The organism is Pontibacter indicus (assembly GCF_900156345.1).
GTDB lineage: Bacteria > Bacteroidota > Bacteroidia > Cytophagales > Hymenobacteraceae > Pontibacter > Pontibacter indicus.
In genome coordinates, this window is sequence record NZ_FTPP01000002.1 from 631,457 (window position 1) to 687,536 (window position 56,080).

The following is a 56,080-nucleotide window of genomic DNA, read 5'->3' on the forward strand; positions in this document are numbered from 1 at the left end:
TACGATGTGACCAAAGACGGCATTGTGCTGCGTTGGGAGAATCTGGAGTTGCCGGTAAAAGTACAGGCTGCCAAATAGCGGAACCGACATTAAATCAGAAGCCCTGCTGTGGATTCAGGTATAGCCTGGAGCGCAGCAGGGCTTTTTTGTGCCCGGATGCCAACTGCTATATCTGCGCAATGTGCCGCGGTAAGTCGTGTAGCTCGAATCGCTGCAGGAAGGTTTGCGCGTCGGCTATACCTGCGCTTTGCCAGCCGAGCAGCTGCGCTAGTTTCTGCCAAAGTTGCGACGGAGTGAGGCCGGCTTTGCGCATTTCGGTCAGCGAAAGCGAGTCGTGCGATTTGGAGAGCTTGTTGCCCTCGGCGGTGATGAGTGGGTGGTGTACAAATTGCGCCTGTGCGAAAGCGGCTGCGCCCGTATGCTGCGCCAGGAAAAGCTGCGCCGCTGTGGAGAGCATCAGGTCTTCGCCCCGCACGATCAGGTTCACACCCATGGCCAGGTCGTCGGCAATGGACGCGATCTGGTAGGCAGGTATAGCGTCTTTGCGGCGCACCACGAAGTCAGGCATTTCGAGGGCCAGTGCTACGGTGCAGTCACCCAAAAGCTGGTCGTGGAAGGCGATGGTCGTGCCCTCAGGTATACTGATGCGCCAGGCGGCGTTGGGGGTGTCGAGCGGCAGCTGGGCATGGCGGCAGGTGAGTGGGTATAACCCCTGTGGCGACAAAGCATTTATCTGGCTGCGGGAACAGGGGCAGGCGTAGACCATACCTTGTTGCACCAGCTTATCCAACAGGCTGTTGTAGGAGGGAAGCCTTAAAAGCTGTGAGTAGTTCTCCTGAAAATCTTTGGTGTTACGTGGCCCTTCGTCGTAGTCGAGGCCCATGAAGGCGAGCGTGTCGAAGATGTCCTGCAGGTACTCGGGACGGAAGCGGGCATTATCGAGGTCGTCGATGCGGAGGGCTACTATACCCTGCTGCTTGCGTGCCAGCGCCCACGTAATGGCAAACGACAGCGCATTGCCCAGATGCAGAAAGCCGCTGGGAGTCGGGGCGATGCGGGTTTTTATGGGTTGGGTCGTTTGCAAAAGTATAGCGCTGGGTTTGGTAAGGTCAAAGGTATAGCTGCTATTTCTCAAGTCAAATTAGAAAAGCTAAAATGCTCGGTAATAAGGTGGATGAGTTATGGAATTTTGGTAAGTTTGATAATATGCAGGAAAGTGTATGTTTACGCTTTTGAATAAGTTACCCGCAATACAAAATATTTTAAAATGATATGCCCATAGTTCATCGCTTTATTGACCAACTTACAGAAATAGAACAGAATAAAACCTTCTGCGATAGACAAATTGCTACAAATAGCAACATACTCATCATTGGAACCTTCAACCCGAGTGATGCAAGTTGTGAGAAAGAGAACACAGCAAATTGGTTTTATGGGAGAAACCAAAGCAAGTTTTGGAGATACTTTCCTACAGCATTAACTGGAGACTCTCTTCACCCAAATGATGGCATTGATGGACATCCACAAATTTGGAAGAAATATTGCATTGACAACGACATTGTGATTATTGACCTTATAAAATCAATTAATATCAATGATATACTACCCAACTTTGGCGATAGAGAAGTTAACTGTAAAATAAACCACGATTTATCAAATACAGAATATTTCGATATAGATTTAGCTTTTAATGGAATTACTTTCATCAAAGTTATTTACTCTCTAACATGGACCGACAATTATATACCGAGGTTGAAAAGAATTAGAGATATTATTAATAGAAAGCTGTTAGAAAATAATTGCATACAAAATGTTAATCAAATAAAATACTGTCTGACTCCTTCTAGAAACGACGCACAGACATCATGGACAAATGCAATAGTTGAATAAGTACAGCGGGTAACAAGAGCTAAACGCCAGCATCGGGCGACGGCCTCGGCCGCCGCTTAGCCTAACCGTTACCACATACCCGCAAGCCATACAAGAGTAATAATTACCTCTGATTGACTAACAAGTGTAAAAAAATATTATTTTTACCTTCGTTTTAGAAACATGCGTAATTGTTACTCTCGATATGGCTTCATTTCACAGAGAAAAACCTTACAACGATTTACCCTTACTTCCTCCAAAGGCCGATTTGGAAACGAAGGAGGTCATGCGAAAGACAGTCAAAGCCAGCAGGGCCCTGGCGCAACTGAACGGAGCCATCATCAACCTACCCAACCCTGGTCTTTTTCTGGACACAATCCATCTGCAGGAAGCAAAGGCAAGTTCTGAGATCGAGAACATTATCACCACAAACGATGACCTCTATAAATCAGTCGTGGCAGAAAAGAGGTATGAATCCACGGCAGCAAAAGAAGTGATCAGCTACAAAGAGGCTTTGTGGTACGGGCTGGAGAAACTGACAGAGCGGCCTTTCATTACAACGAACCTCTGCGTAGAAATTATGCAGTGCATTAAGCAAAATACATCGGGGATTAGGGCCACTCCAGGCACAACCTTGTCCAACACGCAGGGGGAAGTCATTTACACGCCGCCAGCAGGAGAAGCGGTAATACGTGAGAAACTGGCTAACCTGGAGCATTTCATTAACAGGGAAAGCAGCCTGGACCCCCTCATCAAAATGGCCGTCATGCACTACCAATTCGAGGCCATTCATCCTTTTATAGACGGCAACGGACGCACAGGCAGGATTTTGCTGCTCCTTTACCTGAAACTGGAGAAACTACTGGATGTGCCTGCACTATACTTAAGCGAATACATCATTCAGAACAAGGCGGCTTATTACCAGAAGCTGCGGGATGTCACAGAAGCTGGAGACTGGGAAGGCTGGGTACTCTACATGCTGGACATGATAGAAAAAACAGCAATCAGCGGACTACTAAAGTTGGGAGAGATTATGTCTGTTATGGAGGCCACATCGGAGGAAGTCAGAGCGAAACTCCCCAAGATTTACTCGAAGGAGCTAATCGAAATACTGTTTAGGCTGCCCTACACAAAACGTCAGTTTCTGATTGATGCAAACATGGGAACACCAAAGACAGTGGGTAATTATCTGATAGCGTTGGAGCAGGAAGGCTTCCTGAAATCAACTAAAGTAGGAAAAGAAAAGCTTTACCTCAACCAGCGATTAATGGAAGTACTGGAGAATAAACGTAAGGCATGAAAGCACAAAGCTGAATGTGATGCATAAGTGAAAATCTCTTCTTTCTTTTTGACAAAAAAACATTTGAGTCCTAAAACCACCCCAACATGAATGCCCTACACCACTGCATCTCCCAATACTACCCGATTTCTATACCTGCCTGGGAGGCGCTTTCGTCAGCATTAACGCGGGTTGAACTTCCGAAGAATGCTTTTCTGGTACGCGAGGGGACGGTATGCAATAAGCTATACTTTTTGGAGCGGGGCTGTTTGCGGGGCTATTACAACCTGGATGGCAAGGAGGTAACGTATTGGTTCGGCTTCGAGCATAATTTCATCACCTCTTTTTACTCTTTCATTTCGCGAAAGCCAGGTATAGAGAACATACAGGTACTGGAGGACTCCACCTTGTGGGGAATCAGTTCAGAAGCCCTGCACCAGTTGTTTGACGCGCACCACGACCTGGAGCGACTGGTGCGGATTATTAACGAGCAGTACTACATCCGGCTGGAAGAGCGACTGATGGCCATGCAGTTCAAAACAGCGCGGGAGCGGTATGAGCAGCTACTGGGAACCTCGCCGCATATTCTGCAGCGGATCCCGCTCGGGCAGATCGCCTCATACCTGGGCATCAGCCAGGAAACGCTGAGCAGGATCCGGAGTCAGGTTTAAACCGTTTTTCCTTTTTTGACAATTGTCAAAAGAAAACTTTTGGGGCTGCTATACCTTTGATTCATCACTTAACGAAAGACGACCATGAATCAGAAACCATCCAACGCATTTGTAGCAGCCTCCTGGGCTACTTTACTCACAGGTATAACCGCTTACCTCATCGGCCTCTGGAACGCCGAAATGATGCTGAACGAAAAGGGCTATTATTTTTCCATCCTGATGTTCGGTCTGTTCTCGGCCATCTCGCTTCAGAAAAGTGTGCGCGACCAGCTGGAAGGTATACCTGTTACGAACATTTACTACGGCCTTAGCTGGTTCTCCACTTTGCTGGCCATCGTGCTGCTGACGGTCGGGCTGTGGAATGCCGATCTGCTCCTGAGCGAAAAAGGCTTCTATGGCATGTCGTTTCTGCTGAGCCTTTTCGCGGCCATTGCGGTGCAGAAAAATACCCGTGATAGCATAGCAAAAGAATTACCTGCCAAGCAGGATGCAGAGTTGTATTATTAATGACCACATTAACCGCCATTATGAAATGATAACATCTCCTCAAACCACTTTATGAAACTTTCCCGCGACATCATCCATAGCATTGCCCGGCACAGCAACTGGCGCGAGGCAGGTATAGCCGACTGGCTTCGCAAAGGGCAGGTATACGCCACGCCGCAGGACTGGATAAAGTTCATCCGGCTGTTTCTGCTCGGGCTTGGGGGTAGCTTCCTTATCTCGGGCATCATCTTCTTTTTCGCTTACAACTGGGCCGACATGCACAAGTTCGTGAAGCTGGGACTGATCGAGGTGCTGATCCTGGCGGTAACCTTTGCGGCAGTGTTCCTTAAGCTGAGTAGTACCGCCAAAAACGTGTTGCTCACGGCTGCTACCATGCTAGTGGGCGTGCTCTTTGCCGTGTTCGGACAGATCTACCAGACGGGCGCCAACGCTTACGACTTCTTCCTGGGCTGGACCATTTGTGTGGTGCTGTGGGTAGCCGTGGCCCGGTTTCAACCGCTGTGGTTCATCTTCCTGGTGCTGCTCAACACCACTTTTGTGCTCTATACCCAACAGGTAGCCACGGGCTGGAGTTTTGCCGTGGTGCTCGACGCGCTTTTTGTGCTCAATGCCACGGCAGTGGTAGCATGGGAAGTGCTGGCTGCAAAAGGCCGTGTAAGTATACAGCACCGCTGGTTTCCAAGGCTGGTGAGTCTGGCGGCGATTACGGCTATTACCATCAGCATGATTTCGAACTTGTATAACGGTATCGGAGAAGATTACCGCATTGCTTTCTTGCTGGGAGCAGTTATGTATGGGCTGGGCATCTGGTACGGACTGCGGGTGCGCGATATCTTTTACCTCACGGCCCTGCCGTTCAGCGGCATTGCTTTCGTGACGGCTGCACTGGTGCGCATCGGACAAAGTGCACCTGAAATGATGCTGCTCCTCGCCACGTTATTTGTCGTGGGCAGCATCACGCTACTGGTACAGTATTTAACCAACCTTAACCGTCAGTGGCATGGCCGATAAAGAACAACTTCAACTAGACTCTTGGCTGCATCAAATAGCGCAGGAGCAACCCGACTTCAGCTACGACGAAGTGGCGATAGCTGCAGAAATAGACCATTCCACGTCGCTGCTCAAGCGCTGGCCCGTCAAGCTGCTTACCATTCTGGGCGGTATGCTGGCGATGTCTACCCTCATGGGCTTTCTGATGATGGCGGGACTCTACAATTCAGGCATCGGCATGTTCGTGTTCGGGCTCAGTTTCCTGGTAGGAGCCGAAGTGCTGGTGCGCATCGAGAAGACCTTTACAGCAGATGCCATGGCGGTGGCCCTCAACATTGCCGGCTATGTGCTGTTGGGTGTCGGTATAGGAAGCATGTCTGAGAACGCAACGGCGGTAGCGCTGACGTTAGGTATAGCTGCCTTGTTGGTGTTGCTGTTTTCGCGGAGCACGATTTGTGTATTTCTGGCAGTGCTGGTGCTCAATGGCAGTCTGCTGAGTCTGATTTTCATCCACAAGGTATACAGCCTGGCGCATGTGCTGGTGACGGTGCTGGCTGGCTTGCTCACGTATGTGAGTTTGTTCGAAGCAAAGCTGATGGCCACTTTCCGTACCTTTATCCACGCATTTGGAGCCGTGCGCATGGGGCTGGTGTTTTCGCTGCTCGGTGTGCTGGTGCTTACCGTGCACCAGGATATGCTCTCGACGCGCATTGGGTATATGTGGGTTTCGGGTGTGGTGCTGATTGGCTGTCTGCTGCTGTTGCTACACCGTGTGCTGCGCGAGAGTGGGCTGACAGATAAAAAGACACTGGCCATTTTCTATATCTGTTGCGCGGTAGTGCTGTTGCCGACTGTGCTTGCGCCTTCGGTGCCGGGTGCTTTGCTGATGGTATTGTCCAGTTTCTATATTGGTCACAGAACGGGCCTGTGGGTCGGGCTGCTGGCGCTGGCTTACTTTCTGGTGCTCTACTACTACGACCTCAACATGACACTCCTAGCCAAGTCATTCGTGCTGATGGGCACTGGCGCCTTGTTTTTAGGTGGTCTATACCTGTTAAACCGTTATTTGAGAAGCTATGAAGCGTAACTTCAAAAGTATAGTCGTGCTGGTGAACCTGGTGGCAGTGCTGGCCTTTTTCAACCTGTCGGTGGTGGAGAAGGAGGACATTCTGGAAGACGGCCAACTGGTGCTGCTCAGCCTTGCCCCGGTAGATCCGCGCTCGCTCATGCAGGGCGATTACATGGTGCTCAGCTACGCCATCAGCCAGACGCAGCAACTGGAGAAACTCCCTAACCGCGGCTATGCCGTCGTGCAGCTCGACTCCCAACTTGTGGCCCAGCTGGTACGCTATCAACCGGAAAAGGAGCCACTGCACGAAGGGGAAATCCTGATCCGGTATAACAAAGGCGGGTGGTCGCTCAACCTGGGGGCTGAGTCGTACTTTTTTGAGGAAGGACAGGCGAAAACCTTTGAACAAGCTGCTTACGGCGGGCTGAAAGTGGACAGTGAAGGCAACAGCATATTGGTGGGCTTGTATGATGAAAACCGGACACTGATCGTACCAAAGCGGCAGCAAAAATCTCAGAAATAAACCTTATCTTGAATTCAAATCAAAAGAGCAGGCCATGCACGGAATGCAGCAGATCGCACAGGACCTACAGGCCGAGCTGCGTGACCTGACCGAAATGAAAACCCAGGGATAGGAGATGCGCATCGAGAAACGTTTTGTAGCAGGTATAGCACGCGGTCTCGCTTACTACGTGGGCGGTTGTGCGCTGGTCTGGCTCACTTACCTGCTGTTTGGTTGGGAATACACCCACGCACCCGGCGCACACCACCTGATGGGTTTGCTGGTGCTCGTGGTCGGTGCCGTACGGCTGATCAGGCGCCTGATCGGTATGCTGACAACTCCAGCCGACCTGCACAACAAAGGAGCGCTCCTGGTCCATGCTCTGGCAGTGGTCGGTTTCATCCTTTTCTTCAAGCTCGTCGTCCTAAACGGCGCCCTCAAGCGCGACACCGGCGGCCTGGTCGTCTCCGAAACCCACACATCCGGCTACTAAACGCACTCTCCGCTTCTCACCAGTTAAACAACGGAATCCGATCCTCTTCTAAGTAATTGACTTTATGCATCTCATTAACCTGAAGTGACCACTTCTTAGCCTGCATAACTTCCGGTGTCCCTGCTTGTTTATACCTGCGTAAGACAAGAATATGGGAAAGCTCTTAATAAAAATAACGATGCTCTGCTGGATGTGCTGTGCCCCGATAGTTATGCAGGCACAAGTCAATAAAGACATGAATTTGGAAGCCTATAAATGGGAGAAACGCCTTTTGCTGCTCTTTGCTCCCACAATGAATGACGCCGAACTGGGTAGGCAAAAGGAGCTGGTTCGCAGAAGCCAGTCAGGTATAGCAGAGCGGCAGTTGGAGGTGCTGGAACTGGTGCCGGGCGGCAACGCGGCAACCATGCGCGAGGACCTGCTCCGAAAATTCGGGGTGGAAGCTGAGCGCTATACCTTGCTGCTGATCGGGAAAGACGGACAGGAGAAATTTCGGACTCAAAAAGCCGTACCGCTGGAAGAAGTCTTCAAAATAATCGACCAGATGCCGATGCGCCGGGAGGAAATGCGTAAACAGGACTAAAACGATTGTCATGGCTTTTGAGCAGCACTCCTTCCCGCACGAACGTCGCTCGCTGGTGGCAGATGTGCGGCATCAGTTGATCTCGTTCATCCGCTCGTTCACGCTGTTGCTCTACATCGTGATGGGGATGGCCGTGGTGGGGGTGGTCATGAAATTTCTGGGGCTGACGGGCGGCAGTTTCGTGTTTGTGTTTGCCATGGCCGTGCTCATGTTGCTGCTGCTGGTGCAGGTCGGGCTGTCGTTTTTCTACATCGTTTCGAACGTGTGGCTGGCACTGCTGGGGGCCTTCAGTAGCTTTTCGCTGGTGGCGGGGCTGCTGGCGCTTATTTTCCGCTACCAGAACTGGTTTGGCTGGCAGGTGATCTTTTATGCCGTGGTGCCGCTATACCTGCTGGTGGGCCTGTTGCTGTTCCTATACCTGAAGCGCTTCCGGAAACTGCACGAGCCGCTGCGCAATTTCTTTTATCTTAATCTGGTCATCCCTTTTGCGTTTTTGCTGTTGCTGGGATTGGTGTCCTTTCTATTCAGTGCCGACCGCTTCAACAAAGAAGAAGACCCCGTGCTGGAGCAATCTCCTATACCTATCGATAGGGCTGCAGCAGAGGATACGACAGGGTTGTGGCGGACATACTGAAGCCACTGTCAGGTATAGGTTTGACTTAAAGGAAAAATATTACTAGTTTCAGATATATGAAACTAGCGTTCCTCTTCCCGCTCTTCATCTCGCTCGCCTTCACGCTCCAGGCCCAAACCCTGAAAGGCCGCGTGGTGGATGCTGCTACGAATGAGACCTTGGAGTTTGTGTCGGTATACCTGAACACGACCACGCGGGGCACAACCACAAACGATAAAGGCGAATTCGCGCTGGCGATGCCCTCCGGCACCTACGATGTCATCGTCTCATACCTGGGCTACGAGCCGCTGGTGCACAGGGTGCAATCCGACAGCCTGCCTCCGTCCATCCTCTTTAAGCTGACGCCCAAGGCCCACATGCTGGGCGTAGTGGAAGTGCAGGGGAAGCGGGATGCGCAGTGGTACGACAACCTGGAGGTATTCAAAGAAAACTTTCTTGGCCGGAGCTGGATCGCAAAAGGCTGCAAACTTCTGAACCCGGAAGTGCTGACCATCGACTTCGACCAGCCCAGTGGTGTTATGTCGGTATCAGCCAGAGGCCCGCTTCTGATCGAAAACAGTTTGCTGGGCTACAAAGTGGAGTACCTGCTGACAGAGTTTACCTATCGGACAAAAGAAGGGTATGTGACCTTCGAGGGCTACCCGCGCTACGAACCGATGCAGGGCAGCAAAAGCAAACAACGCCGCTGGGACAAGAACAGGGAGTCGGCTTACCGAGGATCCGCCATGCACTTCGCACGGGCGCTGCGGCAGAAAAAACTGGAAGAGGAGGGCTTTAACCTGCGTCGCCTGTACCGCCTGCCGAACCCCAACCGGCCAACCGATGAAGAAATAGCCGGTGCGCGGGTTCACCTGCGGGCGAATGGCAACACAATCACTATTTCGGACAGCATCAGCGACATTCTGAAACGCGCCCGTTTGCCGCGCTTTGTAGAAAAGCTGGATATCAACCCGGTGCCCTATACCCAGTACCTGACACTCGACAGAGGCAAAGCTCATGTGGCCTTTGAGCAATTCATGCAGGTGGTCTATACCGGTGAGCAGGAAGAACCCGCATACGTCAGCAGTACTGCCAATTTTATGAATGGATCCGGCATGCGCAAGCCTACCTACCAAACGTCGGTCTTCTCATTGAGAGCAGATGGAGTAGAAGTGGAGGCTTCGGGGATTTTTCTGAACCCGCTTGATGTGTTGTTCGAAGGGTACTGGGGCTGGGAGAAAGTAGGCGACATGCTGCCACTCGACTATCAGCTTTCACCCTGATCGCGGCCAACCCGACGCTATACCTGTTACTCAGCGCACTGCTGGTCTGTCTTCTGCAGCTGCTCTACCGGGAAGCCCTTGGCATTGGCCAGTTGCTCTAATCGGGCGTAGGTGGCTTCATCCATGGTAGGAGTGCGGGAGAGAAACCAGAGGCTTTCGCGGTCCGGCGCTCCCACCATCACGTAGCGGTAGTCCGGGTCGAGCTCCAAAATCCAGTAATCGCCTTTGAAGGGCCAGAAGAACTGCACTTTGAGCTTGCTGTTGTTGCTACCCTCCACCGGAAATCCCTTTGCCACGGCATCGCTTACCTTGCCTTTTTTCAGGCAGGAGTTGTATACCTCCACATAGCCTTTTTCTGCATTGAACTTATACTCGGCCGTGGTGCAGCGGCAGCCCCTGGTGAAACGCTGCGGGATGGAAGCGATCTCGTACCACTTGCCCATGTATCGCTCCAGGTCCACGTTGGGCACTGTTTCGAGCGGTGCGTTTGTGGTGCTGCAACTGCTGATGATAGCCGCGCCGAGTAGTACAGCGCCGGCAGTCAGGATAAGCTTTTTGTTTTTGTCGAGGGCCATTCTTGCAACGTGTTAAAGCTGCCTGGCCATTTTGTAGTGCTGAATAGAGCCAAACAACAGGTATGATTTTTCTACTACTTCATACCCGTTGCGGCGATAAAAGTTCACGGCATTTTCGCGGGCCTGCAGGGTCATAGTGGTAGCGCCCAGTTGTCGGGCGTGGTCCTCGAGGTAACGGAGCAACTGGTCGCCGAGACGCTGGCCCTGTTTGTCGGCGCGGATGCCCATAAAGCGGATCTGCCCTTCCTGCGGTGTGTTCAGGTGCAATCGACAAACGCCTACTGCCTGTCCGTCGTCATCCACCAGCATGGCGTGTATAGCTTGGTCATCGTCCCCGGCGCGTTCGCTCCCCTCAGGCTGGTCCCAGGGTTTGCGTAGGGTGTCATAGCGGAGTTGGTAGTATTGTTTGAATTGCTCGGGGGTAGCGGGTTCTATTACTTCCATATAGAGGTGTTTATGATAATGCAAGTTTAGTTTAAAATCTGATGTGGTAGGTATAGCAGAGTGTGCTTGTATAACGTGTTTTTCGCCTATGCGGCGGGCTTTAGGTATGGCGCGAGCGTCCACGCTTGTATCTACTATCTTGGGGCCTCTGGCCCTGTCTCAGGGACAGGTATAGCAAACTACCAAAAGGCTCTTTCGGATTTCTTAATCCGAAATCAATCTGGTGGGGATGTCCACATCCCCTTGTGTAAGGTATAGCTACTGCTGCAGGTATAGCAACCTGACTTGTTTCATAGCTTGCCCTGGCCGGGCGGGCCTTACTTTTTGTCTTGACACAAAAAGTAAGCAAAAAAGTCAAGACGCTCCAAACTCGCTGAACGCTCAAACAGTGGAGCGCCGAAAAGTGCACCGTGCACTGCTTTTTGCTTTGTAGTTGAAGGGGCTAGTTACTCTTGCTATACCTGTCAGTGGTATGTAGCAGATAAAATAAAACTTATACATGAAATTGGTAGTGGCTAATTCCTCTCTCGGGAGGGGCAGGGGCCCTAGATAAAGATTCAGACAAAGTAGTCCCGCATGTCCCATGCCTTCAACAATTAACAATCAGCAATCAACAATTCAACCATTAATAATTTAACCATTCAGCAATTCGCCCTTTTAAATAACTTTGCAGCTTATAAACCGTGTAAACCTTATCATTTAACCTAACCCGAAAAACTATGGCATCTTTCGATATCGTCAGCAAAGTAGATCCGCAAATCATGGACAATGCGGTGAATGTGGCACGCAAGGAAATCATGAACCGCTACGACTTCCGCGACACCAAAGGCTCGCTTGAGTTCGACAAGAAAAACAACGAAGTGAAGATCTCCATGGAGAACGACATGCGCCTGCAGCACACCGAGGACGTGCTCATCGGCAAAATGGTGAAGCAGGGCCTCGACGCCACTGCCCTCGATTTCTCCAAGGAAGCCTACCAGAGTGGGGCGATGGTGAAGAAAGACATCAAGGTGAAAGCCGGCATCGACAAGGAGACATCCAAGAAGATCATGAAGCTGATCAAAGACAGCAAACTGAAGGTGTCAGCCGCCATCATGGACGAAACCATCCGGGTGACAGGCAAAAAAATCGACGACTTGCAGCAAGTGATCGCGCTTTTGCGTACAAACGCCGAAGAAATAGGCATGCCGCTTCAGTATGTGAACATGAAGTCCTAATGCTTAAGGGTTAAATTGTTGTCTTCAGGAAAAGCAATTTAGCCATTTGACAATTTAACCTTTACCTCACTCACCTTATGCTCGATATCTTCGCCAACCCAGACACCTGGGTAAGTTTGCTGACCCTGACCTTTATGGAAGTGGTGCTCGGCATCGACAACATCGTGTTCATCTCGATCATAGTCAGCCGGTTGCCGAAAGAGCAGCAGGCCAGGGGGCGCAATATCGGCTTAACGCTGGCTTTAGTTTTCCGCATTATCCTGTTGATGTTCATCGCCTGGATCGTGAGCGCCAGCGACCCGATCTTCTCAATCAACCTACCGTTCACGAACGAGGACTTCCCCGTGTCGTGGCGCGACATCATTCTCTTCGCGGGTGGTCTGTTCCTGCTGGCCAAATCCGTTACCGAGATCCACAACAAACTGGAAGGCGAGGAGGAAGGCCATGAGGCTGGAAAGGGAACCACCACGCTGGGTAAGGTGCTGATCCAGATCATCCTGATCGATATTGTGTTCTCCTTCGACTCCATCCTGACGGCGGTCGGGTTGGCCCAGGAAATCGTCGTGATGGTGGTGGCCGTGATCATTGCCATGGGCATTATGCTGGTTTTCGCCAAGTACGTGAGCGACTTCGTGAACAAGCACCCGACCGTGAAAATGCTGGCGCTTTCGTTCCTGCTGCTCATCGGCTTTATGCTCGTGGTAGAGGCGCTGCACCAGCACATCCCGAAAGGCTACATCTATTTTGCCATGTTCTTCTCGCTGATGGTGGAGATGCTCAACCTGCGCCTGCGCAAAAAGACCCAGCCGGTGCACCTGCGCCAGAACGAAGTGATCATGCCCGAAGACGAACTGGCGCGCTAAGCTGCGCTATACCTGCCAAAGCGGCGCTCCTATACCTGGGGCGCCGCTTTTTTTATGCTGATGCACCAGCGAACCGGCAGAATTCCTATATTAGCCTTGAACTATACTATAGCCTCTCATGCAGTTGATACTTAGGTCTTTGTTGCTCTTGGTTGTTGCGACGCTCGCCTGGCTGAGCGTCTGGTTGCTGATGCCGCCCTCACCGGAACCTGCCACTGCACCTGCCACCGAATTTTCGGCGGAGCGGGCCATGGCGCATGTGCACCAAATAGCCCGGGAGCCGCACGCCATGGGCACAGCCGCCCATGCAGAGGTGCGCCGCTATTTGCTTGGCCAGATGGGGCAACTCGGATTGCAGCCGCAGGTACAGGAAACGACGGTGGCCTGGCAGCAGGGACCGTTTTCTACGGCGGGCTATGTGTATAATTTGCTCGGCCGCATCAAAGGGAGCGCAAGCACAGGCAAGGCGATACTGCTGATGGCCCATTACGACTCGCAGCCCAACACCCGCGGGGCCGCCGACGATGCCGCTGGCGTGGCCGCCATACTCGAAACCGTGCGTGCCCTTAAAACGGAGAAAGCTCTGGAGCATGACGTGATCGTGTTGCTGACTGATGGCGAGGAGTACGGGCTGTTTGGGGCGAGAGGCTTTTTAGAGCATCCCTGGGCAAAAGACGTGGCGCTGGTGCTGAATGTAGAGGCGCGCGGCAACCAGGGACCGAGCATGACTTTCGAGTTGAGCCCCGAAAATGGCTGGCTGGCCAAGCAGTACGGTCAGGTGGCACCTTATCCGTTCATCAGCTCTGTGGCCTACGAGGTATACCGCCGCATGCCCAACGACACTGACTTCACCGTTTTCCGAAATGCGGGCTATAGCGGGCTCAACTCCGCCTTTATCGATGGCTTCGTGCACTATCACAAACTCTCCGATTCCCCCGAAAACCTGAGCCAGGGCAGTCTGCAGCAGCATGGCGAGAACATGCTGGCCTTGGTGCGCCACTTCGGCACCGCTGATCTTTCTTCGGTGAAAGCGCCTGATGCGGTTTTCTTTAATTTCATTGGCAAGTGGGTCATTCACTACCCGGTGTGGCTCAACCTGGTGTGGGTGCTGCTGACGCTCGTGCTGGTGGTGGTGTTACTGCGGATGGTGGTGCGCAAAAAGTTGGCGACGGGCAAGCAGTTGATGGCGGGCTCGGGTATACCACTGCTTTGGCTCGTGCTGATTGGTGGGGGCGTCTACCTGCTCAACCTACCGGTGCTGCGTTTGCTTCCTTATGCCCATACCGGCAACGGCGTATACCATACCCATTTCTTCCTGGTAGGCTACTTGCTAGTGGCGCTTGGACTGTTTTTGTGGCTGGCCTACAGGGCGGTGCGTCGCAGGCCTGTGTTTGGCCTGGTGGCAGGCAGTCTGGCAGGGCAAGTGCCGCCTATGCTGGTGCTATACCTGCTGGTGCCCTCGGCGGCCTACCTGGCGGTGTTCCCGTTGCTCTTCGCGGTGCTGGGTTATATCGTGGTGCTGCATTTTGAGCTATACCGGCCCGGCCGCGCGCTGGCTTGTGCCTTGGTGGTGGTGCTGGCGGCAGTGCCGGCTATTTTCTTACTGATGCCGATTGTGCAGGTACTGTTCGTGGTGTTCTCACTGGGCTTGCCGGTGGCGGCTATTATCCTCTTTCTGCTACTACTTAACCTACTACTGCCCGTGTTGGTGGCCGGCGAGTCAGGTCGCGCTACCTGGGCTATACCTGCGCTCAGTTTGCTGGCAGGTATAGCGGTGTTAGGCATCGCCATTAGCAAAGAGCAACCCTCGCCCGACACGCCCCTGCACAGCCACACCGCCTACTACTTGGATGCTGACAACCAAACTGCTACCTGGGCAACGTCGCATGAGCAACTCAACGAATGGAACAGACAGTTTTTCCCGAAGCCCGAAAAAGGAACCCTGGCAGCGATGTACCCGCAAGCGCAACGGCCTTATCTGCTCAACACGGCGCCTGCTATACCTGTGGCCGCCCCGGTAGCTACCGTGCTGAGCGACTCAACGGCGGCTGAAACACGCGTGCTGCGCCTGCATCTGACTTCGCAGCGACAGGCGTCACATCTGGAAGTGGTGCTGCAACCCGAAGACCCCGCTATACCTTTGCAGGCGACTCTAAATGGGAAAAGCGCTCCTCTGCAAACTATTGAAGCGCCGAACGGCCAGGTATACCACCTACGCTTCTATGGGCTGCCTCTGAGCAAACAAGTGGAGTTAGAACTTACACTGCCCGCAGGGGCCAAACTCAACCTATTGCTCTTCGACCACAGCATCGGTCTGCCGACGCAACTGGTGCGTAAACCCATGCCAGCGCATATCCTACCTGAGCAGGGCCGCGACAGCAACCTGACAGTGGTGCGCAAGGCTTATCAGTTCTAAGAGTTTAGCAAAAGAAGAAGGCATTGCTGCACTTTAAGGGGTTTCTTTAAGCAAGGCATAACTTGTGCTGTGGGGTATACGGTATAGCTGTATATACTACCTTGTGCACCCATACTTATGCTCACCGATAAACTCCTCACCCTGGCCTTTGGGCTCGTGTTCTTGCTGATGATCGCCTGCAGCGATGGCCCTGAAGCTAACCAGGCCAAAACCACCACGCCTCCGGCTGTAAAAGAAATGAGCCGCAGCGCCGCCTTCCTCGACTATGCCGCCAGCACCACCATGCTGCAGGCCGAACTGGCCCGACTGGCCTCGGAGCGTGCCCAGTCGGAAGAGGTCAAAGCCCTCGGCACTGAAATGCTCGACTTCTACGGCCGGGCTATGAAACAATTGCAGCAGGTTGCCCGGGCGGAAGGACTGCACACCAGCCTGCCCGACTCGCTGGGTTCGGCTGACAGGGCAACAGTGGAAGAGTTTGGAAAGCTGACGGGGGCCGCGTTTGACGAGCACTACAAAGCCTACGTGTATGAGTCGCAGCAATCGCAGCTGGACCATTACGGCGAGATGTTGCTCAGAGCGGAGGAAGAGGAAATCAGGAGTTGGGTGAACGAAATGCAGCTGCAATTGCGCGCGCGTCTGCAACTGGCTGCCCAGTACGACAGCGCGAGGTAAGTATAGCAGGTATAGCTTAGCGCCAGAGGTCGGCGGCTTTGCGGGCCATCCGGAAGAAAAGTTCTTTCTCCAGGCCTGCCACTTGGCGGGCTTCACACTCGGAGTAGCCGTTTTCGGAGGCGTTGAGGTAGTCATAGTAGAGCTGCGCCAGTTCCAGCGAGTCGTCCTCAAACTGCTCGGTCATGCTTTCGCGCTGCAGCTTTTCAGGCTCGAAGATCTTGGACGGGTATAGCTTGTCGAGCTGGTAGATCAGGTATTTCTGCGAGGTGTTGTCGGAGCGCTTGCTTCCGCCGCCCAGCAGTTGCTCCAGCGGCAGGTCATCGTCATCGTCGTATTCATCTTCCAGTTCATCGTCCACGGCCAGTGGCTCATACACAATCAGGTCGAAGCCAGTCAGCTCCAGGTAATCTTCGAACTGCTCTTTGATGGGCACCAGGGTAGGGGAGTCGTGGTCGGTGTTGAGCACATTGGCCATGTGGAGGGCAATTTCCTTGCCTTTGTCGCCGGCGCCGATCAGGATTTGGTTAAACTGCGTGAAGTCGCAGCCCAGGTAAATGAACTTGTACTCATCGTCCAGCACAGTAAAGCACCATAGCGTGATGAACTCTGTATCGTCAATCACAACAGTGTCTATGTAGAGCTCATTTATCTGGATATAATATGGCGCGTACTGTGGAGAGTCCATGGCTGGTTCGGATTTTGTTGTACAGTATTTGCGTATACGGTGTTTGTTTGCACATGGCAAAGTTTCTATATAGAAAGTAAGCGAAAGGCCCTAATCTTCGTGTCGGTAAATATAGTACAATACCCCTCCAAGTGCCGTTACGCCCGCGCGTATGGCCCAGCCAACACCTTCGCCCCACTGGTTAACCCAATTTAGCACCAACAGATTGGCGCCCGAAAGACCCATAACGAGCGAAACCAGCCCGGCAAGAAGCAGAAACAGTCCGATGAATTTCATAGTGGCTTTTTTAGAAGGTGAAGACCTCAAATATAGAATTGTGTTGTAACAGGGAAGCCCCGTTTTGAACAACCTCTATATAGTCCACTTTAAATATAATAAATATTATTTTCAGCACAAGATTTTATGCAAAAAAATGCTGGATTGGCAGCTGTGAGGTATAGGATTAAAGCCTGAATCAGGACCAAATGCGCTCCATAAAGCGCTGTGCGTTTCGGTAGGCGAGCTGCTCAAGCTGCGGTTGGGAAAGTTTGTCCTGAAGCTGCTCCAACAGATAGGTATAGCTGGTGCCTGCGTGCTCGTGCTCCTTAAAATAGTAGGGCACCCGGCTCAGATCCGGTGAATCGAGGGTATAGAAGTAGTCGGCTCCGAAGCAGATGCTGTTTTCGGCACCTTTCTCAAAGCCATACAAAATGTGCTGCAGCAGGGCCTCGGGCTGTTCGTTGTTCACGAAGGCCCGCAGAAAGTTCATGCCGATCAGCCCCTGCCGGCGAATAATTTCCTGTGCGATCTCGTCGGGCAGGTTGCGGTTGTGCTCCCATACCGGCCGGAAGTTGGAGTGGCTGGCCATGACAGGTATGTCGAGCCGCTCACGGTCGATGTGCTCGAGGATATCGTAAGCCAGGGCATCGCTGGTATGCGAAAAGTCCACGGCGATGCGGCGGCCGTGCAGGTAGTCGAGCAGCATTTTGCCGTCGCGCGTAATGCCGCGGTCCGTCATGTTGCCGCCCCCGAAGCGGTTTCCCATATGGTGCGTGAAACTGATGTACAGGAGTCGCTCCACCGCATCGATAATCTTCTCGAGCTTCTTAAAACCCTCTTCCAGCGGTTCATCCTCTTCGCAAAAGCCCGAGGCGTTCTCGACGGAAGCTACCATGCCAATATCGCCTTTACCGCTCAACGCATTTTGTAACGATGCCGTATTCGTCACCGCTGTCAGGCAGCTGCGCTCGTCAGTGGCCAGCTTCCGGAATATTTCGGCCTGCAAGTGTGCATAGTGGGTGCTTCCCGGCGCGGTGGCACAATAAATGGCCATCGTCTGCAGCCGCACGTTGCCTTGCGTCAGGGCAGGCAGCGAACACCCGATCTCGGCCACATTGTCAATAGCGGAATCAGGCACGTCCGACAGGTATACCAAAAGGTCGCAGTGCAGGTCGATGATGGGCAGTCGGGCAGGAGGTGTCATGAAGTTGATTTTTTGTTCGGTGTAAGATACGGAGAAGCAGGGCAGAAGGTATAGCTGTGTGCGTTTCCGGTTACCCATCTGTCATTTCGGCGAAAGGAGGAATCAGAAGCACATCAGTCAGGTATAGGAGTGCGAGCTATAGCAGAGGATGCAGGAATGATTGCCGTTCTCTGCATCCTTTAAAGAGGGACCTTTTTCTATGTTGTCATTCCGACGATAGGAGGAATTTGATATCATACAGGCCGTAAGTTGGGCGAGAGCGCCAACGCGGCTTTGCTGTGAGTCCTTTCAGTAATCGGGTCCCATGGTTTCACCGCCGGTTCCCGCTGCGCTCGAACCAGCGGTAGCAGGATAACAGATTTCTCCTATCGTCGAAATGACAGAAGAGAGAGGAATAACAAGGAGAATGGTATACAAACAAAGAAGCCGGAGATTTCTCCCCGGCTTCTCATTAAGTGCAAAGTTTCTTAGTTGTCAAAGCCCTCATCTTCTCCACCATTCTGCTCGTTTTGTCGGCGGCGTTCGCGGTTGGTACCTTCGCTGTTGAGGCGGTAGGTGAAGCCCAGGTAGATGATGCGGCTCTGGCGGCGGTTCTCGCTCTCGGTTCTGAACTCGGGGCCGAAGCTCAGGAAGTTGAACTGGCGCGTGTTGAACACATCCGACACGCGCAGGGAAATGGTGCCGTTCTTTTTGAGGACGTCCTTTTTCATGGCCAGGTCAGCGCTGAACATCTGCTCCATCCGGCCCTGAATGTCAGCCATGGGCGAGCGGTAGAATCCAGAAAGCTGGATGTTAAGGTCCTCCCATACCGTAAAAGTAGAGTTCACTTTTGAGTTCCAGCTGAACTGGGCATTGCTCAGCTCCGTGTCGCCCTGGGTGGTGTTAAGCTGCGTCCGGAAGCCCGAGATGCTGCCGTTGATGCGCCACCACTTTGTGGCCGGGTAGTTGAAGCCGAGCTCAGCGCCATAGGCTTTGTTGTCGGAGATGTTTAGGAACGTGGTCTCGGTGGCAGGTATGGTATCGTTATCGACGATCACCTGGGTTGCCATCCGGAAGCGCTCTATCTCGTCCATCGTGTGGCGGTAAAAGACAGTGGCATTGATGGAGGCCTCGCCCCAGTACTTCAGGTAGCCCAGCTCCAGCGAGTTGACGAACTCCGGCTTCAGTTCGGGGTTGCCGTAGTGCACGCTAAATCGGTCTGAGCGATCCACAAAAGGGTTCAGGAAACGGCTGCGCGGCCTGTTGATACGGCGGCTGTAGCTGAACTGCAGTTTGTTGTCTGGGTTGAAATCCTTGGTGATGAAGAGCGTCGGGAAGAGGCTGAAGTAGTCGTTGCTGCTCTTTTCGCCCTCCTCGGTGCGCAGGTCGGTCTTGGTCACGGTCTGCTCGGCGCGCAGCCCCACCTGGTAGCTGATGGACTTATACCGGTTGCTGTAGTTGGAGTAGACGGAGTAGATGTTCTGGTCGAAAACGAAATGGTTGCTCTGATCGGTGCTGTAGATCATTTCGCCGGTCTCATTGTTGCGGTTGAAGAAGCGGGAGTCTTCGTCCAGGCGCTCGAAGGAGCTGCGGAAGCCCGCCTCAAACTTGCTGTGCTCCGAAATGGGGTGCACATAATCGGCTCTGGCCACTATTTCGCGGTTGGCATCGTCCACCAGCGTCTGCTGCATTTCTGGGAAGGCGCCCTGCAAGCTGCTTCGCTCGTCGAACAGCGCCACTTCGTCGTCGATGTTGGTGTTGTACACGATGTCGGCCGTCAGTTCCTGCCCTTTCCGCTCAAAAGTCTGTCGGTAGCCCAGCGTCACGTCCACGGCGTTCTCGTTTTCTTCTTCGGTAGTATTGCGGGTGCGGGTGTTCACCAACTGACGGTTCTCGTCCTCGAAGCGATAGAAAATGTTGTTATACCCCGTGTCGCGGCCGAAGCGGTAGATGCCGGAGGCTGACAAGGTATGGCGCGGCGTCAGGAAATAGTCGGCGCCCAAACGGAAGCTGTGCGAAACGTCTTTGCTGTCGCGTGTGCCCTCCTGTTGGCGGTAACTGGTGCTGTCCTGCTGCCCGAAGTCGTTGAAGTGGTAGTTGGTCGTGAAGCTGTCGCTCCATCCTGGCCGGGTGCGCTGCCTGAAGTCATAGCCGGAGTTGAGCGACCACTTGTAGTAGCGGTAGTTCAGGTTGAGCGAGGTGTTGTAGTTGTCGTAAGTGCCAGCCGTGACGGAGGCGGTGCCATTGAAGCCGGGCTTTTTCTCTTTCTTCAGCACCAGGTTGATGATGCCCGAGGTGCCTTCCGGGTTGTACTTGGACGACGGGTTCGTGATCAGTTCGATGCTCTCGATCAGGTTGGCGGGAATCTGGTCGAGGGTAAGATTGGAGAGTGCGGAGCGCTTGCCGTCCACCAGAATGGTGACGTTGGAGCTTCCGCGCATGCTCACGTTGCCGTCCACATCCACCGTCACCGAAGGCAGGTTCTGCATCACCTCGGCCACCGAGCCGCTTTCGGCGTTGATGTCCTGACTCACGTTCACCACCCGCTTGTCCAGCTCGAACGATACGATGGGCCGCTCCGTCACAATCTGCACTTCTTTCAGTTGCGTAGCACTGCCCCGCACAGGTATAGCGCCTAGCTGTAGGTTATTGTTGGCCGCCGTGATGGCGATGTTGGGGATGAATTTGGTTGGATAACCGACTGAGGAAACGCGCAAAATGAAGCGACCCTGTGGTACGCTTGTCAGTTCGAACTTTCCTTCCATGTCAGAAGTGGCACCGGTTACGACGCTGGAGTCACGGGCGGTAAGCAGCACCACATTAGCAAAACCCAGCGGCGCCTTGGTTTCTTCGTCCTGCACCGTGCCGGAAATGCGGCCCTGGGTGTTCGTCTGTGCTTGTCCCTGAGCCAGAAGCGTGGTGCTGGAGATAAATAGTAGGCAAAGAACGAGGAGGAATGGTAAGGTATTGGCTCTCATAGTTTTTTATACGGGTAATCAAAGGAGGTGCTTTTTCGCCTTAGGGTGTAAAGGCAGCAGAGGGAGCGGGAGAGAAAAGTAATAACCGGGGTACGCCGCAGTTTTCTTTTAACGGAAATGGCGGTTTCCCCCGGCTCAACTTTTAGCCACAGGTAAGACAAGCCATGGCCGGGAAGGTTTAAACGGTACAGCTAAAAAACTTAAAAAAATATGCCCGCAGGCTACAAGGTCTGTGTTTCAGTTGTTTATCGTGTGATCTTGCTCAGGAAGTCCCACACCACCACACCGGTTGCCACCGAAATATTAAGCGAGTGCTTGGTGCCGAACTGCGGGATCTCGAGCACGAAATCAGAATGATGGATCACCTCCTGCTCCACCCCAAACACCTCGTTTCCCAATACCAAGGCATAGCGCTGCTCTGGCTCAGGTATAAACTCGTTTAGCTTCAGGCTGTTTTCAGCTTGTTCCACCGAGCCAATTACAAAACCCTGATCTTTCAGCTGCTTCACCAGTTCCAATGTATCCGGCACATGCTCCCAGTCCACCGATTCGGTGGCGCCAAGAGCGGTTTTTTCGATATCACGGTGAGGCGGGGTGCCAGTAATGCCGCAGAGGTATACCTTCTCGACCATAAAGGCATCGGCGGTGCGGAAAACAGAGCCCACATTATTGAGGCTGCGCACATTGTCGAGCACCAAGACTAACGGTATTTTTTTCTTATTTTTGAATTCTTCAACCGAGTCGCGGTTGAGGTCGTCCATGGAAAGTTTACGCATTGTTTTTTTGACAAAGGATGTTTTGACAAAAGACGATAGACTTTTGTTGTGGGTATAGCGTGTGACCATACCTTGGTGCAAAGGTAGGGAATTGGGTTGTCTGAAACTTCATATAGGGCCCCCGCCCCAAGGATTTACAGGATTTTGGGATTGACAGGATTGCCGCAAACTACTTAACACACGTCTGCCCTTCTTGATAGAGGGCCCATACTCCTAGCAGGGAATCTGTGCACGATTGACACACCCCTGCCCCTCTCAAAAGGGGATTTTCTGAAGCCGCCATATGAGGTATAAGCGTTGTGGCAAACTACCTCTGGCAGGTACAGCAAGACTAACTTGCACGCTGGCAATGAAAGAGACCGTGTCGCCAGGTGCGCTTTTCGGTGCTCCACTGTTGGGGGTGAAGGGGTCCCCCTTTCAAGAGCGGTCAGCGAGTGGGGGTAGGGCCCCTCGATTTTTGTGTCAAGACAAAAAGTGAGTACCCGCCGCACAGGCCAAGCAATGAAACAAGCAGGTTGCTATACCTGCAACAATAGCTACGCTAGGCATGAGCATTGATACAGGTACAACCAGACGGTGCTATACCTGGAGCACAGGGGCCGGAGGCCCCACGATAGTAGACACGAGCGAGGACGCTCGCGCCATGAAAGCGAGAACGTCCAGAATTGAGTTTGGAGATTTTCAACTCGCGCCACAATAATTTAAGATTAAACGGGAAATCAATCCCATCAAAGTGATACAGGTATGAAAGGAGGAGACAACGGCACTGTAACCCCACTGATGAAACAGTACAACGCCATCAAGGCGAAGCATCCGGGGGCGCTGCTGCTATTCAGGGTAGGAGACTTCTACGAGACCTTTGGCGAGGACGCCATCAAGGCCAGCAAGATATTGGACATTGTACTGACCAAGCGCGGCAACGGCTCTGCCTCGGAGACAGCGCTTGCCGGTTTCCCGCACCACTCCCTCGACACCTACCTGCCCAAACTGGTACGGGCCGGGGAGCGCGTGGCCATCTGCGATCAGCTCGAAGACCCTAAATCGGTGAAAGGTATTGTGAAGCGGGGCGTTACCGAGCTGGTAACACCCGGCGTGTCTTTTAACGACCAGGTGCTGGAAAAACGCAGCAACAATTATCTGGCGGCTGTACATTTTGGCAAAACGGAGGCCGGTGTTTCCTTTCTGGATATCTCGACAGGCGAGTTCATCACCGCACAGGGCGATAAAAACTACGTAGGCAAGTTGCTGCAGAGCCTGGCGCCGGCAGAGGTGCTCTTCTGCAAGCGCGAGAAAGAAACCTTCTTTCAGAGCTACGGTCCCGATTTTCGCTACTATGCGCTGGAGGAGTGGGTGTTCAGCTACGACTTCGCCTATGAATCGCTGACGCGGCATTTTAATACGACTTCGCTCAAGGGATTCGGCATCGAAGGGATGCAGGAGGCCATTACTTCGGCAGGAGCCATCCTGCATTATCTCTCTGAAACGCACCACCACGAGATCAGCCACATCGCCACCATCTCCCGCCTGGAGGAGGACAAGTACGTGTGGCTCGACCGCTTCACGGTACGCAACCTGGAGCTGGTATACCCGCAGAACCAGGACGGCGTGCCGCTAATCCAGATCCTCGACCAGACCACTACGCCAATGGGTGCCCGTTTGCTGAAAAAGTGGGTGGTGCTGCCGCTGAAGGATGTAGTGCAGATCAAACGCCGTCTCGACACAGTAGAGGCGCTGACCCAGCACGGCGAACTGCTCGACGAGCTATACCTGCACCTCAAGCAAATCAACGACCTCGAGCGCCTGATCTCCAAAGTAGCCGTGCGCCGTGTGAACCCACGGGAACTCATGCAATTGGCGAAAGCTTTGGATGCGATTCAGCCGATCAAGAAGCTGCTGGCGGCAAGCGGTATACCTGCCCTCGTGAAGCTGGCCGACCAGCTGGCACCATGCGATGGGCTGCGCGAGGAGATCAAGAACGTGCTCAAGCCGGACGCCCCAATGCTCACCAACCAGGGCAATATGATCAACGATGGGGTAAACGAGGAGCTGGATGAGCTCCGCAAGATCGCTTTTTCGGGGAAGGATTATCTGGCTCAACTGCAACAGCGGGAGGTTAAGAATACAGGCATTAGCTCTCTGAAGATCGCCTATAACAAGGTGTTTGGCTACTACCTGGAAGTGACGCACGCGCACAAAGACAAAGTGCCGGCCAGCTGGATCCGCAAGCAGACGCTGGTGAATGCCGAGCGCTACATCACCGAGGAGCTCAAAACTTACGAAGAGAAGATTCTCAATGCCGAAGAGCGCATTTATACCATCGAGTTTAGCCTCTTCAACGAGCTGGTGCTGCAGGCCATGGATTACGTGGGGCAAATCCAGCAAAATGCCAAAGTCATCGCCGTGATCGACTGCCTGAGCGCCTTTGCAGGTATAGCCGTGGCGGGCAACTACGTGAAGCCCGAGGTGAACAATAGCCATGTGCTCGACATCAGGAAAGGCCGTCATCCGGTGATCGAAAAGCAACTGCCGCTGGGGGAGGAGTACGTGCCCAACGACATCTTCCTCGACAACGAAGAACAACAGGTGATCATCATCACAGGTCCGAACATGGCAGGTAAGAGTGCCCTCCTACGCCAGACGGCCCTGATCGTGCTGATGGCGCAGATCGGTTGCTTCGTTCCTGCTGAGGCGGCCAGCATCGGCATCATCGACAAGATCTTTACCCGTGTGGGCGCTTCGGATAACCTCTCGAAAGGTGAGTCGACCTTTATGGTGGAGATGACTGAGACGGCCAGTATCCTGAACAACCTCTCGGATCGCAGCCTGGTGCTGATGGATGAGATTGGCCGCGGCACGAGTACTTATGACGGCATTTCCATTGCCTGGGCTATTGTGGAGCACCTGCACAATCACCCGAAGTTCCGGGCCAAGACGCTTTTTGCCACGCACTACCACGAGCTCAATCAGCTGGCTGAAGATTTTCCGCGCGTGAAAAATTACAATGTGTCGGTGAAGGAGACAGGCGGCAAGATTCTGTTCATGCGCAAACTGGTAGAGGGCGGCAGCGAGCACAGTTTCGGTATACATGTGGCCCAGATGGCCGGTATGCCGAACAGCGTGGTGCTGCGCGCCGACGAGATTATGCATCACCTCGAAAAAGAGAAGGTATCGGAGCAGGCGCCGAAGCAACGCATGAAGTCTGCCCCAAAAAACAACTACCAACTAAGCATGTTCGAGTTACAGGACCCGCAACTGCAGCGTGTGAAGGAGCTCATGGAGCAGCTCGATATTAACACCATAACCCCTGTGGAGGCACTTTTGAAACTCAACGAGCTCAAATTATTGTTGAAAGATAAAGGCGAAACGGTGCGCTAGAAGGTATAGCCGGGCTGCGCTCAAAATTTTCTAAAAATTTTCTCGCTGAAAATCAGTAAAAAGCGAGAAAGTAGCAGAAAAATTTAGGGCGCCCTCTTGACTTCTGGATTTTTGTCTATATCTTTGTATCACTAAATCGCTAAGGGGGTTTAGAAAAGACTAAAGCGGGAGTAGCTCAGTTGGTAGAGCGCGACCTTGCCAAGGTCGAGGTCGCGAGTTCGAACCTCGTCTCCCGCTCAAAAGAAGATAAAGACGTTGTGATAAGCAACGTCTTTGTTTTTTAAAGTCACTTCTTCGGGATTAGCCCGAAGGTTGCCGGGATGGTGGAATTGGTAGACACGCAAGACTTAAAATCTTGTGGCCGCAAGGCCGTGCGGGTTCGATTCCCGCTCCTGGTACTGGAAATAGAAAGCCCTTGTAACGGAAGTTGCAAGGGCTTTCTTCGTTTATAGCCCTATATTGTACTTACCTTAAAATTAGAAGCGAAATAGAGGGAGCCTGCCGAAGTATGGCAGATTCTAACTAAATCTGCACCAAAGACGTGACATCCCTAAGCAATTGGGCATCGAAGGGAGAAAGACAATTTTTAGTCTAATACCAGTTCATAGCCTAAGTACAGCACGGAACCTACCAGCATGAGCGAGAGCATGATACTTGGTGTCATAAGCTTAATGGGTTTAAAAGTGTGTAATATGAATGTGTGGAAAGCAGTATTGCTAGCTTTAGTTGTATAACATGTTGACAGGCAATGTGTTTGGCGTAAGATCGGATAAAGATGAGCACAGGGAGGAAAGTGGCGCTCCAGGTATACTGACCCTCTTATTAGTAGTATCTTTAATAGTCATATTTAGCAGGATCTTAGCTTAATTCGGCTAATACCCGCTCCTAATCCAGCATAAGCTGAGAAGTCCCATGTAACGAGATTTGCAGGGAACTTTTTGTCTCGACAAGCCTTATCTTTGCATACCTAAACCAATACTTCCGTACAGGTATACCCAGCAACCTGACAGCAGACAGCATTACAACCCATGGCCGCAACACCCAGCGACTTCTTCAAGACAAACCGGACAGCCTCCGAAATAAAAGCTGAGCTGTTGCCGAGCTTTTTTGAGGTATGGGCGACTGTGATGCTACAGCATGCAGGTGCGTCAGAAAGGTTATTACGCTGTATCGATCTACAGGCGGGCCTTGATCTGAATGAGTCGTCTCCCGCGGTTATGCAGCTATTGCGACAGGTATACAAAAGCACCGGCTCCCGAACTGATCTGAATAAAGGTATGGGCTTGATGCTCTACGATGCTGATACATATACCTTGACTGAACTGCAGGAGCGGGTAGCACAGCTGCCGTTTTACCAGGATCTGGTAAATCTGCCCGTTTTTCTGCAGGAGGAGAGCGAAGAGGCGCCTATGGAACGTCTCCTAACCGATCAGCCTTCATTTGCCTTTCTTGATCCCACACAAGAAGGCATACCACAACAGTTTCTGCTCCACGCCATCCAGAAGAGTGAAGCGGACTTGCTGATGCTTTTCAGCCCGAAAGCACTGGAGACTGCCGTGAAGAAAGCGAGGGCCGAAAGCCAGCTTCAGGAAATATTTGCAGAGCGACTGGAAGCAATAAGGGTCTTCTACAAACAGAACAGGAACGCAGACAGGAGGGAGGAGTACCTGCTGGATTGTTTTGAAGGGATTTTCCGGGGCAAAGACTTCTATACCCTGCGCTTCCGAATAAACCTTACTGACAAAAGGCAGACGAGCCAATACCTGGTCTTCTCAGTGAAGTCGGAGCAGGTATACCTTCGATTAAAAGAGCTGCTCGAAAGGTATAGCGACTACCAGGAGGATGGGGTGCCGTTGTTCGGTGCTAACCTGCAGGCGCAGCAGATGTCCCTGTTCCACGAGCATTACAGGTATGCTGTCGCCAGGTTAGCGCAGGAACTTCTGGCAGATGCCGGCACTTACAACAATCGCACGCTACAGCACATCTATGAGCAACACAGCCTGGGCACTCACTATACCCTGGCAAACTACCAGATAGCCTATGAAAGGCTGATGCGGCAGGGGCTGGTGCGCTTCATCAACCCGAAAACCGGGCAGCCCGTGACAAAGCTGACAGCAGCGTCGCTGATCAGGTATAGCCTCCGGAAGTAAGCTTGATCAGTTTCTGTTTCAGGCCATGTGCTGCTGGTGTTTATTCGGCGGTCGTCGGGTCTATCACTGTCCCTACTCTGCTTATCTTATTGGCTGGGAAACCTCCTTGCCGGGCATGTTCCCGCACCATCTCTTCATTCGGCGCATTGTAGATGCAGTAAATCTTATCGTCGGTTACATAGCTCTGAACCCACTGAATCTTGGTGCCCATCTTGTCGAGCACGCCGCAGGAGGTCTGGGAAATGGATTTCAGCTGATCCGGTGTCAGTTTGCCGGCATCCGGAATTTCTCTTTCAATGACAAATTTAGGCATGGTGTTTTGAGGAATGATTGCTACAGAAAATGGTATGCATCAAAAACACAATAGTCCGTTGTGACTACCAAGCGAGGAGAAATAGCAGGGTGAAAACTGGCAGAGGATTGGTACTATCTGCTTACGTGCAGGTATGCTTCTGGTTTAGCAGTAGGCAGATGTCTATGATCAGCTCTTATTACCGAACCAATTCCCTGTTTCGGTTTGCATCAATAGCCAGCAAAATGAAGAGCAGGATGGTAAACGACCACAACGAGGAGCCGCCGTAGCTGAAGAATGGAAGCGGTATACCTACCACCGGTGCCAAGCCGATGGTCATGCCCACATTGATGACAAAGTGGAAGAAGATGACAGACACTACGCAGTAGCCGTAGGTACGGCCAAAGACGGATTTCTGCCGCTCAGCAATGTACACAATCCGCATCATGAGCAGCATAAACAGACCAATCAGGATCGTGCTGCCCACCCAGCCATGCTCTTCGCCAATGGTACAGAAGATAAAGTCGGTACTTTGCTCCGGCACGAAATCAAACTTGGTTTGCGTTCCCTCTAGAAAGCCCTTGCCCCAGAAACCGCCCGAACCAATCGCGATCTTTGACTGTGTCACGTTCCAGCCATAGCCCAGCGGATCTGCCTCCGGGTTGATCAGGGCCTTGATACGGTTCTGCTGGTGTGGCTGCAGGATGTCGTTCACAAAATAATCCACACTGAACACCATGCCCACCACCAGCACAAACAGCGCGATCATGGTTTTGAAGCGGCGCATGAGACGGTAGTCTAGGAACATAGCCAGACCCATCAGCGCGGCAATGCCAATAAGCAGGTATAGCTTTGGTACGAGTAGGGTCAGGATAAAAATGGCCGCTGCCGTGCCCCCAATGATCAGAATCAGCGGCGACATGCCCTCCCGGAAGAAAGCCAGGATAAAGGCGCCGAACACCAGCGCAGAGCCCGTTTCGTTTTGCAGAATAATGATTACAGCCGGCACAAACGTAATGGCGGCCAGAATCATCTGGTCCTTCATTTTCTGCTGCCGCAGACTCACATTGCTCAGGAACTTGGATATGGCCAGCGCTGTGGCAAACTTAGAAAGCTCAGCAGGCTGAAGGCGAAAGCCACCCCCCAAATCAAGCCAGGAGCGTGAACCCGCCACCGGGTTGGCTACTGCCAGCGTAAAGAGCAGCAGGAGTATAATACCGCCATAGATGGGATAAGCCAGGTGCTCGTATACCTTGTAATCGACTACGAGCAATATTATGATCAGAATAAGACCCGCTGCAATAAACGTTAGCTGCCTGCCCGAGTTAATGTCGAAGCTGAAGATGTTTACTACGTTGTCGGGGCTGTAAACCACGGCGTAGATGTTCATCCAACCCAGACATACCAGCACAAAGTAAATCAGCACCGTGAACCAGTCGAGGTTACCAAACACGCTCGTCGACTGGCGGCGGCTGCTAGGCTGCACCAGGCGCTCTTTAAGCAATCCCTGTCCTGTAGTTGCCATATTACTTTGATTTAATATTCAAATACTCACGGCTCAACACCCACTTCTCCTGCACTTTGAGGGCAGAGATAGAGTCAGTCATGTACTTTTCAATCATCAGGCCCGCAATCGGGGCTGCTGACTGGCCTCCCCACTTGCCATGCTCCACGTATACTGCGATCGCAATCTTAGGATCTTCTTTCGGAGCGAAAGCTACAAACACGGCGTGGTCAGGTCCCTGTGGGTTCTGGGCCGTACCGGTTTTACCGCAAACGGTTATACCTATTTTATCCAGGCTGGCCTTGCGGCCTGTACCGGCGCGTACTACTTCGGCCATGCCTTCAATAATGGGTTCGAAATGGTGTGGCTTAACAGAGGTATAGTGGCGCTCGTAGTTGTCTGCCAATGGCTTACCGTCCTCGCCAATTGAGCGAATGAGGTGCGGGGTTACATAATACCCTTTATTAGCGACAACAGCCATAAAGTTCGCCATCTGTAGCGGCGTTACCCCCAGTTCGCCCTGCCCGATGCTAAGGGAATAGATAGTGGAGTATTTCCAGCGGTTCTTGCCATACACGCGGTCGTACAGGTCGGTAGACGCGATGATGCCCGATTTCTCACCTGGTATGTCGATTCCCAACTTCTTTCCAAACCCAAAGGTGAGTACATGCTCGCGCCAGTCCTTCAGGCCCAGTGCCGTGTCTGTGAACGTGTTCTTGGATTTTCCCTGGTTAATCAGTGCTTTGTAAGCCATAAAGAACCAAGGGTTACAGGAGTGCTGCACGGCACCGCGCAAGTCGAGTGGCGAAGGGTGCGGGTGGCAGTTCACCAACGATTTGTTACAGGCATACCTTGTATTCGGGTCTATCACGCCATCTTCCAGCGCAATAAGGGCCTGCGTCAGTTTAAAGATAGAGCCCGGCGGGTTGCGGTCTGCCATGATCGGGCGGTTGAACATGGTTTTGTCCGGGTCCTGCAGCAATTGCATGTAGTTCTTGCCGTAGTCTTTGCCCGTGAACAGGTTCGGGTCATAAAAAGGTGCCGACACATAGGCCAGGATCTCACCCGTCTTCGGTTCAATGGCCACAATACTGCCTTTGGCGCCGTTCATCAGGTACTCGCCGTAGGCCTGGAGATCGAGGTCGATGGTGCTCACCATGTTCTGGCCGGCTATGGAAAGGGTGTCGTAGGCGCCGTCCTTGAACGAGCCTTTGTCGATGCCGCGCACGTTCACCATCTTGTACTTCACGCCACGCTTGCCCATGAGGTACTTCTCGTAGGCCATCTCTATACCTGATTTCCCGATATAGTCACCGGGGCGGTAGCCTTTGTAGGTGCTGTCCTCAAGCTGTTTCGGGCTGATCTCGGCAATGTAGCCCAGCGCATGGCTCAGGCTCTGGTGCGGATAGCCGCGGGCAGTACGGGCGTTGATGTAAAAGCCGGGGAAGTCGATCAGGTTATCCTGGATGTGGGCAAAATCCTGCGTGCTCAGCATCTGCTGAAAGATGGAAGGCTTCACCCAGGAGTAAGCACGGGCCTTTTTGAAGCGCTCGCGGGCATCCTCCAAGGTAATGTCGAGCATGCTGGCCAGGCGCAGTGTGTCGATGTTGCGGGCTTCCTTGGGCACGATCATCAGGTCGTACACGGGCGTATTCTGCACCAGCAACTCGCCATTGCGGTCGTAAATTAGTCCCCGGAAAGGATACTGGATAACGGTTTTGATCGCGTTGGTTTCAGCGGCCTGCTTGTAGCTGCTGTCCACCACCTGGATGTAGAAAAGGCGCAGTGCGTACACCACACCCACCACCAGGAATATCGATTGTATGACGTACTTTCTGTTTTCGAGGTAATTCATCTATTCGCTCTCTTAAGGGAGAAGAACAGTAATTGCAATATAACCATAACAACGCCCGTAAACAACACACTCAGCAGAATCTTGGGCACTGCGGACGAAAGGCCCTCCAGACTGAAAATTTCGAGCAGGAAGACGGCCGTGTGGTGTGCCAGAATCAGTGTGAGGGCATAGGCCAGAAACCAGCGCCAGCCCATCACGTGTATGTTCACGGAATCATTGCTATCGTAACCATCGCGTGGCGTCAGAAGGTTCAATATCATGGGTCTTAAATAGGCCAGCAGCACACTGGCCGCCGCGTGTATGCCCATGGTATCGTAGAAAATGTCTACTGCAAAGCCTGCTATAAAGCCCAGGAACAGCAGCAGGACCCGGTTTATTTCCAGTGGCAGAAACAAGAGAAAGGCAATGTAGATAAAACTGAAACCCGTGCCGAACAGCACCAGGTTGTCCATCAGCAGTATCTGCAAGGCCACAAATACCACAAATTGCACGATATGTCGGAGACCTAGGCTGTTATTCATGGGGTAGTATTCCTGCTTCTACTTCGAGGGAGTCCTGCTCCGGACGTCGCGGATTTTCCACAACATACACATAAGAGAGCTGCGCAAAGTCAACGGAAAGCTCCACCCGGATCGTATAAAAACTCTTGTCCAGCTCGCGCTCCACCTCGCTGATCGTGCCGACCATAATGCCTTCCGGAAATACAGTGTTAAATCCGCTGGTGACAATGGTGTCGCCAATCTCAGGCTTGATGTGCAGCGGAATGTAGTCGAGCAGCGCGGTGCGGTAGTCGCCTCCGGTCCATTTGATGGTACCAAAGGTGTTGTTTTTCCTGATCTTGGCCGAGATCAGCATCTGCGAGTGCAGCAGCGACGTAACTGTAGCGTAATGCCGCGACACGGTTTTGACACGTCCGACGGCCCCATTCGGGGAAATGACACCCATGCCCGGTTTCACGCCATCCTGACTGCCTATGGCTAGTGTCAGGTAGTTGTTGGTGCGACGAATTGAGTTATTGATGACACGGCCGGCATGCAGTATGAAAGGCTTCGACATGGCAGAGTCGGAAGCCGCATAGAAAGTCGTGTCGAGCTGTTCGGTGCTGTCCGCTGCGGCGTGCTGCCTGTAGGACATAAGCTCCTGGCGCAGGACGGCATTCTCCTGGGCAAGCGTACTGTTCACAGACGCTAGCCTGAAGTAGTCGGTCACACCACTCTGAAACTCAAGTACCTGCCCTACATACGTGTTGGCGGAGTTGAACATGGCAGCCCCCTGGTATGTGTTGTAACGCACGATCAGGAAAATGCACAAGGCCTCCAGCAACACGAATATAAGGAATGCACGGAACCGGTAAATGAAAGCAAATAGATTCCGCATGCGGCACTCTTAGGTCAGAAGGACGTTCTTGAAGCCTTCCAGATTTTTGATAGCCGCACCCGTGCCACGCACTACCGCTCTAAGCGGGTCTTCGGCAATGTGGATCGGCAGTTTGGTTTTGGCAGCCAGACGCTTGTCGAAGCCGCGCAGCAGGGCACCACCGCCTGTCAGGTGAATACCGTTGTCGTAAATGTCGGCCGAAAGCTCCGGCGGAGCGATCTCCAGCGCCTTCAGCACCGCTTCCTCAATCTTCGACACCGACTTGTCCAGTGCAATGGCGATCTCCTGGTACGTTACCTTGATCACCTTCGGTATACCTGTCATCAGGTCGCGGCCACGGATTTCATAGTCAGCAGGCGGGTTCTCCAGCTCCGTCAGGGCCGAGCCTACTTCAATTTTGATCTTCTCGGCAGAGCGCTCGCCGATCAGCAGGTTATGCTGGCGGCGCATGTAGTCGAGGATGTCCTTGGTGAACACGTCGCCTGCGATGCGGATGGACTGGTCGCACACAATACCGGAAAGGGCTACTACGGCAATTTCTGTGGTACCACCCCCGATGTCCACGATCATGGAACCGATCGGCTGCTCCACGTCGATGCCTATACCGATGGCGGCAGCCATTGGTTCCTGAATCATCCATACCTCTTTGGCACCGGCATGCTGGGCCGAGTCACGCACGGCGCGTTTCTCCACCTCGGTGATGCCTGAAGGGATACAGATCACCATGCGATGCGAAGGCTGGAACAAGCGACGGCCCGTGTCGATCATTTTAATCATCCCGCGGATCATTTCCTCAGCAGCGTGGAAGTCGGCAATCACACCGTCTTTCAGCGGGCGGATGGTCTTGATGTTTTCGTGGGTTTTTTCGTGCATCTGCATGGCGTTGCGGCCAATGGCGAGCACTCTGCCCGTAGTGCGGTCCACAGCGATAATGGACGGTTCATCCACCACGATTTTGTCGTTGTGGATGATGAGGGTATTGGCGGTACCCAAATCGATGGCTATATCGCTGGTAAGAAAGTTAAATAGTCCCATTCTTATTTTTTAAAGGCGTGCGGCTGCCCTATATATTTTTAATATACAATATTTCTTGTCAAAAACTAGCCGCAAAATTAGTGATTTTCAGCGGAATTAATAATGCTGATGCGGAACAGGCGAAAGTTTTCAATTTTTTTCTTACCCAATTTCCTTACAATTCTGTTCGTCGCCCTTCATAACGTGCCTGCAGGTATAAAATTGGATAGAGTTGCATTTAGATTTGTATCGACTTGTATAAAAAATTGCAGGTATAGACAGGGATGATAGGCAACGGTGTCACCCGGATTTAAGATCAAGAAAAAGCCCCATCCTATGAAGAATGGGGCCTCTGGAAATGTTATACCTGCAATAGGCGCTATACCTTAGTGCTTGAAGTGGCGCACGCCGGTCATCACCATGGCCATGTTGTGGGCGTCGCAGTAGTCGATCGAGTCCTGGTCTTTGATTGAGCCGCCCGGCTGCACCACTGCCTTTATGCCTGCCTGGTCCGCAATCTCCACGCAGTCCGGGAAAGGGAAGAAGGCGTCGGAGGCCATTACGGTATTGCTGATATCGAAGCCAAAGCTCTTGGCTTTCTCAATCGCCTGACGCAGCGCGTCTACGCGGGAGGTCTGGCCTACGCCGCTGGAGATCATCATCTTGTCGGTAGCCAGCACAATGGTGTTGGACTTGGTATGCTTGCAAACTTTGGCCGCAAATACGAGTGCTTTTTTCTCTTCAGCGGATGGCTCGCGTTTAGTGGCTGTTTTGAAGTCGGCCTCAGTCTCAGTTTTCAGGTCTTTGTCCTGCTCGATCACACCGTTCAGTAGCGTCTTGAACTGCTTGGTTGGCAGCTCTACCGGCTTCTGCTTCAGCAGGATGCGGTTTTTCTTGGTACGCAGCAGCTCCAGCGCGTCGGCATCAAAGTCAGGAGCGATCAGCACCTCGAAGAACAGCTTGTTCAGTTCCTCGGCAGCACCCATGTCAATCGTGCGATTTGCGATGATTACACCACCGAAAGCCGAAACCGGATCAGTAGAAAGCGCATTCAAATAAGCTTCTTTGATCGTCTCGCCCGTGGCGCAACCGCAGGCGTTGGTGTGCTTCAGGATGGCGACGGTCGGTTCTTCGAACTCAGCGCCCAGTGCCACGGCAGCATCCACGTCCACCAAGTTGTTGTAAGAAAGCTGCTTGCCGTTGAGCTGCTCAAAGAGGTCCTCCAGCTTGCCATAGAAAGTGCCTTGCTGGTGCGGGTTTTCGCCATAGCGCAGCGGGGTAGCCTCGCGCACGCTCTGCTTGAACACATTGATGTCCTGCTCTTTGCTCAGGTAGTTGAAAATGTGCGTGTCGTAGTTGGAGGAGATGTCGAATGCCTTGGCAGCGAAACGCTTGCGGTCTGCCAACTCCGTAGCGCCGTCCTTGGCCTTCAGGAGCTCTACCACTTCGTCGTACTGCTCGCGCGACGACACGATCAGCACGTCCTGGAAGTTTTTGGCAGCTGCTCTGATGAGGGAAATGCCGCCAATATCAATCTTCTCGATCACATCCGCCTCTGCTGCGCCTGACGCTACCGTCTCCTCAAAAGGATACAGGTCCACCACTACCAAGTCGATTGGCGGAATCTCGTACTGCGCACGCTCGGCCAGGTCGCTTTCGTTGGCGCGGCGATGCAGGATGCCTCCAAACACTTTCGGATGCAGCGTCTTCACGCGGCCACCGAAGATGGAAGGATAGGCCGTTAAGTCTTCTACAGCCACTACCTCGGCGCCCTGCTCTTCCAGAAAGGCCTGTGTACCGCCTGTAGAGTAGATGGTGACGTTGTGCTGCTTGAGGAGCTCTACCAGTGGCTCCAGACGGTCTTTGTAGTAAACCGAGATCAGTGCGGATTTGATTTTAACAGATTGCATGTGGTTAATGGGCTAATATGTTAATTTTTTAATGTGCTAATGTGTGTGTTAGGACCTTTTGCAGGTATAGCCATTGCGTTTTGAGTTGCTATACCTGATTCTCGGGCCATGTTTATGGGCGTTTGCCTGCAGCATTCCTAACTCTTGGCTGTCTGCAGCACCAGTTTTTCCACGACCTCAGGCAAATACTTGTGCTCGAGTTGTAGTACACGGGCGGCCAAATCTTCTGGCGTGTCGTCGGGGTGCACAGGGCAACGTTCCTGCAGGACAAACTCGCCTTTGTCGTACTCCTCGTTCACGCGGTGTATCGTGATGCCTGACTCTTTGTCGCCAGCGGTAACAACGGCTGTGTGCACGTTAAGGCCGTGCATGCCTTTGCCACCGTACTGCGGCAGCAGGGCAGGGTGTATGTTGATGATGCGGTCCGGAAAAGCCTGCAGGAAGTTCTGGGGCACCAGCCACAGGAAGCCGGCCAGCACGATCAGGTCGGGCTGGAAGGATTGTACCTGCTCCAGCACTTTGGTGGAGTTATAGAACTCGTCGCGGGAAAACAAAAGAGCCGGGACGTGGAAGGTCTCGGCTCTTTTTAGGGCATACGCTTTCGGGTTGTTGGCGAACAGGGCGGCCACACGTATCTGTGGATGGTGCTTGAAGTACTCCATCAGACGCTGCGCATTGCTGCCTGAACCCGAAGCGAAAATGACTATATTCTTTTTATCTGCTGGTGTCAAAGGTATAGCTATCGATTGAAACCGCAAATATAGCGGGTTTAGGTATAGGAGCTAGCAAAATCAGGCAGAAAAGGTATAGGGATTATCTTCTGAAGGTACGGGTATACAGCTCAATCCACTCTAGCGGCGTCATTTTGGAGGCCAACTCACCGATCAGCGCCAGCGGTACATGCTCTGGTTTCTTAAAGCGGATACAACTTTTACCCATGTCAAGCTTTCGATCGCTGTGTTTCGGGAACTCCTCCTGAAACCAGTTAAGGAGGCTTTCATCGGCATACATCCCCATATGGTACACGGCAATGTGATTCTTCTGCGAGGCAATGCCCATGAAGGGCAGAGGTTGCTTCGGGTCGCAGTGGTAGCCGGCCGGGTATAAGGTATGCGGCACGGCATAGCCCAGCATGCCGTAGCCCATCATTTCTTCAAAACCTGTCGGAATATTTTGCAAGATCACATTTCGCAGATCCTGCATGATCTGCTGGCGGGCTTCAGGCAACTCAGCCAGGTATAGCTCGGGGGTAGGGGCGGTTGATTGCATATTGGTTGATGTAGGTATAGCATGTATTGCCTGTGCTCAATTTAGGCTTCTTCAGCCAGGGCAATTATTTTGGTCAGGGTGTTGAAGTTCCTTGTCGTTGCTGCGACTCCCAGTTTCCTCTCTAGGAGGTTATTGCTGAGTTTACTGTCACTGAAGGCTTGGGGAATAAACATGTAGCCTCCCATAGGTGTGATGCTGAGTTTTTCCGGCCCAAAGTCCTGTGCGAGCAGTACCTGTACTTTCTCCTCAGCCGGCGGCTCCTGAAAAGAGACAAAAAATACCCGTGCTATCGGATGTTCGTCTCCCACGAATGGATTGTTCTCAAGCATCTGCCTGAGTTCTTCACTGGTTCTGACCACAATGGCCAGCTCCGGCCCGATATGCTCTTTTATGAGCTGATGTACTCGTAACTCCAGTTCCTTGGCTGATAGATCGCTTTGTAAAACCACATTCCCGCTCTGAATCCAAGTGTGTACCTTTTGAAAGCCGGCATCTGTTAAAACCTGCCGCAGCTGTGCCATCGGTACTCTGTTTTTCCCGGTGGGCATCACGCCGCGTAGTAGCACAAGGTAGGTCTTCATAACGGACAGGAGGATGTGAGTAGCAGGCTATTTTACCTGGATCTGCTTTTCGGCAAAAAAAGCGCGAAGCTCCTCGGTCGCGGGGGCTACGCTGCTAATGCGTCTTTTCTTTCCGCTGCTCAGCTTTAAATCCAGAAAGCGGTTGCCGTTTCGCTCTTTAAAGATAGCAGCTACTACCTCCTGCAGGCTAATTTCGCTTCTGGTAGTCCTCAAAAGAATGTATGCCAAGCCTATTAAGTGACCTGCGCCAATAATCAGACCGGTCCAAAGCAGGAATTGATCGCCGGTTTGTAAGTACCGCAGCACCGAGACAATGCCGAATAGTGCCCAAGCGGCTGATGAAACGATGGAACGAAGATGCTCCCGTTTTGCCTTGTCCCGTATTGTGATTTTATCGTCGCTGAGTACGATCTCTCCTTTTTCTAGTTGTAAAAGTCTCTCCATATAAGGTATAGGTAGAAGCTTGCTTTAGTGCCTCTGAAAATAGAGATTAATTCCCTATAAATGAAATGAAAGCGGCCAGGCAGAGGGGAAATAAGCAAGCTATACCTTCCGTTTCGCTTTCAGCGACCAGGTGAAGCGAAACTCCGCCACTCTATCGCCCGCCTCGTCTATACCTGTGCTGGTGGCCACCACTGTCACGCCTTCGCCGGTGGCTTTGGTCTGGTCGGCGGCTTCTTTGATCTGGTGCCCGTCTTCGCAGGTAAAGGTTATTTTTCCCACTGCCTTTTTGGTGAAGTCGCCCTCCATGTGCACCACAAGCATCGATACGCCCGGATCAGATTTATAGGTCTGCGCCATGCACAGCAAACCCGTCGAGAGCTCGGCCGCCATGCTTAGGCTGGCAAAATAGATGGAGTAGAACGGGTTCTTGTTGAAGTACTTGTAGGGAATCGTCACCTCCGCACGCTCTTCCGAAATGGATCGCACACGTAAGCCGGCCAGGTAGGCCATCGGCAGCCTGGACAGCATAAAGAGCCGGAGCTTATAAGGCGATGCGGCTAGTTTCCGGAACTGGTCGGCAGTTGAGGCAGGTGCGGGCATAACGAAGGTTAGATACAGGTTTGGCTAACGGATCAAGAACTATCAGGTATAGCACCTACGCATGCGCCAGTTGCCTGACCGGCTGCACAACGCATTTGTCGCATACGCCCTGCACACAAAACCGGAACTCCTTCACCTCATAGCCCTCCGGCAGACGTAGCGTGGGCACGTAAACCTCGTTCAGGCAATAGGTATGCCCGCAGGCAGTGCAGCTGAAGTGTATGTGATCGTGCTGGTGCCGGTGTTTGTTGCAGGCTTGCCGGCAAAGGGCATAGCGCGTAATGCCGTCGGTGCTGGGGATGCTGTGCAGCAGCCCGTGCTTCTCAAAGGCATGCAGGGTGCGGTACAGCGTGACCCGGTCGAACTGCGGACCGAGTTGCTGCTCTATGGCAGCATGTGCCAACGCGTGGCGGTGCTCAAGAAACAATCGAAGCACCTCTACACGGCACCTCGTCTTCCGAAGCCCGTAGGCCTCGAGTAAAGGGTGAAGTTTGTTCATATTGTTAGGTAGGTTCGGGTACGGTCGTTCGTCGTGTGAGCGAACGGACTGTGTAATTAACAAAATGCACATGGAAAATGCAAGACCTAACCCCTTGGCGTTCTCCGTATTATGCTTCTTTATATTGTAAAATACAGGTATAAAATGGTGGGTTAAAAAGAAGGTCGGCAGAAGCAGGTATAGCGTGGCTTGTTATAGAACGCGAAATACGAGTCGCGTCTAGCGAACGGCTTATTCTATACCTGAAGAGTCTGTTAATTGATCAGCAGCATGGACAGAATGCCGGTCAGCATGATGAGCTTGCCCAGGTTGCTGAGGTAGGTGAAGTCGCGTTTGCGGTCGGCGCGCACCAGTTTTACCGTCATCCAGATGCTTGGAATCAACACCAGCAGCAGCATGTACATGTCAAAGCCTATACCTGTGACGGGGTGGAAGATGACCACTAGCAGGAAAGCCTGGAAGAGCGCGATAATAGGGTATAGCACATACTTGGCGCGCCGTATACCCAGCACAATCGGGAGGGTGCGGCAGTCGAAAGAAGCGTCGCCCCGCACATCTTCCATGTCCTTGACGATCTCCCGGATAAGCGAAATCAAAAAGGCAAACACCGCGTAGCTGATGGTAATGTTATTGAGTTTGCCGGCATAAACGGCCACCACCAGCAGCATGGAGGCTGACAGCAGCGCAATGACCACGTTGCCGGCCAACGGCATCTTTTTCAGCGTGGCCGAGTAGCCCCACAGCAGCAAAACAGCACCCACATTGATCAGGCCTACAGGTATAGACAAGGCAAAGCCGAGCGCTATACCTGCAAACGAAAGCACCATGTGCGTGAACAAGGCTGGCCTGCGCCGGATGCTCCTGCCCACCACCACCCGGTCCGGTTTGTTGATGGCGTCGATCTTGACATCGTAATAATCGTTGATGATGTAGCCCGCCGCCGCGATGCACACCGTAGAGAGCGTGAGCACCAGAAACCCGGGCGTGGCTATACCTGCCAGGTCGATGCCCGCGCTCAGCAAACTAGCCTGCACCAGCGCCTGGCTGAGCACGATGAGCAGCAGGTTGGGGAAGCGGATAAGCGACAGAAATTCTTTCAAGGCGATGTAACGTAGCAGGTATAGCGCTTGTAAAGTTAAGGCCAGTGCGTGGCACCGCCAACAAAGGGCATAAAAAAACCCCTTGCCGGAAGGGGTTTTTCATGTCGGTGTAGAGCTGTTAGAGACGCTGTACGTTCACCGCGTTGATTCCTTTTTTGCCTTCCTGGGTATCGAAAGCTACTCTGTCGTGCTGCTGAATCTGCAAGCCGTTCAGGCCTGTTACGTGCACAAAGAAATCCTCATTTGTTTCGTCTTCTGTGATGAAGCCGAAGCCTTTAGATTCAATAAAAAACTTTACTTTTCCTGTCTTCATAAAATGAAAATAAATAATTTTAAAATAAATTGACTGTAAGATTAAAAAATAATTATATATATGCAAATTTTTATGTAAAAGAAATTTGCTATTTGTTTTGAGAATAGTATAACGCGCTTACCAAGTGTCCTGCACTTTCATGATTTTCTCAATCAGTTCACGCACAGCGCCCTTGCCTCCGTCCTTAGTTGAAATGAAGGTGCAAATCTCCCGGATGTCATCTGCCGCATCGGCAGGGCAGGCCCGCAGGCCGCAACGCTGCATGGCTTCCTGGTCTGGCATGTCGTCGCCCATGTAGGCTACCGTAGCCGGGTGGATTCCCCGCATGTAAAGGTAGTTCTCCAGTTCCTCCACTTTGTCCTCTACGCCTAGAAACATATCCTCGATCTCAAGCTCCTCCAGGCGCACGCGCACGCCCGGTTCATTTTTAGCAGTGATGATGGCCACGTTATATCCTTGGCGTATGGCGTGTTTGATGGCAAAGCCATCTTTTATGTTGAAGGCACGCACTTTTTCGCCGTCGGCAAACACGTAGAGCGAGCCGTCTGTCAGTACGCCATCCACATCAAAAACGAAGGTATTGATGCGTGTAAGGTCAGGTTGAGTAATCGACATAGTTATAAAAGAAAAAGGTCCTTTCGAGTGAAAGGACCTTTAAAAATATATATTTAATTTAATATTACGAATTTTTCAGGACTGAATGTAAGCTTAGTCCTGGTTGTCGCGCCACTCGTATACCCAGGCCGCCTGTATCTGCTCCAGGTGTCCCTCATTGGATTCCTCGCGCTTACCAACAAAGTTAGGCAGCGTCAGTACCCAGTCCAGCAGCTCAGTAAAGCGCACGCGGTAAATCTTTGACTCGTTGAAATCATCGCCGAATTTTTCGTACAGGGCCATGGCTATGTCTTCATAGTCATTCCAGTGAATCGGCGGTTCATAATTCTTATCCATGTGTCTATCAGTTATTGTGGATGTTCAGTTATCGGTTAATCAGCATTGCTTGGGTGGCAGTCCGGATTAATGACCCAGGAAGTCCTGTGGCGGTATCGTTACAACGACATCCTCGTTGCCCTGCACAACGCACTGGCAGCCCAGGCGGGAGTTGATGCGCGGGTCAACGGCGCGGTCAATGTAGTCTTCTTCTTTGTCCGAGATCTCCGGCAGGTCGTCCATACCTGACTCCACGTACACGTGGCAGGTACTGCAGCCGCACACGCCGCCGCAGTTGTGCTGCAGCTTAATGTCGTTGTTAAGCGCCACGTCCAGCACCGATTCGCCCTCCACAGCCGGGAGAACCTGATCGGGTGAGCCGTCAGCGAATTTGAAAGTTATATTTACAATTTTCATGTCTCTTGCTATTTACGGTGCAAAGTTATGAAACATGCCCCCCGATTCAAAGCCGGGCGCTTTATACCTTTGCTGAATATAACAAAAGGAGGATGAATAGGTTGCTTTATGCGAAGGGTGACTGCAGATGAGACCTACTTTTTCGGGTGCTGCGCCTGTATGCTCCGCGTGAGCAACTGGTATACCTGTTGGTAGAACGGCTGGTCCTGCAGCAGCTTCAGGTGTTCCTCGATCACATTCTGATCATGGCGCACAGCAGGTCCTGTCTGCACTTGGAAAGGATGACTCTGTAGTGCCTTGGCAACCGTCTCCTGAATAAGCGGCTGTAGGAGCGTATTGGGCAGGTCTGCCTGTTGGAGCAGCTGTCGGCTTATACCCAGCAGGTGGTTGGTGAAGTTGCAGGCAAACACAGCCGCCAGGTGCAGCTGCTTTCTTTTGCGAGAGTCCACTAGGTGTACTTCCTTTGAAATAGTGCCAGCCACTTCCTGCAATGTCTGAAAGGTGTGTTCGTCTTCGGCTTCCAGTAAAATGGGTATCGTGCTGAAATCAATAGGTTTCGATTTGGAGAAGGTCTGCAGCGGGTAGAACACACCCGTCCGGGCACCAGTTATACCTTGTAAAGCTGCCAGCGGCTGCGATCCCGAGGTGTGCACTACAATAGACCCTGCTGGAACTCTTACTGTCGCCACGACCGAGGCAATGGCCGCATCCGGCACAGCAATTACAAATAGCTCAGCGCCAGTAGTTCGCAAATCAAGAGAGTCAACCGCCTTGGCTGGCGACAGTTCCGCTGCCAGTTCTTCCCGGTGCGCGGCAGTCGGGCTGTATAAAGCCACTATCTTATGCCCCGCTTGGTTCAACGCCTTTCCTAAGTGCCAAGCTACATTCCCGGAACCGATGAGGGTTATTTTCATGGGGAGGGAGTGTGTTGGGTGATAACTTGCTGGTACAGGTCCATGATTTGCTTGCATACCACAGATCTGGAGTATTTACTCATAAAATTGGCTCTTATTTCTTTAGCATTGTACCGCTCATAATTCAGATACAAATCTTCCATGGCTCCAAATAGTGCATCTGTGTTACCTGGTTCTACCACCAACCCATTCTTGTCGTGTATAATACTTTCAGAGCCCCCACAATAAGTGCCAATTAAAGGTTTACCGCATGCTGAGGCTTCTAATAAGACAAGTGGTAGATTTTCATGAAAACTAGGTAATACAAATGCATCACAATTCTGGAGTTGCTCTGCAGCCTGTTGTCGGTTTAAAGTACCCAGCCATTGAACATGCTCTGTGATAGATAAACTTGAAGCCAATGATTGGTACTCCTGACGCTGCGGCCCATCGCCTCCGATTATCAAGCGTGTGTTTTTATATTGCTCATGTATACGTTTGAATGCTTCAAGCAGAAATTTTATCCCTTTTCTATCTTCCAAAACAGCTAATGTAAAGAACGTAAACCTTTGGTCTGTTTTAGGTATATGCTTAGGTTGGAAGACGCTCTCATCGGTTAAGTTTGGAATAAGCTTAAGCCTTGGTATGTCCCATTGTGTTAATGTCTCTTTCTGCTGTGGACTAACTACGATATTTGCTGCTGAATAATGAAATGGCTTGGCTAAGTATTGATTTAAAGTACCATTAGCTTTCAAAAATGAACGAAATGGGAAAGGTGCCATATGCTCAGTAATAGTATAAGGGACAGCGAACTTTTCAGCTAGCATCATAGCTACCCAACCGCCTGGGTGAGCGCTGTGTGCGTGGATAATATCGACCTTACCGACTTCTTCTTGGAATTTTTGAAAGTGTTTTACATTCACTTTAATAATGTTGTTGATATTGCCTCGAAGAAACTTTCTCGTCCAAGTAAAAGCAGGGGTATAATATTCTGTAATATTTCTCCCCAACTTTTGTGTAGTAGCCTTCTTCAAAGGGTATTTAAAAAGTTTTGAGATGTTTTTTAAATGATCTTTGCCCAGCAATAGTAAATCATTTTCATGCGTTCCCCACGTGCTTATAGCGAAATTCGATTCAGGGTATAACTCAGCCACAGCGAGAGACTGCTCTTTGTTGAAAATTCCTGTGTGTGGGTTATCTTTGCTGGGATACCAAGAAGGAATGACAAATACGTTCATCGATAAATAGTATATTCAGGTACACAGCCTAACTGAGCTGAAACTTGAGAAAATGAACTGTTATAAGAACCTAGAACCTTCTGGGTTTTAGATAAACAGTAAAGGTCAACCAAAGAGTCCTGTATACCTTCCGTTGAGTTTCTGTCCAAAGTTCTTTTTTGGCTGGTTATTACCTTTCCAGGAAACAGGTCTTTTACTAAAGCTTCTGTCTCTGCACAGTCAGTTGCAAGAAAGAAGTTAACTGTTGGTTTTGTTTTTAGTTCCTCCAGCATCCTTTTAATAAAATGCTCTGTACTGCTGTACTTAATAGCTTCAGTATGATCGGTTCGACGAATATGTACTCCAATTGTATTGCTAAATTGCTGTGTAACAGAGTTAATAATATTTTGTAAATGCTTTATTGGAATGAAATTCCTAACATAATTTTGTTCAGATGAAAATCGCCAGGAGGTACAGATAAAGCAGTTTTTTTCAGTTTGCATCCTTTCTTTGAAAGGCTTCAATAATTCATAAGACTTTTCCTCGTAATCATAAATAGTACTAAAATTTTTGGGAGAGATATCTGAAATGGGTTCTAAAGCATCATAAATTTCTTCAAACCATATTTCATGCTTAATTCCTAAAATTAATGATGTTAATGTATATATTTTTTTGCGAACAGGAGTATGAGGTTTGGAGCCAGGTAAATAAGGATAAAGTAATTTTAACCCTAAGAACCTCTTTTCTTCAATTACCCTAAAGTTACTGCTTGGCTCAAATAAATCTGAGTAACGGCAATTTAAGAATCTGTCTCTACCCCAAAACACCACCAAGTCTTTGTTTAAAGAATCTGCTATTTGTAAAGCAGAATCTATGGCACGTATTCTATTGCAGAGCCCTGCTACAGGTTTGAGATAAATTTTCTTTTTTGACATGTTGAAATTTACTTATAACAAATAAGGCAGGCCTTTCAAAGGCCTGCCTTACAAATCTAACACAATTCAGCAGTTTACGCTACTTGTGCCTTGCGTTCCGCTTTTACCTTCGGTGCTTTCCCTTCGCCAGAACCGCCTTCTTTGTTGCGGCGCATAATGGCCATGACAAAGCCGATGGACATGATGATCGTGCCGATCCAGAGGATGTTCACGAAGGGCTTCTCCATTGCTTTCAGGATGATGTAGTCCTTCTGCGTCACGTTCACGCCGATTTTGAAGCGGTGATTTTCTGTGTCGATGTTGAGGAACGTGATGCGAATGCCTAAGTCTTCAATCACTTCCGGTACGCGGCCCATCATCTGGTCTTTGATCATCAGGACAGGGTGGGCGTGGTAGTTTTTGCGCTCGCCCATGATCTTCATGGCAGCTTGCACCGCTACGTCACCTTCTACCAGCTTTACGCCAGGCACCTGGTCTATTTGCTCAATACCGTTGAACACGGCAATGTAGTCGTTGATCACAATCGTATCACCGGCTGAGAGCTCGTACTCCTGCAGTTCGCCCCAGTCCTTTTCTTCGTTCGGGTCAGGTACTGTGGAAACGTGGGTATAAAGGTCCTTGTCAGCGAAGTGCTTGATGTCCGGGGAGGCGAGGAGGCCCATGTTCGGGTTTACCTGGGCTCTTGGATAGAGCACAAAGTTTTCCTTGTCGCTTTCGTAGCTCACTTCGTAGTACGTGTTCTCTGGAGAGATCAGGTCCAGCGTGTCACCGGTCTCGAAATACACCTTGCCTTTTGCTTCTATTCTGCCACGGGCGATGGCCTTGTACAGGTCATCAGTCTGGTAAAGAAGCTCTTTGTTCACGTAGCCTGGCACGCCTTCCACTTCCTGGAACTGACCGTGGTAGCTCACTTTGAAGCGATCCATCTGCACAGGTGTGTTGCGCCACAGCAGCACGTTGTCACGGTTAATTTCGTCCGGGAACTCACGTGAGTAAAGGAGACCTGAGTTGTTTTGCGAGATGATGTTGGAGTAACCTGAAGAGAAGAGGATACCAATCAGCATCAGTGCTATACCGATGTGGGCCACAGCACCACCTGACAGCGTTACTTTCTTCTGCAGCAGGCCAAGTATAATGCTGAAGTTGGCGAATACCGCGAACAGCGACACCACAAACAGCAGGATGTATACCGGATTATCCAGCTTGAACGTGAAGATATCGAACTTATTGGAGAGGATGATTACCAGACTGGAGAACAGCAGGGTAAGCATGATCGGCATGGTGATGGCATCTTTAAAGCTCTTCTTGTTCGCTTTTTTCCACCACAATAGCTGACCTACCCCTGTCAGGATGGCGATGGCAACACCCGCCCACAGCTGGAACTTGGTATAGTGCTCTACTTGGTCGGCAGGCAAAGCAGCGTTTGAGTCGATGCCGAAGAAACCAAGGAAAGAGTTGTATACAGGTATAGAGGTCGTTACGAGCACCTGGAAAGCGGCCAGACAAAGCACAGCGGAGCCAATAAACACCCAGAACTCAGCACTGTAAGTTGAAAGTTCTTTCTCCGTTGTCGGAATTTTTTTCCAGTTGTACACAAGCAGCGCAATGGACAGCACCGTGAAAGCCATCATATAAGTGAACAGCTGGCCTGACAGACCTAAGTCAGTGAAGGAGTGAACTGAGGCGTTGCCCAGAATACCGCTTCGTGTCAGGAAAGTCGCGTACAGGATCAGGATAAAGGATGTGATTACCAGGATAAACGAAGCGCGCAGGCCCTGCTTGCTTCGACGGTAAGCGATCATGGTATGAATACCGCCCACCAGCACAAGCCACGGAATGTATACCGCGTTCTCCACCGGGTCCCAGTTCCAGTAGCCACCGAAGTTCAGCGTTTCATAGGCCCAGTAAGCACCCATCATGATACCAATACCAAGTGATACGGCAGCAAAGTGTGTCCAAGGCAGGGCAGGGCGAATCCACTCACTGAACTTGCCTTTCCAAAGACCGGCAATCGCAAACGCAAACGGAACAAGTGCGGCGGCGTAGCCCAGGAACAGAGTTGGCGGGTGAATCACCATCCAATAGTTCTGCAACAGCGGGTTCAGGCCGGTACCGTCAGCTGGCCTAAAGTTAGGGTCCATGGCAAACACAGGGGCGTCGGCCATGAAATCGCGCATCAGAATAAAAGGAGAAGAACCAAGCTTAAAGTCGCCGATCACCACGCCCAGGATCATGGAAGAGATGAATATCTGTACGAAAGAGAAGATGGCCATCACAGGTGCTTCCCACTGCTTGTTCTTCTTGCCGGCGTTCATCAGCACCAGGCCCAGGGCCACGTGCCAGAACATCCAAAGCAGGAACGACCCCTCCTGACCTTCCCAAAAACAGGAGATCATGTAATGCACCGGCAGGTGATTCGACGAGTGACTCCAGGCATAGTAGTACTCGTAGCGGTGCTCGTAAATAATGTTGAAAAGGCAGAAAATAATGGCTATAACCGCTGCACTGTGCACATAAAAGGATATGCGGGCCAGTTTGCGCCAGCTAGTATCGCCACTTTCTTCCGTTTTTTGGCGCGCGGCCATAAAATAAGCATAGGAGGCTACGATGGCCGCTACGAAAGCTACAATCACACTAGCATGGCCAAAGTCTCCAATCAGCGTATTAATCATCTTATATAGTTAAGAGTTGAGAGTTATGAGTTAAGAGTTGAAGAGGTATAAAAAGACTTTTAACTCTTCACTTTAACTTTTAACTAAATTTATATACCTGCAGTGTTGGTTTGAATTTCGTTCTCCGTGTATTTGGACGGACACTTGAGGAGGATCTTGTCGGCCACGAAAACGTCGTTCTGCATGTTGCCTGTAATCACAACCTGCTCGGAGCGCTCAAAGTCCTGCGGCTTAGGGTTGAAGTAGACCACACGCTGCTCGTAACGGTTGGTGTCCACCAGCGTGAAGGAAAAGTAGTTCGGGTCCTTCATCGGTTCATAGTGCATGCCCACGATATGTCCCTGATCGTCTTTCTTAAGGCGGCCTACCACGTGTACCTTCGTAGTCTTGCCATCCTCCGCCAGTTCAATAGCCTCACCAAACGAAACATAGGTGCTCGCGTCGCCAGCTGTGGTCATGATGATGCCGATGGCCATGGCGATAATTAAAATACCGATGATGTGTGATTTTTTCATCTTAATCCGAGGTATAGATTCTCCTATTCTGATAGCCTAACACACGACAGAGGCTTTTAAATCCATCGCAGATAGGGATATTCGTCATTTTTTGCTAAAAAAAGACCTAGCGATTTACATACTCGTCTTTCAGCTGCTTTTCCAGTCGGCCCACCTTGCGGTCGAGGGCAATGAGGTAGAACAGCACACCTGCCAGCACGGTGAGCAGCACGGCCACCACCACGTAGATCTTGCCATCCTGGCGCAGGGCATCAGCCATTTCGATGTTCTGCTGCGGAGCCGACGAGAACTCCACCATCTGGTCCTGGGCCATGGCTGGTTCAACGGCCAGCAGCATGCCCAACATAAAGCAGCAAATGGCCAGTATTCTAAACATTTTCATATAGGCGTTGTCTCAGTAATTCAAGTCTCGATTTCACATTTATGATCCAGACACCCAGCAGCGTCCAGCCCAGCACGGCCGGGTAGAACACCATACGCAGGCTGCTGTCGAGGTCGTAGGCGTTAAAGCCGGGGTTGCCGCCGTTACCCGGGTGGAGCGAGTCCGTCAGGCGGGGCAGTATGAAAAGCAATGGGATAAGGGCCGCAAAGGCGAAGATGTTGTAGACCGCACTGATGCGGGCGCGTTGCTGTTGCTCGGCAAAGGAGCTGCGCAGCACCAGGTAGGCGAAGTAAATCAGCAGGCCAATGGCCGCACCGTTCTGTTTCGGGTCGTTGCTCCAGTACTCGCCCCACGTAAACTTAGCCCACTCCATACCTGTCACGATGCCCAGGACGCCGAAAAGTATCCCTACCTTGGCAGATTCGTGGGCAATCACGTCGTTCCGGACACTGGGTTTTCGCAAGTACTTAATGGAGTACACCACCGACACCAGCAGGATCAGGATCATGCCAAACCACATGGGCACGTGGAAGTACAGATTGCGGATGGTTTCGTTGAGGATGGCCAGTCGGGGAACATCCGACAGCATACCTACTGCCACGGTAAACACCAGCAGCAGCACGGTCAGTATTTTCCACCAGTTCTTTTTCATGTTCCTTCTTCTCTTATTTTGATGGAAGCCCGTTTGGGCAGGCCTTCATACTACTTTTATCTCTAACAGTTCTGCCGCTGAAATTGTCGCAAAACCGGGCTGAAACTGTCTCTTAATTTTGGCCGGATCAGTTAGTTATACCTTATTTTCCGGCGGCTATACCTTGGCGTGCCGGGGTATGCCTTACGAACGCCAAAGGTACGGGAACAAAATATAAGAAACAGTGATAACGATCATGTTTATGGCAAGCAAAGTCAGCAGTTCGTCGAGACTGGCGGCCCGCTCCAGTCCGTCCATGGCGTTTTTAGACATTTTGATCAGCATGAGCAGCATCGGCACGATCACCGGGAAGCTGAGCACGGCCATCAGGGTGCTGCTGTTGGCGGCCTTGGAGGCTATACCTGAAATCATGGTGAGCGAGGTCGCAAAACCGATGGCGCCTAGCAGAATGCTGAGCAAAAACATCGGGATGTCCTCTACCGGATTGCCCAGCACAAATGCGTAGAACACGAAGCAGATGAGCGCCAGCACCAGCATGAGGCAGGCGTTGTAAAGGATCTTGGCCAGTATGATGCCCTGCGGACTCACGATGGAGTAGAAATAGAGCAGCCGGCCGCGGTTCTCCTGCATAAAGCTCTTGGCAATGGCGTTAACCGACGTGAAGAGCATGATGATCCAGAAAAGCGCATTCCAGACAGGCACCTGCAGGACATTGGAGCGCAGCCCGAAGCTAAGGTAGCAGACGAATACGGTGCTGCTGACATAAAGCAACATGCCGTTGAAGGCATACTTCTGCCGCAACTCCAGCAGAAAATCCTTTTGCATTAGGTATATGACTTCTTTGAACAGCACCGTCGTAATTTTGCGCAAAGGTACGACACAAATTGTATAATTACTAAGGGGCGGTGGGAGGTATAGGTATAGCCAGGCTTCTAAGGTGATCTTCCATAGTGGCGGGGTGCTCCGAGCCCGTCGGGTTTCAAACCCGGCAGCATAAAAAAGGCGCAAGTTCGAAAACCTGCGCCTATAATCATGCTATACCTGTTAAACTTAACCTCCTCAAACCCACAATTAAACCATCAACAATTTAACAATCTATTCATCCTTCTTTTTCTTCTTTCTTTTGTGCTTCACCACCTTCGCCTCGCGGTAGAAAATGATTTCCTCGGCCATGTTGGTTACCTGGTCGCCTGCACGTTCGAGCTTTTTGATGATAGAAAGTATCGCCAGTCCTTCTGGTATGCGGTCGGGGTTGGCTTGCAGATACTTGGTAATAATCACGTCCGACTTGCGGTATATTTTGTTGAGGGCCTTGTCGAGCTTAATGACTTCTTTGGCAAGTTTCGGGTCGTCTTGCACAAAGGCCACGCGGCAATCGCGGAACATGGCAATCGCCTGGTCATACATCACCATCATATTGGTGAGCTCTATCAATTCGGGGTCGAAGGGGCGCTCCATTTTTTTAACGAAGTGGGCCATGCTTTCAGCCGTGTCGCCGATTCGCTCCAAGTTCGTGTTTATTTTAAGAAGGGAGAGCGCAGCGCGTAAATCTACTGCCACCGGCGTGTACAGGGCAAGGAAGTTTTCGCACATCCGGTCTATTTTGATGTCGTAGTTGTTGACCTTGCGCTCAAGTTTGATAATGCGGTCGGCCAGTTCGGAGTCAGCGTTCATCACGGCGTCGCGTCCGCTGGCGAGCTGGTGGTCAACCAGGTCCCACATCTCCAGTAGTTTCTCCCGCAGCCGGCTTATTTCTTCATCAATGTGTAGCATTCGTATGTCTTTGTTTGAGTGAGACTAAATTTCTATACGTGAATCGGCGGTGAGCATCCCTTAACCGAAACGGCCCGTGATGTAGTTTTGCGTGCGCTCGTTTTTAGGGCTCGTAAACATGGTTTTGGTTTTGGAATACTCCACCAGCTCACCCATGTAGAAGAAGGCGGTGTGGTCACTTACGCGACCGGCCTGCTGCATGTTGTGCGTCACAATAATGATGGTGTAGTACTGCTTCAGCTCATGAATCAAGTCCTCAATTTTAGCCGTTGAGATGGGGTCTAGAGCCGAGGTGGGTTCGTCCATCAGGATCACCGACGGCGAGATGGCCAGCGCGCGGGCAATGCAGAGGCGCTGCTGTTGTCCACCGGAAAGGGCCAGCGCCGATTTGTCCAGCTTGTCTTTCACCTCGTCCCAAAGGGCCGTCTGGCGCAGCGACTTCTCACAAGTCTCCCGCAACAGTTTCTTGTCCTTTATACCTTGTATTTTAAGGCCGTAGACTACGTTCTCGAAAATTGTTTTGGGGAAAGGGTTCGGTTTCTGGAACACCATGCCCACCTCTTTGCGTAGTTCGTCTACCCGTACGTTACTGGCGTAAATATCGCGGTTGTCCAACAAAATCTGCCCTTGCACGCGGAAACCGTCGATGTAGTCGTTCATGCGGTTAAGGGTACGCAAAAACGTGGACTTGCCGCAGCCTGAAGGACCGATAAAGGCTGTCACAGCCTTTTCTTCCATGGCGATGTTGATGTTTTTAAGCGCATGAAAATCGCCGTAATAGGCATCGAGGTTAATAGCCTCTAACTTGTGTTGTCTTTTGGTCATGGGTGAAAACTTACCATTTTATTTTCTTTTGCTGACGGTTACGCAGGTATACCGCAATGCCGTTAAGCAAGAAGGTAATCAGTAACAGGATAATAATGGCTGCCGCCGCATTGGTCAGGAAGGCTGCCTGTGGACGCGAGGTCCAGTTAAAGATCTGGATCGGCAGCACCGTAAACTCGTCCATCGGCGACTTCGGCACAAAAGGCACATAAGCCAGCGCCCCGATCACGATCAGCGGAGCTGCCTCGCCTACTGCCCTGGAAAGCGCCAGGATTACACCCGTCAGGATACCCCCAAACGAGGCGGGCAGCACCTGGTGCCACACCGTCTGCCATTTAGAGGCGCCTAGCGCAAACGAACCGTCGCGGATGGTGCGGGGCACCGCCTTGATGGCTTCGCGCGTGGTCACAATCACGATAGGCAGGATAAGGAGCGAAAGCGTAAGCGCACCAACCAGCAAAACCGGCCCCAGATACATGAAACGCACAAAAAGCTCCAGACCCAGCAAACCATAAATAATGGACGGCACACCAGCCAGGTTGGCAATGTTAATCTCTAGGAAATCCGCGAGCTTCGTCTTTTTCGCGTACTCCTCCAGGTATACGCCGGCGGCTATACCTAGCGGGAAGGCAATCAGGGCGGAAAGCACCAGAATCCAGAGCGTACCGGTCCAAGCGGTGAGTATACCTGCCCGGGCAGCCCGGCGCGAAGGCAAACTGGTCAGGAAGTCCCAGTCAATGCGGCGAACACCTTCAATAACGATATCAACCAGGAAGATGGCCAGCACCACCAGCCCGATGAAGGTACAGAAAATGCCGAACACCTGAAAGGCCTTGTCTTTGAGGCGGTTTTTTTCGGAGTTAGTCATACTTTTCCTGATATTTCTTTTTAATCCAGAAGCTGAGGTTGTTCAGCAGGAACGTGAACACAAACAGCGTCATACCTGCCGCGAAAATGGTGCGGTACTCGAGCGAGCCGTGCGGCACGTCGCCCATGCTCACCTGCACAATGTAGGTGGTGATCGTCTCGATCGGCACCAGCGGGTTGAGCGTAAGACGCGGCTGCTGACCTGCGGCGATGGCCACGATCATGGTTTCACCCACTGCTCTTGAAATAGCCAGGATCACCGACACCAGTATACCCGACGAAGCAGCAGGTACCATCACTCCGAATGCGGTCTGCAGTCGGGTGGAGCCCATGCCGTAGGCAGCCTCGCGCAATGAGCGGGGCACGGCGCTGATGGCGTCTTCGCTCAATGAGGAGATCATTGGAATGATCATCACGCCCATCACGATGCCGGCCGACAGTGCGTTGAAGCCCGCCAGCCCAGGTATAAACGATTGCAGGAAAGGCGTCACCACCGTCAGGGCGAAGAAGCCATACACCACCGTAGGTATAGTGGCCAGTACCTCCAGCAGTGGTTTAATGATGGTTTTGAAACGGGCATGGGCATACTCGTTCAGGTAAATGGCGATGGTGAGCCCGATGGGCAGCGCCACCGCAATGGCTATGGCCGTAGTCAGGAAGGTGCCCGCCACAAGGGGCAGAATGCCGAACTTCTTCTCGGCAAAAAGCGGTGTCCATTCCTTCTCCGTCAGGAAGCGCACAATGGACACTTCACTGAAAAACTGGACTGACTCCGACAGCAACACCCAGATGATACTGATCGTGATCAGTACCGTGATGGCGGCCGACAGCCACAGCAAGCCTTCTATGATTCTCTCCTGTACTCTCAAGGTGCTTTTTGATTGAAGCGCAGGTATAGCCTTCGTCTCCGTTGGCTATACCTGCGCAGGTTGATTCAGGATGTTATTGTTGATTGGCCGTAGCGGCACCGGTGGCAAATTGCTCGAACTTCTGCTTTTGCTCGTTGTACACGTTGTCAGGCAGGGCAATGTAGCCTACTTCCTGCGCCAGCTCACCTGCGTTTTCGAGGTAATAGTTGATAAAGTCCACTACTTCTGGTCTGGCCACCGCCTTGGAGCTCACATACAGGAACAGCGCGCGCGAAAGTGGAGCGTAAGAACCATCCTTCACCGTTTCCAGCGATGGCAGAACAGGGCCAGCGCCGTTGTCTACAGGTATAGCCTTGAGCTTGCTCTTGTTCTCTTCGTAGTAAGCGTACCCGAAAAAGCCGAGGGCCAGCGGGTCGGTAGACACGCCCTGTACCAGCACGTTGTCGTCTTCGCTGGCGGTATAGTCGCCGCGGCTCGAGTGGCTCTTGCCTACAATGGCTTCGGTGAAGTAGTCGTATGTGCCGGACTCCACGCCCGCGCCGTACAGGTGGATCTCTTTGTCAGGCCACTCCGGACGGATCTGGTTCCAGCGCGTGATGGTACCCTGTGCTTCAGGCTCCCACATTTTCTTCAGCTCCGCCACTGTGATGTCTTTTGCCCAGTCATTGGAAGGGTGCACCACCACGGTCAGGCCGTCGTAGGCCACCGAAAGCTGCACATAGGAGATGCCGTTTTCCTTTGCCGTCGCAGCTTCCGATTCGTTGATGGAGCGGGAGGCGTTTACGATGTCGATTTCGCCGCGGGAGAATTTCTTCATGCCGCCGCCTGTGCCCGACACGCCCACGGTAACTTTCACGTCCGGAGCTTCGGCGCGGTACTCTTCGGCCACGGCTTCCGTCACAGGGTATACCGTAGAGGAGCCGTCAATCGAAATGGAACCGGAGATGTCGTTGCCGCCTTCCTGGTTATTGCCGCCGCACGATGTGAAAGCAAGCGAAGCACCCAATACGATGGCCGCACTCAGTTTAAATCGGGAAAAGCTAAGATTTAGCATACAAGTTGATTTTAGGATGTATAAGTTTTTGTTATGTCTAGTCTGTTTTTGCTCAATAGTTAAGCGGGTGTACTTGTTTGGTAATCAGTTGGTTTTTCTACAAGGCCAATTCCATCTGTAATCTAAACTGGGTACGATCCTCACGGTTCGCCTCCTGTATCAGCGTCACGTCGCTTTGCACTTTCAGTGAGTGCCCCACGATGTATTTTGATACGCCCAGGGTATACTGGTCCTGCTGGCGTATACCTGTCACGGCTGTCGGGTTGAAGTCGGTATAGCGGCCGGCTACTTCCCAGTTGCTCGGCAGCAGGTAGCCTGCCTGCAGGTTCAGGGCCGTGCCCGTCACGAAGGTTTCCGTCACGTCGCCCAGCTCGTCGCGCAGCACCACCGGCCCGTCGGGGGCTTTACGGTCGGCATACTCGCCCATGGCCGAAAAGCCGCGGTACTTGAACATGGCATCCACGAACCAGGTGCGCAGGCTGCGCCTTTCGGTCAGGAAGTCGCCGAGCTGCCCTTGGGCGCGTGCCGTGTTGCTGTTGTAGTCGAAGGAGGTAGCCAGCGCAAGTTTCGGTGTTTGCTCGCGCTCCATGTCGCTGCCTACATAATCGCCGTCGCCTTCAAATGCCCCAAAAGGCAGTATCTCAAAACGCCCTGTGTAATCGTAGCCGCCTGTATTGTTCACGGTAATGTCGCGACCTTCGCCCATCGAAATGGAGCCGATCTCCCGTAGCACCACCGGACCTAACTGATGCTCGTGCCGCAACTGCAGACCTGCATCGCGGTCGAGGTTGAAGCGGGAGTTGAGCAGGCTGCGGTCTACGAACTGGAGTTTCTGCGACGATACCACACGCTCGCGGTTGCCCGGTAGTTTGGTCTGGCCTACCCACAGTTGCAGGTTCGGAGTGAGGTGCCACTTGGCCACCGCGTCGAGGATGATGTTGTCGGCGTTGTTGGTCAGGTCGGGCACGTCGCTGCCAATGTCGCTGTTGCTCAGGCCGAACTCAATCTTATATTCCAGTTTTGGAGAAAAGGCAAAGCCGTCGAACTTCAGGCGTGCGCGGCGAATCAGGAAGCGGTCGTCCCAGTTGCCGGTGGTGGGTGTGTTGCCGCCTTGGTAAAGCAGCTGAAAGCGGGTGCTGAATTTGAGGCTAAAAGAGGAGTCAGCGGCCACGAACTGAAGCCCTTTGCCAAACTTGCTTTCGTTCACGGTCTGGGCCTGCGTGCTGTAGGTATAGAGAAGGCTAGACAAGAGCACCAAAAGGACTCCTTTGAGGTTATGGTTCACGAGCTGTATTAGTTAAGGGTAAGAATTAGCTAATGCCATGCTGTTAGTTTCTTTACTAAGAGCGCAGTGGTCTAAGTCGCGCACTTCTTTGTGTGTTTCAGAATTCATGCGATGGTTAGTCAGGCCATTGGTGCTGTTTCTGATTCACGGTACAAAATAACCGCTTTCATATTACCTGAAGATTACGGCCATGTTACCGTTATGTTAAGAGTTAAGGCTTTTTGAAAGAAAGGGGAACCAAAACAGCCGCTGGCTTCGGAGAACCAACGGCTGCATCATTAAGGTATGGCGGTTGCCTAAAAGTTAAACTGTGCCTGTAGCCGGAGGCGGTTGCCATACTGTCTGTTGTCGAAGTTCTGGGCGTTGCGAATGGTGCGGTCGCCGATGCTGTAGTCGGCTGTCAGCTCTACGCTCTTGTGCACCAGCCACTCCACACCGATCTCCGTCTCGTACACGCTGTAGCCGGGGGCGTCGCGCTCATGCTTCTTGCCGCCTTCGTAGTGCTGTACCTTTACGAAAGGTATAAGCACCTGCGAGCCGACCTCTTTGCGGTACATGGCCTGCGCATACCCACCGTGCAGGTTC

General features: G+C 51.9%; 60 protein-coding genes and 2 tRNA genes (2 of these 62 cut by a window edge). 21 read left to right on the forward strand and 41 right to left on the reverse strand.

Going from position 1 to position 56,080, the window contains the following annotated elements:
• Positions 1-78 carry the 3' portion of a DUF2911 domain-containing protein gene (locus tag B0B12_RS11445; RefSeq protein WP_076668990.1) on the forward strand. Its footprint begins 450 nt before the window's first position, so 78 of the gene's 528 nt are visible here — the last part of the coding sequence; its start codon lies off the left edge, out of view; it ends in the stop codon at positions 76-78.
• An 88-nt stretch (positions 79-166) separates the two neighbouring features.
• Here the strand turns inward: B0B12_RS11445 and B0B12_RS11450 are convergent, their stop codons facing one another.
• Positions 167-1,084, reverse strand: a complete 918-nt coding sequence (locus B0B12_RS11450; RefSeq protein WP_076670293.1) for a glutamate--tRNA ligase family protein — start codon at positions 1,082-1,084, stop codon at positions 167-169.
• A gap of 188 nt (positions 1,085-1,272) precedes the next feature.
• Between B0B12_RS11450 and B0B12_RS11455 the strand changes: the two genes are divergently transcribed.
• The 11 genes from B0B12_RS11455 (at position 1,273) to B0B12_RS11505 (ending at position 9,859) form a co-directional block, all read left to right on the forward strand.
• Positions 1,273-1,890, forward strand: a complete 618-nt coding sequence (locus B0B12_RS11455) for a uracil-DNA glycosylase family protein (RefSeq protein WP_076668992.1) — start codon at positions 1,273-1,275, stop codon at positions 1,888-1,890.
• Positions 1,891-2,155: 265 nt separating this feature from the next.
• Positions 2,156-3,169 (forward strand): Fic family protein, encoded by a 1,014-nt coding sequence (locus tag B0B12_RS11460; protein ID WP_244554689.1) that lies wholly within the window; start codon positions 2,156-2,158, stop codon positions 3,167-3,169.
• 86 nt (positions 3,170-3,255) lie between these two features.
• Positions 3,256-3,819 (forward strand): Crp/Fnr family transcriptional regulator, encoded by a 564-nt coding sequence (locus tag B0B12_RS11465; protein ID WP_076668996.1) that lies wholly within the window; start codon positions 3,256-3,258, stop codon positions 3,817-3,819.
• Between the two features lie 84 nt (positions 3,820-3,903).
• Complete coding sequence (gene yiaA, locus B0B12_RS11470; protein ID WP_076668998.1) at positions 3,904-4,326, forward strand: inner membrane protein YiaA; 423 nt, start codon at positions 3,904-3,906, stop codon at positions 4,324-4,326.
• Between the two features lie 51 nt (positions 4,327-4,377).
• On the forward strand, positions 4,378-5,337 hold the full coding sequence (locus tag B0B12_RS11475) for a DUF2157 domain-containing protein (protein ID WP_076669000.1): 960 nt from the start codon (positions 4,378-4,380) through the stop codon (positions 5,335-5,337).
• Complete coding sequence (locus B0B12_RS11480; RefSeq protein ID WP_076669002.1) at positions 5,327-6,403, forward strand: DUF4401 domain-containing protein; 1,077 nt, start codon at positions 5,327-5,329, stop codon at positions 6,401-6,403. The genes B0B12_RS11475 and B0B12_RS11480 overlap by 11 nt, the downstream gene beginning before the upstream one ends.
• Entirely contained in the window at positions 6,393-6,908 is a 516-nt protein-coding gene (locus tag B0B12_RS11485; RefSeq protein WP_076669004.1) for a GDYXXLXY domain-containing protein, read from the forward strand. The genes B0B12_RS11480 and B0B12_RS11485 overlap by 11 nt, the downstream gene beginning before the upstream one ends.
• A gap of 115 nt (positions 6,909-7,023) precedes the next feature.
• Positions 7,024-7,380 carry a hypothetical protein gene (locus B0B12_RS11490; RefSeq protein ID WP_076669006.1) on the forward strand — a complete coding sequence of 119 codons (357 nt, stop codon included), beginning with the start codon at positions 7,024-7,026 and terminating at the stop codon, positions 7,378-7,380.
• 235 nt (positions 7,381-7,615) lie between these two features.
• Positions 7,616-7,963 (forward strand): DUF4174 domain-containing protein, encoded by a 348-nt coding sequence (locus B0B12_RS11495; protein ID WP_244554690.1) that lies wholly within the window; start codon positions 7,616-7,618, stop codon positions 7,961-7,963.
• A 10-nt stretch (positions 7,964-7,973) separates the two neighbouring features.
• Entirely contained in the window at positions 7,974-8,597 is a 624-nt protein-coding gene (locus B0B12_RS11500) for a hypothetical protein (protein WP_076669010.1), read from the forward strand.
• A 56-nt stretch (positions 8,598-8,653) separates the two neighbouring features.
• The gene (locus tag B0B12_RS11505) at positions 8,654-9,859 is read left to right on the forward strand and encodes a carboxypeptidase-like regulatory domain-containing protein (RefSeq protein WP_076669012.1); all 1,206 of its coding nucleotides are present in this window, start codon (positions 8,654-8,656) and stop codon (positions 9,857-9,859) included.
• Positions 9,860-9,885: 26 nt separating this feature from the next.
• Here B0B12_RS11505 and B0B12_RS11510 read toward each other — a convergent pair whose 3' ends face one another.
• Entirely contained in the window at positions 9,886-10,434 is a 549-nt protein-coding gene (locus tag B0B12_RS11510) for a lipocalin family protein (protein ID WP_076669014.1), read from the reverse strand.
• Positions 10,435-10,446: 12 nt separating this feature from the next.
• Positions 10,447-10,878: a GNAT family N-acetyltransferase gene (locus B0B12_RS11515; protein ID WP_076669016.1), complete on the reverse strand. Its 432-nt coding sequence runs from the start codon at positions 10,876-10,878 to the stop codon at positions 10,447-10,449.
• A gap of 719 nt (positions 10,879-11,597) precedes the next feature.
• Between B0B12_RS11515 and B0B12_RS11520 the strand changes: the two genes are divergently transcribed.
• From B0B12_RS11520 to B0B12_RS11535, 4 genes are all read left to right on the forward strand, one after another.
• The gene (locus B0B12_RS11520; RefSeq protein WP_076669018.1) at positions 11,598-12,095 is read left to right on the forward strand and encodes a YajQ family cyclic di-GMP-binding protein; all 498 of its coding nucleotides are present in this window, start codon (positions 11,598-11,600) and stop codon (positions 12,093-12,095) included.
• 77 nt (positions 12,096-12,172) lie between these two features.
• The gene (locus B0B12_RS11525) at positions 12,173-12,958 is read left to right on the forward strand and encodes a TerC family protein (RefSeq protein ID WP_076669020.1); all 786 of its coding nucleotides are present in this window, start codon (positions 12,173-12,175) and stop codon (positions 12,956-12,958) included.
• Between the two features lie 118 nt (positions 12,959-13,076).
• Entirely contained in the window at positions 13,077-15,374 is a 2,298-nt protein-coding gene (locus B0B12_RS11530) for a M20/M25/M40 family metallo-hydrolase (RefSeq protein WP_139337797.1), read from the forward strand.
• A gap of 117 nt (positions 15,375-15,491) precedes the next feature.
• Positions 15,492-16,046 (forward strand): DUF4142 domain-containing protein, encoded by a 555-nt coding sequence (locus B0B12_RS11535; protein ID WP_076669022.1) that lies wholly within the window; start codon positions 15,492-15,494, stop codon positions 16,044-16,046.
• 16 nt (positions 16,047-16,062) lie between these two features.
• Here the strand turns inward: B0B12_RS11535 and B0B12_RS11540 are convergent, their stop codons facing one another.
• The 5 genes from B0B12_RS11540 to B0B12_RS11560 form a co-directional block, all read right to left on the reverse strand.
• Complete coding sequence (locus B0B12_RS11540; protein WP_076669024.1) at positions 16,063-16,731, reverse strand: hypothetical protein; 669 nt, start codon at positions 16,729-16,731, stop codon at positions 16,063-16,065.
• Positions 16,732-16,821: 90 nt separating this feature from the next.
• Positions 16,822-17,007 carry a hypothetical protein gene (locus B0B12_RS11545; RefSeq protein ID WP_076669026.1) on the reverse strand — a complete coding sequence of 62 codons (186 nt, stop codon included), beginning with the start codon at positions 17,005-17,007 and terminating at the stop codon, positions 16,822-16,824.
• A gap of 178 nt (positions 17,008-17,185) precedes the next feature.
• Positions 17,186-18,271 (reverse strand): dipeptidase, encoded by a 1,086-nt coding sequence (locus B0B12_RS11550; RefSeq protein WP_342039367.1) that lies wholly within the window; start codon positions 18,269-18,271, stop codon positions 17,186-17,188.
• Positions 18,272-18,660: 389 nt separating this feature from the next.
• Entirely contained in the window at positions 18,661-21,150 is a 2,490-nt protein-coding gene (locus B0B12_RS11555; RefSeq protein WP_076669028.1) for a TonB-dependent receptor, read from the reverse strand.
• A gap of 245 nt (positions 21,151-21,395) precedes the next feature.
• The gene (locus B0B12_RS11560; RefSeq protein ID WP_076669030.1) at positions 21,396-21,926 is read right to left on the reverse strand and encodes an RNA methyltransferase; all 531 of its coding nucleotides are present in this window, start codon (positions 21,924-21,926) and stop codon (positions 21,396-21,398) included.
• A gap of 547 nt (positions 21,927-22,473) precedes the next feature.
• On the opposite strand from B0B12_RS11560, the gene B0B12_RS20335 reads away from it, so the two are divergent.
• The 5 genes from B0B12_RS20335 to B0B12_RS11580 all read left to right on the forward strand — a co-directional run bounded on the left by B0B12_RS20335 (position 22,474) and on the right by B0B12_RS11580 (position 27,451).
• Positions 22,474-22,626 carry a hypothetical protein gene (locus B0B12_RS20335; protein WP_170871854.1) on the forward strand — a complete coding sequence of 51 codons (153 nt, stop codon included), beginning with the start codon at positions 22,474-22,476 and terminating at the stop codon, positions 22,624-22,626.
• A gap of 44 nt (positions 22,627-22,670) precedes the next feature.
• Positions 22,671-25,301 (forward strand): DNA mismatch repair protein MutS, encoded by a 2,631-nt coding sequence (gene mutS / locus B0B12_RS11565; RefSeq protein ID WP_076669033.1) that lies wholly within the window; start codon positions 22,671-22,673, stop codon positions 25,299-25,301.
• Positions 25,302-25,465: 164 nt separating this feature from the next.
• Positions 25,466-25,538, forward strand: a tRNA-Gly gene (locus B0B12_RS11570).
• A gap of 77 nt (positions 25,539-25,615) precedes the next feature.
• Positions 25,616-25,699: transfer RNA gene (locus tag B0B12_RS11575), tRNA-Leu, on the forward strand.
• 630 nt (positions 25,700-26,329) lie between these two features.
• Positions 26,330-27,451 (forward strand): class I SAM-dependent methyltransferase, encoded by a 1,122-nt coding sequence (locus B0B12_RS11580; protein WP_076669035.1) that lies wholly within the window; start codon positions 26,330-26,332, stop codon positions 27,449-27,451.
• Positions 27,452-27,491: 40 nt separating this feature from the next.
• Here the strand turns inward: B0B12_RS11580 and B0B12_RS11585 are convergent, their stop codons facing one another.
• The 33 genes from B0B12_RS11585 to B0B12_RS11745 all read right to left on the reverse strand — a co-directional run.
• Entirely contained in the window at positions 27,492-27,764 is a 273-nt protein-coding gene (locus tag B0B12_RS11585; protein ID WP_076669037.1) for a DUF4242 domain-containing protein, read from the reverse strand.
• A 178-nt stretch (positions 27,765-27,942) separates the two neighbouring features.
• A complete protein-coding gene (gene rodA / locus B0B12_RS11590; protein ID WP_076669039.1) occupies positions 27,943-29,268 on the reverse strand; it encodes a rod shape-determining protein RodA in 1,326 nt (441 codons plus the stop codon).
• Position 29,269: 1 nt separating this feature from the next.
• Positions 29,270-31,102, reverse strand: a complete 1,833-nt coding sequence (mrdA, locus tag B0B12_RS11595) for a penicillin-binding protein 2 (protein WP_076669041.1) — start codon at positions 31,100-31,102, stop codon at positions 29,270-29,272.
• Entirely contained in the window at positions 31,099-31,623 is a 525-nt protein-coding gene (locus tag B0B12_RS11600) for a hypothetical protein (protein ID WP_076669043.1), read from the reverse strand. The genes mrdA and B0B12_RS11600 overlap by 4 nt, the downstream gene beginning before the upstream one ends.
• Complete coding sequence (gene mreC, locus B0B12_RS11605; RefSeq protein ID WP_076669045.1) at positions 31,616-32,479, reverse strand: rod shape-determining protein MreC; 864 nt, start codon at positions 32,477-32,479, stop codon at positions 31,616-31,618. Before mreC ends, B0B12_RS11600 begins: the two co-directional genes overlap by 8 nt.
• A gap of 9 nt (positions 32,480-32,488) precedes the next feature.
• A complete protein-coding gene (locus B0B12_RS11610; RefSeq protein WP_007652384.1) occupies positions 32,489-33,514 on the reverse strand; it encodes a rod shape-determining protein in 1,026 nt (341 codons plus the stop codon).
• A gap of 365 nt (positions 33,515-33,879) precedes the next feature.
• Positions 33,880-35,403: a bifunctional phosphoribosylaminoimidazolecarboxamide formyltransferase/IMP cyclohydrolase gene (gene purH, locus B0B12_RS11615; protein WP_076669047.1), complete on the reverse strand. Its 1,524-nt coding sequence runs from the start codon at positions 35,401-35,403 to the stop codon at positions 33,880-33,882.
• A 137-nt stretch (positions 35,404-35,540) separates the two neighbouring features.
• Positions 35,541-36,134, reverse strand: a complete 594-nt coding sequence (gene purN, locus B0B12_RS11620; protein ID WP_076669049.1) for a phosphoribosylglycinamide formyltransferase — start codon at positions 36,132-36,134, stop codon at positions 35,541-35,543.
• An 82-nt stretch (positions 36,135-36,216) separates the two neighbouring features.
• Complete coding sequence (locus tag B0B12_RS11625) at positions 36,217-36,672, reverse strand: DUF1801 domain-containing protein (protein WP_076669051.1); 456 nt, start codon at positions 36,670-36,672, stop codon at positions 36,217-36,219.
• Between the two features lie 41 nt (positions 36,673-36,713).
• Complete coding sequence (locus tag B0B12_RS11630; RefSeq protein WP_076669053.1) at positions 36,714-37,253, reverse strand: DUF1697 domain-containing protein; 540 nt, start codon at positions 37,251-37,253, stop codon at positions 36,714-36,716.
• 27 nt (positions 37,254-37,280) lie between these two features.
• On the reverse strand, positions 37,281-37,697 hold the full coding sequence (locus B0B12_RS11635) for a hypothetical protein (RefSeq protein ID WP_076669055.1): 417 nt from the start codon (positions 37,695-37,697) through the stop codon (positions 37,281-37,283).
• Between the two features lie 99 nt (positions 37,698-37,796).
• Positions 37,797-38,297, reverse strand: coding sequence for a PaaI family thioesterase (locus B0B12_RS11640; RefSeq protein ID WP_076669057.1), 501 nt, complete (start codon positions 38,295-38,297; stop codon positions 37,797-37,799).
• A gap of 55 nt (positions 38,298-38,352) precedes the next feature.
• Positions 38,353-38,796 carry a Fur family transcriptional regulator gene (locus B0B12_RS11645; RefSeq protein WP_076669059.1) on the reverse strand — a complete coding sequence of 148 codons (444 nt, stop codon included), beginning with the start codon at positions 38,794-38,796 and terminating at the stop codon, positions 38,353-38,355.
• Positions 38,797-39,050: 254 nt separating this feature from the next.
• Positions 39,051-39,896, reverse strand: coding sequence for a geranylgeranylglycerol-phosphate geranylgeranyltransferase (locus B0B12_RS11650; RefSeq protein ID WP_076669061.1), 846 nt, complete (start codon positions 39,894-39,896; stop codon positions 39,051-39,053).
• A 118-nt stretch (positions 39,897-40,014) separates the two neighbouring features.
• On the reverse strand, positions 40,015-40,209 hold the full coding sequence (locus tag B0B12_RS11655; protein WP_076669063.1) for a cold-shock protein: 195 nt from the start codon (positions 40,207-40,209) through the stop codon (positions 40,015-40,017).
• Positions 40,210-40,326: 117 nt separating this feature from the next.
• The gene (locus tag B0B12_RS11660; protein ID WP_076669065.1) at positions 40,327-40,824 is read right to left on the reverse strand and encodes a KdsC family phosphatase; all 498 of its coding nucleotides are present in this window, start codon (positions 40,822-40,824) and stop codon (positions 40,327-40,329) included.
• 93 nt (positions 40,825-40,917) lie between these two features.
• On the reverse strand, positions 40,918-41,160 hold the full coding sequence (gene iscX / locus B0B12_RS11665) for a Fe-S cluster assembly protein IscX (RefSeq protein WP_076669067.1): 243 nt from the start codon (positions 41,158-41,160) through the stop codon (positions 40,918-40,920).
• A gap of 66 nt (positions 41,161-41,226) precedes the next feature.
• Complete coding sequence (locus B0B12_RS11670) at positions 41,227-41,556, reverse strand: 2Fe-2S iron-sulfur cluster-binding protein (RefSeq protein WP_076669069.1); 330 nt, start codon at positions 41,554-41,556, stop codon at positions 41,227-41,229.
• Positions 41,557-41,690: 134 nt separating this feature from the next.
• Positions 41,691-42,470, reverse strand: a complete 780-nt coding sequence (locus B0B12_RS11675; protein ID WP_076669071.1) for a Rossmann-like and DUF2520 domain-containing protein — start codon at positions 42,468-42,470, stop codon at positions 41,691-41,693.
• Entirely contained in the window at positions 42,467-43,687 is a 1,221-nt protein-coding gene (locus B0B12_RS11680; protein WP_076669073.1) for a glycosyltransferase, read from the reverse strand. Before B0B12_RS11680 ends, B0B12_RS11675 begins: the two co-directional genes overlap by 4 nt.
• Positions 43,684-44,601: an O-fucosyltransferase family protein gene (locus B0B12_RS11685; RefSeq protein WP_076669075.1), complete on the reverse strand. Its 918-nt coding sequence runs from the start codon at positions 44,599-44,601 to the stop codon at positions 43,684-43,686. Before B0B12_RS11685 ends, B0B12_RS11680 begins: the two co-directional genes overlap by 4 nt.
• A 74-nt stretch (positions 44,602-44,675) precedes the next feature.
• Positions 44,676-47,273, reverse strand: a complete 2,598-nt coding sequence (gene ccsA, locus B0B12_RS11690) for a cytochrome c biogenesis protein CcsA (RefSeq protein WP_076669077.1) — start codon at positions 47,271-47,273, stop codon at positions 44,676-44,678.
• Between the two features lie 89 nt (positions 47,274-47,362).
• On the reverse strand, positions 47,363-47,788 hold the full coding sequence (locus B0B12_RS11695) for a cytochrome c maturation protein CcmE domain-containing protein (RefSeq protein ID WP_076669079.1): 426 nt from the start codon (positions 47,786-47,788) through the stop codon (positions 47,363-47,365).
• 106 nt (positions 47,789-47,894) lie between these two features.
• A complete protein-coding gene (locus B0B12_RS11700) occupies positions 47,895-48,170 on the reverse strand; it encodes a CcmD family protein (protein WP_342039368.1) in 276 nt (91 codons plus the stop codon).
• Positions 48,157-48,822, reverse strand: a complete 666-nt coding sequence (ccsA, locus tag B0B12_RS11705; RefSeq protein WP_076669081.1) for a cytochrome c biogenesis protein CcsA — start codon at positions 48,820-48,822, stop codon at positions 48,157-48,159. The genes B0B12_RS11700 and ccsA (B0B12_RS11705) overlap by 14 nt, the downstream gene beginning before the upstream one ends.
• A gap of 183 nt (positions 48,823-49,005) precedes the next feature.
• The gene (locus B0B12_RS11710) at positions 49,006-49,647 is read right to left on the reverse strand and encodes a heme exporter protein CcmB (protein ID WP_076670305.1); all 642 of its coding nucleotides are present in this window, start codon (positions 49,645-49,647) and stop codon (positions 49,006-49,008) included.
• A 270-nt stretch (positions 49,648-49,917) separates the two neighbouring features.
• On the reverse strand, positions 49,918-50,595 hold the full coding sequence (phoU, locus tag B0B12_RS11715) for a phosphate signaling complex protein PhoU (RefSeq protein WP_076669083.1): 678 nt from the start codon (positions 50,593-50,595) through the stop codon (positions 49,918-49,920).
• Between the two features lie 60 nt (positions 50,596-50,655).
• Positions 50,656-51,420 (reverse strand): phosphate ABC transporter ATP-binding protein PstB, encoded by a 765-nt coding sequence (pstB, locus tag B0B12_RS11720; protein WP_076669085.1) that lies wholly within the window; start codon positions 51,418-51,420, stop codon positions 50,656-50,658.
• 10 nt (positions 51,421-51,430) lie between these two features.
• Positions 51,431-52,288 carry a phosphate ABC transporter permease PstA gene (gene pstA / locus B0B12_RS11725; RefSeq protein WP_076669087.1) on the reverse strand — a complete coding sequence of 286 codons (858 nt, stop codon included), beginning with the start codon at positions 52,286-52,288 and terminating at the stop codon, positions 51,431-51,433.
• Positions 52,281-53,156 carry a phosphate ABC transporter permease subunit PstC gene (gene pstC, locus B0B12_RS11730; protein ID WP_076669089.1) on the reverse strand — a complete coding sequence of 292 codons (876 nt, stop codon included), beginning with the start codon at positions 53,154-53,156 and terminating at the stop codon, positions 52,281-52,283. Before pstC ends, pstA begins: the two co-directional genes overlap by 8 nt.
• Positions 53,157-53,229: 73 nt before the next feature.
• Entirely contained in the window at positions 53,230-54,210 is a 981-nt protein-coding gene (locus tag B0B12_RS11735) for a PstS family phosphate ABC transporter substrate-binding protein (RefSeq protein ID WP_076669091.1), read from the reverse strand.
• A 97-nt stretch (positions 54,211-54,307) separates the two neighbouring features.
• Positions 54,308-55,495 carry a porin gene (locus B0B12_RS11740; RefSeq protein ID WP_076669094.1) on the reverse strand — a complete coding sequence of 396 codons (1,188 nt, stop codon included), beginning with the start codon at positions 55,493-55,495 and terminating at the stop codon, positions 54,308-54,310.
• A gap of 296 nt (positions 55,496-55,791) precedes the next feature.
• A protein-coding gene (locus tag B0B12_RS11745; RefSeq protein WP_076669096.1) for a porin crosses the window boundary here: on the reverse strand, positions 55,792-56,080 show its 3' end. Its footprint extends 1,001 nt past the window's final position; the window shows 289 of its 1,290 coding nt (coding positions 1,002-1,290); the start codon falls outside the window, past its right edge; it ends in the stop codon at positions 55,792-55,794.

Bases quoted from the DNA above. Each gene is read 5' to 3' on its own strand.
- B0B12_RS11455 (WP_076668992.1), top strand. From the start codon at position 1,273: ATGCCCATAGTTCATCGCTTTATTGACCAACTTACAGAAATAGAACAG.
- B0B12_RS11460 (WP_244554689.1), top strand. From the start codon at position 2,156: ATGCGAAAGACAGTCAAAGCCAGCAGGGCCCTGGCGCAACTGAACGGA.
- B0B12_RS11465 (WP_076668996.1), top strand. From the start codon at position 3,256: ATGAATGCCCTACACCACTGCATCTCCCAATACTACCCGATTTCTATA.
- yiaA (WP_076668998.1), top strand. From the start codon at position 3,904: ATGAATCAGAAACCATCCAACGCATTTGTAGCAGCCTCCTGGGCTACT.
- B0B12_RS11475 (WP_076669000.1), top strand. From the start codon at position 4,378: ATGAAACTTTCCCGCGACATCATCCATAGCATTGCCCGGCACAGCAAC.
- B0B12_RS11480 (WP_076669002.1), top strand. From the start codon at position 5,327: ATGGCCGATAAAGAACAACTTCAACTAGACTCTTGGCTGCATCAAATA.
- B0B12_RS11485 (WP_076669004.1), top strand. From the start codon at position 6,393: ATGAAGCGTAACTTCAAAAGTATAGTCGTGCTGGTGAACCTGGTGGCA.
- B0B12_RS11490 (WP_076669006.1), top strand. From the start codon at position 7,024: ATGCGCATCGAGAAACGTTTTGTAGCAGGTATAGCACGCGGTCTCGCT.
- B0B12_RS11495 (WP_244554690.1), top strand. From the start codon at position 7,616: ATGAATTTGGAAGCCTATAAATGGGAGAAACGCCTTTTGCTGCTCTTT.
- B0B12_RS11500 (WP_076669010.1), top strand. From the start codon at position 7,974: ATGGCTTTTGAGCAGCACTCCTTCCCGCACGAACGTCGCTCGCTGGTG.
- B0B12_RS11505 (WP_076669012.1), top strand. From the start codon at position 8,654: ATGAAACTAGCGTTCCTCTTCCCGCTCTTCATCTCGCTCGCCTTCACG.
- B0B12_RS11510 (WP_076669014.1), bottom strand. From the start codon at position 10,434: ATGGCCCTCGACAAAAACAAAAAGCTTATCCTGACTGCCGGCGCTGTA.
- B0B12_RS11515 (WP_076669016.1), bottom strand. From the start codon at position 10,878: ATGGAAGTAATAGAACCCGCTACCCCCGAGCAATTCAAACAATACTAC.
- B0B12_RS11520 (WP_076669018.1), top strand. From the start codon at position 11,598: ATGGCATCTTTCGATATCGTCAGCAAAGTAGATCCGCAAATCATGGAC.
- B0B12_RS11525 (WP_076669020.1), top strand. From the start codon at position 12,173: ATGCTCGATATCTTCGCCAACCCAGACACCTGGGTAAGTTTGCTGACC.
- B0B12_RS11530 (WP_139337797.1), top strand. From the start codon at position 13,077: ATGCAGTTGATACTTAGGTCTTTGTTGCTCTTGGTTGTTGCGACGCTC.
- B0B12_RS11535 (WP_076669022.1), top strand. From the start codon at position 15,492: ATGCTCACCGATAAACTCCTCACCCTGGCCTTTGGGCTCGTGTTCTTG.
- B0B12_RS11540 (WP_076669024.1), bottom strand. From the start codon at position 16,731: ATGGACTCTCCACAGTACGCGCCATATTATATCCAGATAAATGAGCTC.
- B0B12_RS11545 (WP_076669026.1), bottom strand. From the start codon at position 17,007: ATGAAATTCATCGGACTGTTTCTGCTTCTTGCCGGGCTGGTTTCGCTC.
- B0B12_RS11550 (WP_342039367.1), bottom strand. From the start codon at position 18,271: ATGGGTAACCGGAAACGCACACAGCTATACCTTCTGCCCTGCTTCTCC.
- B0B12_RS11555 (WP_076669028.1), bottom strand. From the start codon at position 21,150: ATGAGAGCCAATACCTTACCATTCCTCCTCGTTCTTTGCCTACTATTT.
- B0B12_RS11560 (WP_076669030.1), bottom strand. From the start codon at position 21,926: ATGCGTAAACTTTCCATGGACGACCTCAACCGCGACTCGGTTGAAGAA.
- B0B12_RS20335 (WP_170871854.1), top strand. From the start codon at position 22,474: ATGAGCATTGATACAGGTACAACCAGACGGTGCTATACCTGGAGCACA.
- mutS (WP_076669033.1), top strand. From the start codon at position 22,671: ATGAAAGGAGGAGACAACGGCACTGTAACCCCACTGATGAAACAGTAC.
- B0B12_RS11580 (WP_076669035.1), top strand. From the start codon at position 26,330: ATGGCCGCAACACCCAGCGACTTCTTCAAGACAAACCGGACAGCCTCC.
- B0B12_RS11585 (WP_076669037.1), bottom strand. From the start codon at position 27,764: ATGCCTAAATTTGTCATTGAAAGAGAAATTCCGGATGCCGGCAAACTG.
- rodA (WP_076669039.1), bottom strand. From the start codon at position 29,268: ATGGCAACTACAGGACAGGGATTGCTTAAAGAGCGCCTGGTGCAGCCT.
- mrdA (WP_076669041.1), bottom strand. From the start codon at position 31,102: ATGAATTACCTCGAAAACAGAAAGTACGTCATACAATCGATATTCCTG.
- B0B12_RS11600 (WP_076669043.1), bottom strand. From the start codon at position 31,623: ATGAATAACAGCCTAGGTCTCCGACATATCGTGCAATTTGTGGTATTT.
- mreC (WP_076669045.1), bottom strand. From the start codon at position 32,479: ATGCGGAATCTATTTGCTTTCATTTACCGGTTCCGTGCATTCCTTATA.
- B0B12_RS11610 (WP_007652384.1), bottom strand. From the start codon at position 33,514: ATGGGACTATTTAACTTTCTTACCAGCGATATAGCCATCGATTTGGGT.
- purH (WP_076669047.1), bottom strand. From the start codon at position 35,403: ATGCAATCTGTTAAAATCAAATCCGCACTGATCTCGGTTTACTACAAA.
- B0B12_RS11625 (WP_076669051.1), bottom strand. From the start codon at position 36,672: ATGCAATCAACCGCCCCTACCCCCGAGCTATACCTGGCTGAGTTGCCT.
- B0B12_RS11630 (WP_076669053.1), bottom strand. From the start codon at position 37,253: ATGAAGACCTACCTTGTGCTACTACGCGGCGTGATGCCCACCGGGAAA.
- B0B12_RS11635 (WP_076669055.1), bottom strand. From the start codon at position 37,697: ATGGAGAGACTTTTACAACTAGAAAAAGGAGAGATCGTACTCAGCGAC.
- B0B12_RS11640 (WP_076669057.1), bottom strand. From the start codon at position 38,297: ATGCCCGCACCTGCCTCAACTGCCGACCAGTTCCGGAAACTAGCCGCA.
- B0B12_RS11645 (WP_076669059.1), bottom strand. From the start codon at position 38,796: ATGAACAAACTTCACCCTTTACTCGAGGCCTACGGGCTTCGGAAGACG.
- B0B12_RS11655 (WP_076669063.1), bottom strand. From the start codon at position 40,209: ATGAAGACAGGAAAAGTAAAGTTTTTTATTGAATCTAAAGGCTTCGGC.
- B0B12_RS11660 (WP_076669065.1), bottom strand. From the start codon at position 40,824: ATGTCGATTACTCAACCTGACCTTACACGCATCAATACCTTCGTTTTT.
- iscX (WP_076669067.1), bottom strand. From the start codon at position 41,160: ATGGATAAGAATTATGAACCGCCGATTCACTGGAATGACTATGAAGAC.
- B0B12_RS11670 (WP_076669069.1), bottom strand. From the start codon at position 41,556: ATGAAAATTGTAAATATAACTTTCAAATTCGCTGACGGCTCACCCGAT.
- B0B12_RS11675 (WP_076669071.1), bottom strand. From the start codon at position 42,470: ATGAAAATAACCCTCATCGGTTCCGGGAATGTAGCTTGGCACTTAGGA.
- B0B12_RS11680 (WP_076669073.1), bottom strand. From the start codon at position 43,687: ATGAACGTATTTGTCATTCCTTCTTGGTATCCCAGCAAAGATAACCCA.
- B0B12_RS11685 (WP_076669075.1), bottom strand. From the start codon at position 44,601: ATGTCAAAAAAGAAAATTTATCTCAAACCTGTAGCAGGGCTCTGCAAT.
- ccsA (WP_076669077.1), bottom strand. From the start codon at position 47,273: ATGATTAATACGCTGATTGGAGACTTTGGCCATGCTAGTGTGATTGTA.
- B0B12_RS11695 (WP_076669079.1), bottom strand. From the start codon at position 47,788: ATGAAAAAATCACACATCATCGGTATTTTAATTATCGCCATGGCCATC.
- B0B12_RS11700 (WP_342039368.1), bottom strand. From the start codon at position 48,170: ATGAAAATGTTTAGAATACTGGCCATTTGCTGCTTTATGTTGGGCATG.
- ccsA (WP_076669081.1), bottom strand. From the start codon at position 48,822: ATGAAAAAGAACTGGTGGAAAATACTGACCGTGCTGCTGCTGGTGTTT.
- B0B12_RS11710 (WP_076670305.1), bottom strand. From the start codon at position 49,647: ATGCAAAAGGATTTTCTGCTGGAGTTGCGGCAGAAGTATGCCTTCAAC.
- phoU (WP_076669083.1), bottom strand. From the start codon at position 50,595: ATGCTACACATTGATGAAGAAATAAGCCGGCTGCGGGAGAAACTACTG.
- pstB (WP_076669085.1), bottom strand. From the start codon at position 51,420: ATGACCAAAAGACAACACAAGTTAGAGGCTATTAACCTCGATGCCTAT.
- pstA (WP_076669087.1), bottom strand. From the start codon at position 52,288: ATGACTAACTCCGAAAAAAACCGCCTCAAAGACAAGGCCTTTCAGGTG.
- B0B12_RS11735 (WP_076669091.1), bottom strand. From the start codon at position 54,210: ATGCTAAATCTTAGCTTTTCCCGATTTAAACTGAGTGCGGCCATCGTA.